We start from the raw sequence: 44,759 nt of genomic DNA, 5'->3' as shown, positions 1-44,759 counted from the left end.
CCCGATCCTGGCCGAGACCCCGCCCGACCACCGCGGCGAGATCCAGCTCACCGACGCGCTGCGTCGCCTGCGGGAGCGACGTCCGCTCTACGCCGTCCGCTTCGCCGGGCGGCGCTTCGACACCGGGGACAAGCTCGGGTTTCTGAAGGCCACGGTGGAGATGGCCCTGGCCCGGCCCGACCTCGCCGAGCCCTTCCGGACCTACCTCAAGACCGTCATCTGATCTTCGGAGGGGGCCTCAACGGCCCCCTCCGAGGCCTCCCCCAGGATCGTTGCGGCGGCACAGCCGCCGCTCGGAACGGAACACCACCCGTCAGCGGTCGGGCAATCCGCTGCGCGTGGTGACTCTGCTTACTGCGGCGGGACCCTCAGACGGTGTGGAGACGCTCCTCGGGCACCTCGACCCGCTTCACGCCCTTGAAGGTGAAGAGCAGCTCCACGAGATAGGTCGGCGGGTCGGTCGACGTCTGCTTCACCACGGTCCCCAGCGCTTCCCGCACGTTCTCGCTGAAGGACACGCCCTGGATCGTGAGGTGTGACAGATCCACCTTGACCCGCTGGTTCGGCGACCACATACGACCTCCGACACGCCCTGGGCGACGGCGTCCGCCTCGGCCGCTCGCTTTCATCGTACCGCATCGGCCAGCCGGTGTGGCCGCGGCCCGCCGCTTCGGCCGGGGCCGCGGAGGCCCGCGAAGGTTGCCGGGGCCGGGATCTTCTGATAAGATCGCCTTGCCTTCACGCCCGGCCATGACGAGAATTTCCGTGAGCCTTTTCGCGGCCTTCGATCCCTCGAGCCCCCCGGCCACGTCCTTCGGGACGGAGGGGAGCGAGGGCGACTGGTCGCTGATCATCACGCTGCCGAAGAGCACCCCGTGACGCCAGGGTCTCGCTCCGACCCGCCGAAGCCCCTGTTCCACCTGGCCACGCCGGAGGACATCAAGGCGGGGCGCGTGGCGGACGTCTACTTCAACCGGACCGTCCAGATCCTCCGGGCCCGCGGGATCCGGACGCGGGCCAAGGCCGAGGTGCGCCTCAAGAGCCTGCCGTCGGACTGGAGCTGGGGCATCCTCGCCGGCCTCGAGGAGGCCGCCCACCTCCTCGAGGGTCTGCCCGTGACGGCGACGGCGATGGACGAGGGGACCGTCTTCGAGCCGTACCAGCCGGTCCTCACCATCGAAGGAGTGTACCTGGACTGGGCGGAGTACGAGACCGCCCTGCTCGGCCTGCTCTGTCAGGCCTCGGGGATCGCGACCAAGGCCGGCCGCTGCAAGAAGGCCGCCGGAGAGCGACAGGTCATCAGCTTCGGCGCGCGCCGCATGCACCCGGCGATCGCCCCGATGATCGAGCGCAACGCCTTCGTGGGCGGCTGCGACGGGGTCGCCGTGACCAAGGCCGCCGAGCTGATCGATGCCGATCCCATGGGGACGATTCCCCACGCCCTCGTGCTCATGATCGGCGATACCGTCGAGGCGTTACGGGCCTTCCATGAGGTCATCGATCCGAAGGTGCGGCGCGTCGCGCTGATCGACACGCTCCAGGACGAGAAGTTCGAGGCGATCCGGGTCGCCGAGGCGCTGGGCCGTGATCTCTACGCGGTGCGGCTCGACACGCCCTCCTCCCGCCGAGGCGACTTCTTCCGCATCCTGGAGGAGGTCCGCTGGGAGCTCGACTACCGGGGGTTCAGCCACGTGAAGCTGATCGCCTCGGGCGGGATCGACGAGTACCAGATCCCGCGGCTCAACCCGCTGGTCGACGCCTACGGGGTCGGCACGGCGATCGCCAGCGCCCCTGTGCTCAACTTCGCGCTCGACATCATGGAGATCGACGGTCAGCCGATGGCCAAGCGTGGGAAGCGATCCGGCTCGAAGCTCGTCTATCGCTGCCGGGCCTGCCGGGAAACGATCGTCGTCCCCGCCCACCAGCCGCGCACGCACTGCCGCTGCGGTGGCCAGTACGAGGCGCTCCTGAAGCCCCTGATCCGCGAGGGACGCCTCGTCCGGGACCTCCCTCCGCCCCGCACACTCCGCGAGCATGTGCTCGAGGAGCTCCATCACGTCACGCTCGACGCCCCGGGGCGGGGCGGTTCCCGGGCCGACTACTGACCAGGGCGATTCTCCGCCGTCGAGGCCGGTGTTAGGCTAATCGTCCATGGCGTCTCCAGCCGGGATCCTCGCCAAGATCGTCGCCGCCAAGCGCGTGGCCGTCGCCGCCCGCCAGGCCGGGGCACCGCGCCCCGTCCTCGAAGCCCGCGCCGCGAGCCTGGCGCCCGCGCGCGACGTGGCGGCCGCGCTGACGCCGCGCCCGCCCGGCCGGGTCCGGCTGCTGGCCGAGCTCAAGCGCGCCTCGCCTGTCGCGGGGCTGCTGGCCCGCGACTTCGACCCGGTCCCGCTCGCCCCCGCCTATGTCGCCGCCGGCGCGGCCGCGCTGTCGGTCCTGACCGATCCGCACTTCCAGGGCAGCCTCGCCGACCTCGACGCCGTCCGCGCCCTCGTGGACTGCCCGCTCCTCGAGAAGGACTTCGTCGTGGACGACTACCAGCTCTGGGAAGCCCGCGCCCACGGCGCCGACGCGGTCCTCCTCATCGTGGCGATCCTCGAGCCGGCCCGGCTCGTCGATCTCTACCAGACGGCCAAGGGGCTCGGGCTCTCCATCCTCGTCGAGGTGCACGACGAGGCCGAGCTCGACGCGGCGGCGGAGCTGGGCGCGGGCCTGATCGGCATCAACAACCGCGACCTCGAGACCTTCCGGACCGACCTCGCGACGACGGAGCGGCTGGCGCCGCGGGCGCCGGCTGGCGTGCGGCTCGTCTCGGAGAGCGGGATCGCGACGCCGGCCGACGTGGCCCGGGTCGCCGCCGCCGGGGCCCACGCGATCCTGGTGGGCGAGGCGCTGTCGCGGAGCGGCGACCCGGCCGCCAAGGTGCGTGAGCTCACGGGAGGACCCGCGTGACCGGGCCGGTACGGAAACGGCCGTCCGCTCGAGTGACCCGAGGGTAGAGCCATGACGGTCCGGGTCAAGGTCTGCGGGATCACCAACGTCGATGACGCGCTTCTCGCGGCGGAGGCGGGCGCCGACGCCCTCGGCTTCATCTTCGTCGAGGGAACGCCCCGCTACGTGACACCGGCTCGAGCGGCTGCGATCATCGCCGCGCTTCCGCCGTTCGCGTGTCCGGTCGGCGTCTTCTGGGACCATCCGCCGGCCCAGGTGCGGGCGGTCGCCGAGGAGTGCGGGCTCCAGGCCCTTCAGCTTCACGGGACGGAGCCGCCCGAAATGGTGGCGGCGTTCCGCCTCCCCGTCCTCAAGACCGTGAAGGTGGCCGGCCCCGCCGACCTCGCGCTCCTGGCGCGCTACAAGCCCGCCGCCTTTCTTCTCGACAGCCCGGCCCGGTGGAGCGAGGGCGAGGCCCGGCGCCCGATCTCGTGGACGCTCGCGCGCGAGGCCGGGCAGCGCGGGCGGATCATCCTCTCGGCGGGGCTCACCGCGGACACGGTGGGCGAGGCCATCCGCCTGGCCCGTCCCTTCGGCGTCGACGTCAACTCGGGCGTCGAGGCCGCCCCCGGCCGGAAGGACCCCGAGAAGGTCCGCCGCTTCGTTCGGGCGGCGCGCGCCGCGGCCCTGGAAGCCTCCGATGGGTAAGCGGCCCCGGCTGCCCGACCGCGCAGGCCACTTCGGCCCCTTCGGAGGTCGCTACGCTCCCGAGACGCTGATGACCCCGCTCCTCGAGCTGGAGGCGGCCTATCGGGAGGCGACGCGGGACCCCGCCTTCCGGACCCGGCTCCAGGAGCTCCACCGTCGCTATGTGGGGCGCCCCACGCCGCTCACCTTCGCCGCGCGGCTCTCCGCGCACGCCGGAGGCGCCCGGATCTACCTCAAGCGGGAGGACCTCTGCCACACCGGGGCTCACAAGATCAACAACACGCTGGCCCAGGGACTCCTCGCCGTCCGCATGGGGAAGCCGCGGATCATCGCCGAGACCGGCGCCGGCCAGCACGGCGTGGCGACGGCGACCGTCGCCGCGCTTCTCGGGCTCGCCTGCGAGGTGTACATGGGCGAGGAGGACATGGCGCGGCAGGCGCTCAACGTCTTCCGGATGGAACTGCTGGGGGCGCGGGTCCTGCCCGTGCGCTCCGGGAGCCGCACGCTCAAGGACGCGATGAACGAGGCCCTGCGCGACTGGGTCACGAACGTCCGCACGACCTACTACTGCATCGGCTCGACGGCCGGGCCCCACCCCTATCCGATGATGGTCCGCGACTTCCAGTCGGTCATCGGGCGTGAGGTACGACGGCAGATGCCGGAGGGGCTGCCGGACGTTCTGGTCGCCTGCGTCGGCGGGGGCTCGAACGCGCTGGGCTTGTTTCACCCGTTCCTCGGTGAGGCCTCGGTGCGGCTCGTCGGTGTCGAGGCCGCCGGGGAGGGGCTCGAGACGGGCCGCCATGCGGCGCCGCTTTCGGCCGGCCTGCCCGGCATCCTCCATGGAAGTCTCTCCTACCTGCTGCAGGACGAAGACGGGCAGGTGCGGCCGGCCCACTCCATCTCGGCCGGCCTCGACTACCCGGGGGTGGGACCGGAGCACGCCTGGCTGAAGGACGTCGGCCGCGCCGAGTACGTGGCGGTGACCGACCGGGAGGCGCTCGAGGCCTTCGGCCTGCTGGCGCGGCTCGAAGGGATCATTCCCGCCCTCGAGTCGGCCCACGCGGTGGCGCACGTACTCCGGCTCGCCCCCACCCTGCCGCGCCAGCGCCGCATCGTGGTCGGGCTCTCCGGGCGCGGCGACAAGGACGTCGACGCCGTGCGGGCGGTGCTCGCCCATCGATCGACGGCCGAGCGCGGTCCTCTGGACCCGGACGATCGCCGTGGGGCGCATTGAAACGACCTTCGCGCGGCTCCGCGCCGAGGGAGCGCGGGCCCTCATCCCGTATTTCACCGCGGGAGACCCGAGCCTCGAGGTGACGCGGAGCCTGGTGGCGGAGGCGGCCGGGCGCGGGGCGGATGTGATCGAGCTGGGCCTGCCGTTCTCGGACCCGCTGGCCGACGGCCCCACCATCCAGCGGGCCGGAAGCCGCGCCCTGGCGGGCGGGGTGAGCCTGGCCAAGCTCCTCCCGATGGCCGCGAGCCTGCGGGGCCACGTCGCGGCGCCGCTGGTGCTGATGACGTACCTGAACCCCCTCTATCGGTACGGCCTCGAGGCGGCCACGCGCGACCTCGCCACGGCGGGCTTCGCGGGGCTGATCGTCCCCGACCTCCCGCTCGAGGAATCCGATCCCCTGGCCCGTGCGGCGGAGGCGGCCGGCCTCGACCTCGTCTACCTGGCGGCTCCGACCAGCGGGTCGGCTCGCCTCCGCCGCATCGCGCGCGCGAGCCGGGGATTCGTCTATCTGGTTCCGCTGACCGGCCTCACCGGCGAGCGCGCCGCGCTCCCGCCAGACCTGGTGACGCTGATCCGGGACCTCCGCGCGGTGACCACGAAGCCGATCTGCGTGGGGTTCGGCCTCTCGACGCCCGATCACGTCGCCGAGGTCGTCCGCTACGCTGACGGCGCCATCGTCGGCAGCGCCATCGTGCGTCTCGTCGAGAGCCTGCGGGACGACCCGGCCCTGGTGCAGAAGGTGGGCGGCTTCATCGCGGCTCTGAAGGCCGCGACGAGGGAGACTCCGCCCGTCGCTCGGGCGTAAAATCGAGTCATGCTGGTCGTCCGACACCGAATCCCGCGGGGAGGCAGGCCCGATCTCTTCACCGAATGGCGAAGGGCCGGGCTTCGCCCGGAGGGCATTCTGCGGGGGGCGTAGCCCCCCTCCGAAAGGGCTATGGCCTGGATCTTCGGGAAGAAGGACAAGAAAGTCGTCATCACCCAGGGCCTCTGGATCAAGTGCGACGCCTGCCGGGAGATCGTCTACCGCGCGGACGTCGAGAAGAACGCCCGGACCTGTCCGCGGTGTGGCGCCGCGTTCCGGCTCTCGGCCCGAGAGCGCCTCACCCTCCTGCTCGACCCCGGCTCGTTCGAGGAGCGCGACGCCGGGCTCCGCTCGCAGGACCCGCTCGGCTTCAAGGACAGCCGCGGGCGCTACCGGGACCGTCTGATCGCCTCGCGGGAGAAGACCCGGAGCGAGGAGGCCGTCGTCTCGGGCCTCGGCCGGATCGGCGGCTTCCCGGTGGTGGTCTGCGTCTTCGAGTTCGCCTTCATGGGCGGAAGCATGGCGTCGGTCGTCGGCGAGAAGATCGCGCGCGCCATCGAGCTGGCCGCCCGGAAGCGGACGCCACTGTTCATCGTCACCACCTCGGGCGGCGCCCGGATGCAGGAGGGCGTGCTGTCGCTGATGCAGATGGCCAAGACCTCGGCCGCCCTCGGCCGGCTCGCCGACGAGCGCGTCCCCTACGTCGTCCTGCTGGCCGACCCGACCACCGGCGGAGTGACCGCCTCCTTCGCGATGCTCGGCGACGTCATCCTGGCCGAGCCGCGGGCGCTCATCGGGTTCGCCGGGCCGCGGGTCATCCAGGAGACCATCCGGCAGCCGCTCCCGGAAGGCTTCCAGCGCTCCGAGTTCCTGCTCGAGCACGGCATGATCGACCTGATCGTCGAGCGGAAGGAGCTGCGCGAGCTCCTCCGACGCCTCCTCGCCTTCTTCGCCGAGCCCGCGGAGTCCCCCGCGCCCTGACCGCGTGGGCCGTCATGCCCCCCGTCGACCCTGTCGCCTGGCTCTCGCGCTTTTCCCACTTCGAGCGCTCCGGGATGCGGCCGGGGCTCGAGCGGATCGAGGCGCTCCTGGCCGCCCTGGGACATCCGGAGACCGGCCTGCGCATCCTCCACGTCGGTGGGACCAACGGCAAGGGGTCGGTCTCGGCCCTGGCCGAGGCGATCCTGCGGGCGGCGGGATACCGGACCGGGCTCTACACATCCCCGCACCTTCTCGACATCACCGAGCGCGTCCGGATCGGTGGCGCGCCGATCACGCCAGCGGCCCTCACGCGTTACGCCGAGGCGCTGGCGCCGCGGGTCGAGACCGATGGGGCCACCTTCTTCGAGGTGATGACGGCGGTGGCGCTGGCCGCCTTCCGGGGCGAGGGGGTGGAGGCGGCCGTGCTCGAGGTCGGGCTCGGCGGGCGCTGGGACGCGACGAACGTCGGCGCCCCGCTCGCCTCGGTGATCACCCGCATCGACTACGACCACCAGGAGTACCTCGGCCGCCGTCTCTCGGAGATCGCCGCCGAGAAGGCCGCCATCATCCGGGGCGGCGTGGCGCTGTCCGCCGCCCAGCCGCCCGAGGCCATGGCCGTCATCGAGGCGCGCTGCCGGAATGTCGGGGTCCCGTTACTCGTGGAAGGGCGGGAGCTGCGGGTCGAGGTTGTCCGCTCGGATCTCGCCGGGCACCGCCTACACGTCCGCTGCCCGGGCGTTCGTCTCGACGATCTCCCGCTGGCGCTCCTCGGCCTCTTCCAGCCGGCCAACGCGGTCCTGGCCGTCGGTGCCGTGCGGGCGTTCGCGGGCGCGGCCGGGCTCACGGTGTCGGACGCGGCCATTCGCGCGGGCTGCGCCACCGTGCAATGGCCGGGACGGTTCCAGGTGGTGCCTGGAGCGGCGGGCCGCCGCCCGGCCATCGTCCTCGACGGTGCCCACAACCCCGCCGGGGCCGCCGCCCTGGCCGCGTCCCTCGCCCACTACTTCCCGGGCGCGCGCCTGACCGTGATCGCCGGCATTTCGGCGGACAAGGACCGCGCGGGCATGCTCAAGGCCCTGGCGCCGCTGGCCGCGCGGGTCGTGCTGACCGCCGCTCGGAATGCCCGGGCGACCCCGCCCGCCGAGCTGCGGGCGGCCCTCGAGCCCGTGGAGGCGGATGTCACGCTGGCGCCCGACGCCGCCTCAGCCCTGGAGCTGGCGCTCGGCGACGCGGCTGCCGACGTCGTCTGCGTGGCGGGCTCGCTCTTCCTGGTGGCGGACGCTCTCCGGTGGCTTCAGGCCCAGGGGATTCTCGGCCCTGGCCTTCCCGGATCCTGACGCCCCCGTCGTCCTGGCGGCCGCCCCCCCCGGGCCGACCGAGTACCGGGTCGGGTGCGCGTCCTGGCTCGACCGGTCCTTGATCGCCTCGGGGCGCTTCTACCCCCGCCCGCGGATGTCGGCCGAGGATCGCCTCCGCTGGTACACCCGGTTCTTCGACGTCGTCGAGGTCAACGCGACCTACTACGCGCTCCCCTCGCCCCGGAATGCGCTCCTCTGGGTCGAGCGCACGCCGCCGGGCTTCCTCTTCCAGGTCAAGGCGTACAGCCTGATGACCGGCCACCACCCGCGCGTCGACACGCTCCCACCCGACCTCCGTCTGATGCTGCCCGAGGACGTGCCGCTGCGCCCGCGAGGCGAGGTGGAGCGGGACCGCTTTCCCGCCGAGGCCCTCGATCGGAGCTTCGAGCTGTTCCGGGAGGGACTCCGCCCGCTCGCCGAGGCCGGGAAGCTCGGCTACATCCTCTTCCAGCTGGCGCCGTGGGTCCGCTACCACGAGACGACCCTGGATTACCTGGCCTCGCTCCCGCGGCGGCTGCCGGGCTGGGCGGTCGCGGTCGAGTTCCGGAACCAGACCTGGATCCCGGAGCGGACCGAGGAGGTGCTTCGCTTCCTCGCCGATCACGGTCTCATCTTCGTCTGCATCGATGCCCCGTGGCAGCCGTTCATCCCGGCGGCGACGGTGCCCGGCTGGGTGACCTTCCGCCTCCATGGCCGGAACGTCGAGGGCTGGCTGGCCCAGCTGGCCGGGAAGGAGCCGACCGTCGCCGAGAAGTACGACTACCTGTACGGTGCCGATGAGCTCGCGGCCATCGCCCGCCGGGCGCGGGCCTTCGGGGGCCACGCCCGGCGGGTCGCGGTGACGTTCAACAACAACAACCTGGACTACCCCATCCAGAACGCGCTCGACCTCAAGCGTCTCCTGGGACTCGAGGCGGTGGAGGTCGAAGCGCCGCGCGACAGGCCGCATGCGGTCCGGCGACGCCGGGCCGAACCCACCAGCGATCTCTTCATGCGCGAGCCCGAGACTGACCGCTAGGGCATGGGAGGGGGCCTCGACGGCCCCCTCCCATGCCTCCCCCAGGAGGGTTGCGGCGGCGAAGCCGCCGCTCGGACCGCTGCTCGGTGTAGACCATGCTCGGTCCTAGGCGCTCGTTACTCCGACAGACTCCTAGGTCATTTCGGGGGGTCTCGGAAGACCCCCCGATGCCTCCCGTCGTGGCGGCGGTGAAGCCGCCGCTCGGAGCATTCCTCGATGCACCACGCCCTCGGTGGGCGGCGCCGGGCGACTCCGACACACTCCGCGCCGAACGCCCGGCCAGACGGCGGTGGGCAATTGCGCGGCCGGTCATCCATCTGGTACGATGCCCGGGATCAGCGCGCCTTGCCGGCTTGGCGGCCGCGCGCACCACGCGTCTGAGGTCGAGCGCCGCAGCGCCGAGGGGGAGGTTGGTGCCCGGGACGCGCCCGGTCTGGATGGTTCTTGCCGTGATGTGTCTCGTGCCTGCCCCGGCGCTGGGGCAGGAGCGGCGTGAGCTCTCTCTGGGGGCGGAGGCTCCCGTGACCCTCTTTGCGGATCGCGTCCAGAACCTCGAACGCGAGCGGCTCGTGATCGCCGAGGGCCGCGTCGAGATCGAGCAAGGCGACGTGCGCCTCGAGGCCGAGCGCGTCGAGGTCAACACCGAGACGGGAGAGGCCGTCGCGACGGGCCGGGTCGTGTTCTTCGACGGCCGCGACCGCCTCGTCGGCGAGCGGCTCGAGTACAACTTCCGCACGGGGACGGGCGTCATTTACCAGGCGGAGGCCTTCGTCGAGCCCCACTTCTTCTTCCTCGGCAACCGGATGGAGCGGTTCGGTGAGAAGGCCTTCCGCCTCGCCGGCGGCGTCTTCACGACCTGCGAAGGGGAGTCGCCGGCCTGGCACGTGCGGTGGGGTGAGGCGACGGCCTACCTCGACGACTGGGTGTGGGGCACCAACGCCTCCTTCTGGATCGGGCGGGTGCCGATCGTGCCCTTCATCCCCTTCTTCGCGGCGAACCTCCGCAAGCAGCGCTCGAGCGGCCTCCTGGTTCCCACCTTCGGCAGCAGCAGCGCCAAGGGCTTGTACTACCAGCAGCCCATCTACTGGGTGATCTCGGACAGCCAGGACCTCACCCTGACCCCCACCTACTACGGCAGCCGAGGCTGGGGCCTCGGCGCCATCTACCGGTACGTGTGGCGGGAAGAGTCGCGGGGCGAGATGGAGGGATTCGGACTGCAGGACACTCGCCGGCACGAAGGGCGCTGGGTGTACGGCGTGCGTCACGAGGAGCAGTTCACCCCGAAGCTCACGCTCAAGGCGGACATCGCGCAGGTCAGCGATGACCAGTACTTTTCCGATTTCGGCAACACGCTCGACGAGCAGAGCAAGCAGCGGCTCGATTCGAACATCTCGCTCACCCAGCGGTGGGAGAAGTGGAACCTCGTGAACCGCCTGGGCTTCTATGAGGACCTCACGACCGATGTCCCGATCGAGCTGAACCGCCTGCCCGAGCTCAAGCTCAACGCGTTCTCCCAGCCGGTGCCCGGGCTCGGCGGCCTCCTCTACGAGCTGGAGACCTCCTACAACAACTTCGTCCGGGACGTGGGCTCGGACGGGCAGCGCTTCGACATCCGCCCGGTGCTCTCCTTCCCGTTCTCGGCCGGCGGGTACGTCTCGCTCACGCCGCGGCTGGCGGGCCGCGAGACCGTCTACGACACCAAGGTCATCGGAATCAAGCAGGACCGTGGCTTCTTCGTCGAGAACACGGTCAAGGAAGCGGTGACCCGCTCGCTGTTCGAGGCGGCCCTGGACCTGGAGACCCGTGCCTACCGGGTCTTCGATCTCGGCGGCGCCATGGGGATTCAGCGCCTCCAGCACGCCATCGAGCCGCGGCTCACCTACAACTACATCCCCGACGTCAACCAGGACAACCTTCCCCAGTACGACGGGACGGACAAGATCCGGCCGACCAACGGCGTCGCCTACTCGTTGACCAACCGGATCAAAGCCCGGAGTGTCAGCGAGGAAGAGGGGAAGGCGGGACGCGTCTGGGAGCTCGCTCGTCTGACGCTCTCGCAGAGCTATGACCTCGAGCAGCCGCCGCGGACGGAGCCAACCTCCCCCATCAATCAGCCGGTGCCCACTCCGTCGCCGGCCCCGCCGGTCTTCCCGCCGCCGGCCGTCAAGGGCAACCGCCTGTCCGACCTCACGGCCGACTTCCTGTTCGAGCCGGTTCTGGGGATCCAGTTCCGGGCCAACGCCGTCATGAACGTCTACGACAAGGGGCGAGTCAGCTCGGCGACCACGGACCTGTCCTACGAGGCCAAGGAGGCCAAGGTGACGCTCGGGACCCGGCACGGCGACGGAGGCCGGCTCCAGTTCGTCCAGGGGACCCTGACCACCCAGCTCGGCCCTCGATGGGTCTTCCGGTTCTCGACCAACTACGACATCGAGAGCGGAACGATCGTCGAGAACCGCTTCGAGGTGGACTTCCGCGAGCAGTGCTGGGCGACGACGCTCGCCTATGTGCATCGGACGAGCGACGACGAGTTCCGCGTCACCATCAACCTCCTGGAGCTCGGCCATTACGGGTTCGGGCGGGTCTTCGCCTCGCAGTGAAGATCCCGCAGTTCGACCTGACGCGCCAGAACGCCCTCATCGACCCGGAGATCGAAGCGGCGATCCGGGGCGTCCTGCGCAGCGGGCGCTTCATCCTCGGGCCGGAGGGCCAGGCGTTCGAGGCCGAATGCGCCGCCGCGCTCGGCGTCGGGCATGCCATCGGCGTCGGGTCCGGGTCGGATGCGCTCAAGCTGGCGCTGGCCGGACTGGGGATCGGGCCCGGCGACGAGGTGATCACCCCGGCCTTCTCGTTCGTGGCCTCGGCCACCGCCGTCCTCCAGGTCGGCGCCCGGCTGTCCTTCGTGGACGTCGACCCTCGCACGCTGACGCTCGCCCCCGAGCTACTGGCGGCGGCGGTCACGCCGCGGACCCGTGCCATCATCTCCGTGCACCTCTACGGGTTGCCGGCGGCGATGGAGCCGATCCGGCGCGTCGCCGACGCCCGCGGGCTCTTCGTGATCGAGGACGCCGCCCAGGCCTTCGGGGCCACGCTGAACGGCCGGCCGGTGGGAAGCCTGGGCACCGCGGCGGCCTTCAGCTTCTACCCGACCAAGCCGCTCGGCGCCTACGGGGATGCCGGACTGATCGCCACCGACGACGGGGAGCTGGCGGCGCGGCTCCGTCGCCAGCGCAACCACGGGCAATCGCAGAAGTATGCCCACCTCGAGCTCGGCTGGAGCAGCCGCCTCGACGAGCTCCAGGCGGCCATCCTCCGCGTCAAGCTCCGTCACGCGGCGGCCTGGACCGAGGCCCGCCGCCGGGTCGCGGCGCGCTACAGCGCGGGGCTGGCCGGCTGCCCGCTGACCCTGCCGGTCGAGCCGTCCGGGTCCCGGCACGTGTTTCACCAGTACACGATCCGGACACCGCGCCGGGACGCGCTCATCAAGCACCTGGCGGCAGCCGGCATCGGCACCGCGTGCCACTACCCCCAGCCGATCCCCGGGCAGCCGATGTTCCGGAGCCTCGGCCTGGATCCGGCCGCCTGGCCGGCGGCCTGGACCGCCTCCCAGGAAGTGCTCTCGCTGCCCTGCTTTCCGGAGCTCACGGAGGCCGAGGCCGACGCCGTCATCGCGGCGATCCAGAGCTTCTTCGAAGGAGACGCCGAATGCGAGTCCTGATCACGGGTGTGACCGGCTTCGTCGGAAGTCACCTCGCCGACTATCTGGTCGCGCGCGGGGACGTCGAGGTCTACGGGATCCACCGCTGGCGGAGCCGCATGGACAACGTCGAGCACCTCCGCGGCCGGATCGAGCTGGTCGAGTGCGACCTCCGCGATGCGGCGGCCGCCCGCCGCATGATGGCCACCCTTCGCCCCGACCGGATCTTCCACCTGGCCGCCCAGAGCTACGTCCCGACCTCGTGGCTGGCGCCCGCCGAGACGCTCACCGGCAACGTGATCGCGCAGCTCAACCTCTTCGAGGCGGTCCGCGAAGAGCGGTTCGCGACGCAGTTCCACATCGCCGGGTCCAGCGAGGAGTACGGGTTCGTGCGGCCGGATGAGATCCCGATCCGCGAGGAAAACCCGCTGCGGCCCCTCTCCCCCTACGCCGTCTCGAAGGTCGCCCAGGACTACCTGGCCTACCAGTACTGGATGAGCTACGGCCTCCACGCGGTTCGCACGCGCGGCTTCAACCATACCGGCCCCCGGCGCGGTGAAGTGTTCGTGACCTCGAACTTCGCGCGCCAGATCGCCGAGATCGAGAAAGGCCTCCGGGAGCCGATCGTCTGGGTCGGCAACCTGGAGGCGATCCGGGACTTCACGGACGTGCGCGACATGGTGCAGGCCTACTGGCTCGCCCTCGAGCGGGGGGAACCCGGCGAGGTCTACAACATCTGCTCCGGACGGGGCTACGCGGTCCGCAACGTGCTCGACATCCTGCTCGACGTGGCCCACGTCAAGGTCGAGGTGCGGGAGGATCCCACGCGGCTCCGGCCGTCCGACGTGGAGGTGCTGCTCGGTGACTGCACGCGCTTCCGACGGATCTCCGGGTGGGAGCCGACCATCCCCTTCGAGGTGACACTGAAGGATCTCCTGGAATACTGGCGCCAGCGCGTCTAGTTGTTCGGAGGGGGGGCTACCATCCCCCCGGAGAATGCCCTCGCGGCGAAGCCGCGCCGTTCGGCATTCGCCGAACGGATCGGGCCTGCCTCCCCCCAGCCCGGTGACCACGAGGTCCTCGGGTCACCCGGGAGAGCACGCGGCCCACTGACGGAGGGACGACTACGAAGGTTCTGATTACCGGCATCGCAGGGTTCGCCGGGAGCCACCTCGCCGAGCTGGCGCTTCGGGAGGGCGCCGCGGTCGCCGGGACGTTGCTGCCCGGGGCATCGGCGGAGAACCTGGCCGGGCTGGGGGGACTGATCCGGACGATCCCCTGCGACCTCACCGAGCCCGGCGCGGTTGCGCGCGTCCTCGAGGAGGTCCGGCCGGACCGGGTCTTCCACCTCGCCGGGGCCAGCGTGGTGGGAACCTCCTGGGCGCGGCGAGCCGAGGTCCTTCGGGCGAACCTCGACGGGACCTTCCAGATCCTGGAAGGGCTCCGCAGCGTCCCGGCGGCGTGTCTGGTCGTCTCCTCGGCCGAGGTCTACGGGGCGGTGCCCGAGGCCGCTCAGCCCATCGGAGAGACGCAGCCCATCTGCCCGCTGTCGCCCTACGCGCTCTCCAAGGCCTGCCAGGAGCTCTACGCGGGCTACTACGTCCGCGTCGAGCAGCTTCCCATCGTGATCGTGCGAGCCTTCAACCACGTGGGACCCCGCCAGGGTCCGGGCTTCGTGTGGAGCGACATCGCCCGCCAGATCGCGGCGATCCAGAAAGGGCTCGGCCCGCCGGTGCTGGAGGTCGGCACGCTCACCACCCGCCGGGACTTCACGGACGTGCGCGACATGGTCCGCGCCTACTGGCTCCTCCTCGACCGGGCCCGGCCGGGTGAGATCTACAACGCCGCATCCGGGCGTGCCGTGATGATCCGCGAGATCGTCGACGGGTTCCTCGCCCTGGCCGGGTGCCCGATCGAGGTGCGCCCGAGCCCCGAGCGAGTGCGACCCGTCGACATGCCGCTCCTCCTGGGGGACGCGAGCCGGCTCCGCGCCCTCACCGGCTGGACGTCCGGGATCCCGCTCGAGCAGAGCCTCACTGACGTGCTGGCCGACTGGCACCAGCGCGTGTGAGCCGGCCCGGTTTCCGCGCAGAAGCTTCCGCCGCGTCACGGCTCAGATCGTTCTCGCCGCACTGACCGAGGCGCTTCCGAGCGCGGGCTTTGCCCGCGCAACCCGGGGGGAGGTTTCGGAGGGGGGTCCTGCCCCCCTCCGACTATAATAGAGGGTCATGGTCGCGCATTTCCGTGAGTTGTATCGATTTCGCACGTTGATCGCCACCCTCGTCGTGCGCGAGCTCCGAGCCCGCTACCGGGGCTCGTTCCTCGGCTTTCTGTGGTCGTTCCTGAACCCCCTCCTGCTCATGCTCGTCTACGTCCTCGTCTTCTCCGTCTACCTGCGGGTGCCGATGGAGCACTACGCGGTCTTCCTCTTCACGGGCCTCCTCCCCTGGCTCTGGTTTTCCTCGTCGCTCGGCCACGCCACCGGGGTGATCGTCGGCTCCGGGGCGCTGGTGAAGCGGATCCTCTTCCCGGCCGAGATCCTGCCGCTGGTCTCGGTGCTGTCGAACCTGCTGAACCTCCTGCTGTCCCTGCCGCTCCTCTTCGTCTTCCTTCTGGCGTTCGGGATCCGGCCGGGGGCGGTGATCGCCTTCCTGCCGGTGCTGCTCCTGATCCAGTTCGTCCTGACGGTCGGACTGGCCCTGCCGCTGGCCGCCGTCAACGTCCACCTCCGGGACGTGGAGCAGATCCTGTCGAACCTCCTGGTGCTGCTTTTCTTCCTGTCGCCCATCCTCTATCCGGTCTCCACGGTCCCGCTCACGGTCCACGTCGGCGGCGCGCTGAGCGTGCCCCTCCGCCCGCTCTACTTCCTCAACCCGATCGCCGGACTGGTCCAGGGCTACCAGAACATCATCTTCTTCGGTCGGGAGCCGCACTGGATCCATCTGGCGATGGTGGCCGCGTGCGCGGCCGTCGCCTTCATCGGGGGCTACTGGATCTTCGACCGCCTGCGCGACAGCCTGGCGGAAGAGGTGTGAGGCGGGTGGAACCCGAGATCGCCGTCTCCATCCGCCAGCTCTCCAAGCGGTTCCGCCTCCACCGAGGGCGCCAGGTGTTCACCGTGAAGGACCTGTTCGTGCGCGGCGGGAGCGCCGCGCTGTTCGCAGGCGAGGAGCTGTGGGCGCTCCGGGACCTGTCCCTGGACCTGCCGCGCGGTCGCATGATCGGCATCATCGGCTCGAACGGCTCCGGAAAGTCCACCCTCCTCAAGCTGGTGGGCGGCATCCTGAAGCCCACCTCGGGCACGATCCGCGTGACGGGCCGCGTCTCGGCGCTCATCGAGCTCGGGGCCGGGTTCCATCCCGAGTTCACGGGGCGCGAGAACGTCTACGTGAACGGCATCCTGCTCGGGCTCTCGCGGTCCGAGATCCGGGAACGCTTCGACGAGATCGTCGCCTTCGCCGGACTCGACGCGTACATCGACAATCCGGTGAAGACGTACTCGTCGGGCATGTACATGCGACTCGGCTTCGCCATCGCGGTGGCGGTGGAGCCCGACATCTTGCTGATCGACGAGGTGCTGGCGGTCGGGGACGAGGCATTCCAGCACAAGTGCGTGGGTAAGATCCAGGAGTTCAAGGGCCAGGGAAAGACGATGCTGCTCGTCTCTCACGACCTGGGCGGCGTCGAGCGGCTGTGCGACGTGGTGGTCTGGCTGCACGGCGGGTGCCTCATGGCCCAGGGCCGGCCGCGCCAGATCATCGACCAGTACCTCGGCCACGTGGCCAGCGAGGAGGCCCAGGCGCTGGGCGCCGAGCACCGCCAGGCCGAGGCCGAGGCGGCGGCGGGCACCGCCCAGCGGTGGGGGAGCCGCGAGATCGAGCTCACCCGCGTGCGTCTGGTCGACCGGGCCGGTGCCGAGCGCTACCTCTACGACGCCGGCGAGCCGTGCACGATCCACCTGACCTACCGCGCGCACCGGCCGGTGGACGATCCGGTGATCGGCATCGGGATCTTCCGCAAGGACGGGGTCTGTTGTTACGGTACCAACACGGCGATCGATGGGCTGGCCCTCGGCAAGCTGGCCGGAGAGGGCGAGCTGACCGTGGCGCTCCACCGCCTCGACCTCGTGGAAGGCGAGTACCTCCTCGACGTGGCGGCCCACGCGCGCGACGGGCACCCCTACGACTACCACAGCCGGCTCTACGCGTTCGCGGTGCGCTCGCGGGTCAAGGATACCGGGGTCGCCCGGCTGGCGCACGAGTGGAGAGTGCCGAGCCCATGACGGACGCGAGCGGCGGCGTCGACGTCGCGCAGTTGATGGCGGAGATCAAGGAGCGGGTCCGCCAGCGGCGGGCCTCCGGCTTCTATTCGGACGACGAGGTCCGCCGGATCGCGCAGATGGAGCTGGAGGTCGCGGAGGTCTTGCCGGCGTTCCATGAGGAGGTGGAGCACCATCTCGGCGTCCTGAACGACGCCTGGGACGTTCTGCGCGACCCCGCCATCAGCTCGCACCGGCCGGCCCTGGGCTCGCTCATCGTCGGCGCGAAACGGCTCTGGTGGCGCCTGGCCCGTCCCTACAGCAAGCTCGTGCTGCAGCGCCAGATCGAGCTGAACACGGCCGTGGTCCACCTCCTCAACGCCTTCGTGCTGCCGGTCCGCGATCGCCTCAAGGACGGGATGGCGGGGCTCCAGCGCAAGATCGAGGAGCTGTCCCTGGCCATGCACGAGCGGCTGACGGCCGAGCACGCCGAGGCCCTCAAGCGCCACCTGGAGCTGGCGCGGCGAGTCGACGGACTGGTGGGTGAACTGGTGGCGCTCCGGACCGCCCTGGACCGAACCCGGGGCGCCGCGGGGGTGACGGTGCCGCCGCCGAGCCTCGTGGTGCCGGCCGACGCCGGGCGCCTGCCGGCCGAGGCCTACCTCAAGTTCGAGGACCGCCACCGAGGGAGCCGCGAGGAGATCCGCCAGCGGCAGAAGGGCTACCTCGACCTCTTCGCCGAAGGGCCGCTCCTGGACGTGGGGTGCGGGCGCGGAGAGTTCCTCGAGCTCTGCCGCGAGGTCAAGGTCGAGGCCCGCGGCATCGACACGGACCCGGCGATGGTTGCGGCCTGCCGCGAAGCCGGCCTCGAGGTCGCCGAGGCCGACGCCCTCGCCTACCTCGGAGGCCTGACCGACGGGTCGCTCGGCGGTGTCTTCTGCTCCCAGGTGATCGAGCACCTGCCTCCGGAGGCGTTCATCGCGCTCGTCCGCCTGGCCCACGCAAAGCTCAAGCCGGGCGGGGTCCTCCTGTGCGAGACCCCGAACCCGGAGTGCCTCACCGTCTTCTCGGGAGCCTTCTACGTCGACCTCACGCACCTCAAGCCGATCCACCCCCAGGCGGCCGTCTTCGTCCTGGAGGCGGCGGGGTTCCGGGACGTGGAGGTGCGCTACGTCAACCCCTATCCACCCGAGGCCGGACTCCAGCCCCTGGAGCCGCTCTGGTACATGCGGCGATACGAGGAAGCCTTCCTCACGGCGCTCAACGACAACTTCAAGCGGCTCAACCAGCTCCTGTGGGGCGCCCAGGACTACGGCGTCATCGGCCGCAAGCCATGAGGCCCTTGCGGTACGCTCTCCCCAACCCTCTCCCTGGAAGGGAGAGGGGGTAGGAAGCCCGTATGAAGGTGGCGTTCGTGGTGCCTCGTTACGGCGATGGCATCGTCGGCGGCGCCGAGACGCTGACCCGCGGCCTCGCCGAGCACCTGGCCGCCACCGGCGCGGCGGTCGAGGTGCTGACGACGTGCGCCCGCGATCACCTCACGTGGAAGAATGCCGTCCGCCCCGGCGCCCGTGCCGAGCGCGGGGTCACCGTGCGGCGGTTCCGGGTCAAGCCCCGGAACGAGCGGCGATTCGACTGGCTCCAGCGGCGCATCCTCACCGGCCACCGCCTCAGCCCCGAGGACGAGCGCCGCTGGGCCGAGGAGTCGGTGTCGAGCCCAGACCTCTTCGCCCACCTCGTCCGCCACCGGGCCGACCACAACGTGGTCTGTTTCGCCCCCTACCTCTTCGGCACGACGCTCCGCGGCGTCCCACTCGTCCCGGAGCGGGCCGTCCTCATCCCCTGCCTCCACGACGAGCCGTTCGCCCACCTCGGGATCGTGCGCGCGAGCTTCGAGACGTGCCGGGGCTTCATCTTCAACTCGCCCCCCGAGGCGGAGCTGGCCCGCCGGCTCTACGGGGTCCAGGATCGCCCGGCGGGGGTCGTCGGCCTCGGCTTCGATCCCCTGCCCCCCGTCGACGCGCAGGCGATCGACCGCTTCCGTCGCCGGCACGGGCTGGCGGGGCCGGTCGTCCTCTACCTCGGGCGCAAGGAGACCGGGAAGAACGTTGGCCTCCTCATCGAATACGTCCGCCGCTACCGGGAGGCCCATCGGCGGGAGGTCACCCTCGTGCTGGCGGGTGAAGGCCCGGTGACGGCCTCTCCGGGCGATGCCGGCGTGCGCGACCTCGGCTACCTGGATCGCCAGGAGAAGACGGTGGCCTACGCCGCTGCCACCGTCGTCTGCCAGCCGTCGCTGAACGAGTCCTTCTCGATCGTGCTGATGGAGGCGTGGCTCGCCGGACGGCCCGTCCTCGTCCACTCGGCGTGCCCGGTCACGACCTACCACCTGTACCGGGCGGACGGCGGCCTGGTGTTCGGCGACTTCTACGAGTTCGCCGAGGCGCTGACGCTTCTCCTCGACGACGAGGCGCTCCGGGGAAAGCTCGGCGCCCAGGGGCGCGCCTACGTCGAAGCCGAGTACGCCTGGCCCGAGGTGACGGCGCGGCTCACGGAGACGCTGGCGCGGGTCTGCCATGCCTGACACGCTGGCCTTCGTGGTGCCCTGGTACGGCCCGGCCATCGCGGGTGGCGCCGAGGCCGAGTGCCGGGCGACCGCCCGGGCGCTCGCCGAGCGGGCCGTGCCCGTGGAGATCCTGACCACCTGCGCCCGCGACCATGCCTCCGAGTGGATAGACCACCACCCGGAGGGGGTGACGGAGGAGGACGGCCTCCGCGTCCGGCGCTTCAAGGTGCGCCCGCGCGCCCCGAAGCGCTACGCCCGGCTCCAGTGGCGACTCGACCTCGGCGGGAGCCTGACCTCCTTCGAAGAGGAAGACTTCGTCCGGGAGTCGATCCACTCGAACGACCTCTACGCCTTTCTGGCGGCGGAGCGGGAGCGGTACTGGTACGCCTTCATCCCCTACTGCTTCGGGACGACGTGGGAGGGTGCGCTCGTCGCGCCGGACCGCTCGGTGCTCATCCCCTGCCTCCACGACGAGCCCTTCGCCCACCTCATGTGGACGCGACGGGTCCTGCGGGCGGTGCAAGGCGTCCTCTTCCACGTCTCGGCCGAGCGCGCGCTCGGCGAGACGGTGGCCGGGGGTGACCCCGGTTCCTTCTTCCTGGTGGGCGAGGGGGTGGACACCCGGATCGGCGGCGACCCCGAGCGGTTCCGCCGGAAGTACCGGATCTACGACCCCTTCCTCCTCTATGCCGGCCGGAAGGCGCGTGAGAAGAACACGCCGCTCCTGGTCGAGTACTATGCCCGCTATCGGCTCACGCACCCCGAGCGGCCGCTCAAGCTGGTCCTCATCGGCTCGGGCGGCGTCCGGATCCCCGAGCGTCTCGCTCAGGATGTGCTCGACCTCGGCTTCGTGCCGCCCCAGGACAAGTACGACGCCTACGCCGCCGCGGTCGCGCTCTGCCAGCCGTCACTGCTCGAGAGCTTCTCCATCGTCATGATGGAGGCCTGGCTCTGTGGCACCCCGGCCCTCGTCCACGGCCGCTGCGCGGTCACGCGGGACCACTGCCTGGCCTCGAACGGGGGCCTCTTCTTCGCGGAGTACTTCGAGTTCGTCGAGGCGGTGGAGCTGCTCCTCGGCGATGCGGCGCTGCGAGGACAGCTCGCCGCCAACGGGCGCGCCTACGTGCTGGCGAACTTCACCTGGGACCGGGTGACCGCGAACTACCTCGACGTCCTGCGGCGGCTGGGAGCCCGCGTGGGATGACCGGGCGCCTGGACCACGTGCGAGCCATTCACCAGCTCGCCTCGAACTTCGACTACGGGGACGCCATCGGCAACCACATCCGGGCCCTCCGCGGCCTCATCAGGCAGTGGGGATACGCGTCCGATGTCTACGCCCAGTACATCCACGAGGGGCTCTCCCGGGAGGCGCGCTTCTACACGCGCTATCGCGACGTATCCGACCCGGCCAACGTCGTCCTGTTCCACTTCTCGATCGGCTCGGAGGTCACCAGCTTCTTCGCCGGCCTGCCCGACCGGAAGGTCCTCGTCTACCACAACATCACGCCGGCCGAGTATTTCGTCGGGGTGAACGCGCGGGTGGCCGATCGCTGCCGGCGAGGCCGCTGGGAGCTCCAGCGCCTGGCCGCGGTGACCGACCTCGCCCTCGGCGTCTCGGAGTTCAACCGGCGGGAGCTCGAGGCGGCGGGGTTTCGCCGGACGGGGGTGCTGCCGATCCTCGTCGACTGGAAGGGCTACGCCCTGGCCCCGGTGCGCAGCCTCGTGGACGCCTACCGCGAGGGAACCAATCTGCTCTTCGTCGGGCGGATCGCGCCGAACAAGCGCGTCGAGGACCTGATCAAGACGTACTACTTCTACCGGCGCCTCGACCCCGGCAGCCGGCTCCTCGTCGTCGGCTCGTCGGTCGACACGGAGGGCTACCTGGCCGGCTGCCAGAAGCTCGCGGCCGAGCTCGGGGTCCTCGACGGGGTCGTCTTCACCGGCAGCGTATCGCAGGCCGACCTCGGCACCTACTACCGGCTCGCGTCCGTCTACCTGTCCGCGTCGGAGCACGAGGGGTTCGGCGTTCCCCTGCTGGAGGCGATGCACTTCGGGGTCCCCATCGTGGCCTACGCCGCCGCCGGTGTGCCGGGCACCCTGGGCGGCGCCGGACTGCTGGTCGCGGAGAAGGACTTCCCGATGATCGCCGAGCTGATCCACCGGGTGGTGACCGAGCCGACCCTGCGGGCGGCCATCGTGGGCGGGCAGCGAGAGCGCCTCGAGGCCTTCGACCCCGAATGCATCGGCCAGGAACTGCGGGGGCATCTGGCGGACCTGGCGGCGCAGCCGTGACACGAACCCCTCGGACCCGACGCGCGTGAAGCGGCTTCGGCTCGGCTTCGTCGTACAGCGCTATGGCCCCGAGATCGACGGCGGCGCCGAATACGAATGCCGGCGCGTCGCCGAGGCCCTGGCGCCGTACCACGACATCGAGGTCCTGAGCACCTGCGCCCGCGACTACCTCACCTGGAGCAACGCCTACCGTCCGGGCCTCACGACCGAGAACGGCGTCCGGGTCCGCCGCTTCCCGGTCGACCGGTCGCGGCGGGTCCGCGCGTTCGGGCGTTACGCCGATTGGCTCTACGCGCATCCCCATACCTTCTTCGACGAGGCCGAGTGGGTGCGCCGCCAGGGACCGCTCGCCCTGTCGCTGGTGGAGTGGATCCGGGAGCACGCCGACGACCACGACGGCTTCCTCTTCTTCACCTACCTCTACCTCCCGACCCTCCTCGGCCTGCCGCTGGTGGCCCACAAGGCCGTCCTCGTGCCCACGGCCCACGACGAGCGCCCGATCGCCCTCGACCTCTTCCGCAGCCTGTTCCGGCTTCCGCGGGCGCTGGTCTTCCAGGTGGAGGAGGAGCGGGCCTTCGTCGAGGGGCGCTTCCACACGGCCCACATCCCGTCGGCCGTGATCGGGGCCGGCGTGGATCCGGTGGCGGACGCCCAGCCCGACCGCTTCCGTCGCCAGGCCGGGCTCGCCGGGCCCTATCTCCTGTATGTCGGGCGCGTCGACGTCGAGAAGGGCTGCCGCGAGCTGATCGACGCCTTCCTCGCCTGGCGGGCCCGCAGCGCCGAGCCGCTCACCCTCGTCCTGATGGGGACGCCGGCCATGCGGCTTCCGCGGCACCCCGCCCTCCTTCCGCTCGGCTTCCGACCGGACGCCGAGAAGTGGGACGCCCTCACCGGCGCCATGGCGCTCGTCATGCCGTCGCCCCACGAGAGCTTCTCTTTCGTCCTCCTCGAGGCCTGGGCCCAGGGGACGCCGGTCCTCGCCACCGCGCGGTCGGCCGTCCTTCGCGGCCACCTCGCGCGGTCCGGCGGCGGCTTGCTCTACGAGACGCCCGCGGATTTCGCCGGGCGGGTGGACACCCTCGTGACCGACGAGGCGCTCCGAAAGGGTTGGGGCGAGCGGGGCCGGGCCTACGTCGACGCCCGCTACCGCTGGCCAGCGATCACCCGCCACTACCTCGAGTTCCTGGCGCAGGTCTTCGCCTGAGAGCCGCAACCCCATGGCGCTCGCGCCGCCGCTCCCCCCCAGGCTCAACTGATGGAGCCTCACGAATACGCCCGGAGCTTCGCCTTCGAGCGGGACCACTGGTGGTTCCGCGCCAAGCGGGCCCTCGTCCTCGGCCTCCTCGGCCGCTACGGATGGGCGGACGGCTGGGGGCTCGACCTCGGCTGCGGGACCGGCGGGATGCTCGAGACCCTGACCGATCGCGGCACCTGGGTCGGGGTCGACGCCGAGTCGCTGGCGCTCGACTTCTCGCGCAAGCGCGGCCTTGCCCGGCTCGTCGAGGCCTCGGCCACGGGGCTCCCGTTCCGGGCCGGCACCTTCGACGCCTGCCTCTGCCTGGACGTCCTCTACCACCGGGGGGTCGCGTCCGACCAGGGGGCCCTCGCCGAGTGTCACCGGGTGCTCCGGCAGGGCGGCCTCCTGATCGTCACCGACTCGGCCTTCGCCTGGCTGCGGTCCCGGCACGACGATGCCGTCCACGGCCGCCGGCGGTATACCCGGCGCCAGCTCGTCGAGCAGGTGCGGGCCGCCGGGTTCACTCCCATCCTGGCGTCCTACACCTATTGCCTCGTCTTTCCGGTCGTCGCCGCGGTTCGCCTGCTGCGCCGGCTCCAGCCGGGTGGCCCGCAGGGGCGCTCGGACGTCTTTCCCCTGCCGGCCGTCCTCACCGGGGCCCTCCTGGTGATCCAGGCCGTCGAGCGGGCACTCCTGCGCCTGACCCCGCTGCCGTTCGGCAGCTCGGTCCTGTGCGTCGCTCGCAAGGGAGCGGGCGGGCGAACGTGACGACCGCGGTGATCCTCCCCACCTACAACGAGCGCGCGGTGATCGTCGGGGTGGTCCGCGAGATTCTGGACGCCGTGCCGAGCGTCGAGGTCCTGGTGGTGGACGACGACTCACCCGATCGCACGTGGGAGGTGGTGGGCCAGGCTTTCGCCGGCGACGGCCGGGCCCGGATCCTCCGCCGGATCGGCCGCCGGGGCCTTCCCTCCGCGCTCGCCGAGGGGATCGCGGCCACCCGGGGCGAGATCGTCGTCTGGCTCGACGCCGACGGCTCGATGCCGGCCGAGGTCATCCCGCAGCTCGTCGACGCGGCGGCCCGGGCCGACGTCGCGGTAGCCTCGCGGTACGCCCGGCAGGGGGCGGACGCCCGGGACTCGCGCCTGCGGATCCTCGCCTCCCGGGCGATCAACCTCGTCGGCACCCTCTGCCTGGGAGGTCCGGTGCGCGACTGGACCTCGGGCTTCGTCGCGGCGCGCCGGGGGGCGCTCGAGCGGGTACCACTTCGGACTCATTACGTGTACGGTGACTACTGCATCGACTTCCTCTACCGGGCCTGCCGGGCGGGACTCCGGGTCGTCGAGGTGCCCTACCGCTGCGTCGAGCGGCGGGCCGGGGAGAGCAAGACCAGCCCGGATCTCGGGCGCTTCGCGGCCCTCGGCCTGCGATACGTCGGCACCATCCTCCAGCTACGCTGGGAGAGCTGGTCCGGCAAGCTCCTGAAGGACCGAGCCTCGTGAGGAGGGGCGCACCATGATCGAGGAGACCCGGCTGCCCGATTCGGTGATGGCGGAGCTCGGCAAGATCATCCCGGGCCCCGAGCCGCATCTCGAGGTCCGCATCCCGCGGATCCCGGTCGTCGAGGAGGCGCTGACGCGCCGGATCATCCCGGTCTCGGACCCGAAGCTGGACGGCAACGAGCTGCGGTACGTCACCCAGTGCATCCAGTCCAACTGGATCTCGTCGGCCGGGCGCTTCGTCCGCGACTTCGAGGAGGCCTTCGCCACCGCCGCCGGCTGCCGCTACGGCGTGGCGTGCTCCAACGGGACCACCGCGCTCCACCTGGCCCTGGCGGCGCTCGGCGTGGGTCCCGCCGACGAGGTGATCATTCCCACCTTCACGATGATCGCCACTGCCAACGCGGTGCGCTACACCGGGGCCACCGCACTCCTGGTCGACGCCGAGCGGGAGACCTGGAACCTCGACGTGGGCCAGCTGGCCGACAAGATCACCCCGCGGACCCGTGGGATCCTGCTCATCCACACCTATGGACACCCGGCCGACATGAACGCCATCCTGGATGTCGCCGAGCGCCGTGGCCTGTGGGTCCTGGAGGACGCAGCCGAGGCCCACGGCGCCCGCTACAAGGACCGGCCGGTGGGCAGCCTGGGACGCGCCGCGTCGTTCTCGTTCTATGCCAACAAGATCATCACCACCGGAGAGGGCGGGATGGTCACGACGAACGACACCGAGCTGGCCCGGCTGGCTCGCCGCCTCCGCGACCACGCCTTCTCGGACGAGCGCCACTTCTGGCACAAGTACCTCGGCTTCAATTACCGGATGACCAACCTCCAGGCCGCCGTCGGCCTGGCCCAGACCGAGCGGCTCGAGGAGTTCGTCGCGATCCGCCGGGCGAACGCCGCCCGGTACACGGCGCGGCTGTCTCGGATCCCGGGGCTGACCCTGCCCGTCGAGCGGCCCTGGGCCCGGAACGTCTACTGGATGTACGGTGTCGTCGTGCAGGACCAGTTCGGGATCTCCCGGGACGCGCTGCGCAGCCGGCTGGCCCGACGGGGCATCGAGACCCGGACCTTCTTCATCCCGATCCACTTCCAGCCGATCTACTACGAGCTGTACAAAGGGCAGCGGTACCCGGTAGCCGAGGAGCTATGCCAGCGCGGACTCTATCTGCCGTCCGGCGCCACCCTGACCGAGGCCGAGATCGCCTACGTCTGCGACATGGTGCGCGAGGCGCGCGAGGAAGCCCTGTGATCCCGGTCTTCGCACCCTGGCTGGCCGGAAACGTCCGCCGCTACGTGCTGGACTGCGTCGATTCGGGCTGGATCTCCTCGCTCGGGGAATACGTCGGGCGCTTCGAGCGCGAGTTCGCGCGCTTTTGCGAGGCCCGACACGGGGTGTCGACCTCCAATGGAACGACGGCGCTCCACCTGGCCCTGGTGACCGTCGGGATCGGTCCGGGCGACGAGGTGCTGGTGCCGGACCTGACGTTCGTGGCGACCGCCAACGTCGTCCGCTATACCGGGGCGACCCCGGTCCTGGTCGACGCGGACCCCCGAACGTGGACCATGGATCCGGCCGATGCGCGGCGCAAGGTCACGGCCCGCACCCGCGCCGTCATCCCGGTTCACCTCTATGGCCACCCGGTCGACCTGGATCCCCTCCTCGAGCTGGCCCGCGCCCACGGCCTCAGGGTCGTGGAAGACGCGGCCGAAGCGCACGGCGCCCGCTACAAGGGCCGGCGGGTAGGGGCGCTCGGGGACGTCGGCGCGTTCTCCTTCTACGGCAACAAGATCATCACCACCGGCGAAGGCGGCATGCTGGTGACCAATGACCCGGCGCTCGCCGAGCGCGCGGCCTTTCTGCGGGATCACGCGATGGATAGAAAGCGCCGGTACTACCACCCGGAGATCGGCTTCAACTACCGGATGACCAACATCCAGGCGGCCATCGGCTGCGCTCAGCTCGAGCAGGCCGAGGCGATCCTCGACCGCCGGAAGAGCATCGCCGCCGCCTACCAGACGGGGCTGGCCGACCTCCCCGGGCTCACGCCGCCTCCGGCCGAGCCGTGGGCCGAGAACGTCTACTGGATGTACTCGGTCCTGGTGGAGCCGACCCCCAGCCTCGATCGGGACGCCGTGCGCGAGGGGCTCCGGGCCCGCGGGGTGGACTCCCGGCCCTTCTTCGTGCCGATCCACGAGCTGCCGCCCTACCGGAACACGGCGCCGTTTCCGGTCGCGTCGCGGCTCGCGCAGACGGGGATCAACCTGCCGTCGGGCACCGGCCTCACCGCGGAGCAGATCGGCCGGGTGTGCCAGGCGCTGCGCGAGCTCCCGCGATGACGGACGCCCTGTGGTCTCGGTAATCCTGCCCACCTACAACGAGCGCGACGGCATCGCCGAGCTGGTGACAGAGATCCTGGCGATCGCCCGGCAGGCGCGGCTCGACGTGGAGGTCCTGGTGGTCGACGACGACTCGCCGGACGGCACGGCGGCGCACCTCACCGAGGTGTTACGCGCCGAGCCGGCGGTTCGCGTTCACGTCCGCCGGGGAGAGCGCGGGCTGGCCAGCGCCATCCGCCGTGGCATCGAGCAGGCCCGCGGGAGCACGGTCGCGGTCATGGATTCGGACGGAAACCACGATCCCGCGCTTCTGCCCCTGATGATCCGCTGCGCCGAGGACTTCGACGTGGTGGTCGGCTCCCGCTATGTCCTGGGCGGCGGCATGCTCACCTCGGCCTTCCGGTACTGGGCCTCGTATGCCTTCAACATCCTGATCCGCGTCGTCCTGGGCCTTCGCATCCACGACAACCTGTCGGGGTACCTCGCGTTCCGCCGGGCGTCACTCGCCAGCCTCGACCTCGACGCGGTCTTCTACGGCTACGGGGACTACGCCATCCGGCTCCTCTACCAGGTCGTGCGCCGCGGGGGCCGCGTCCTCGAGATCCCGACCGTCTACCGCTTCCGGAAGGGCGGGGAGTCGAAGACCCGTTTCTTCGCCTACTTCTGGACCTACCTGGCGTCGGTGCTGCGCCTCCGCCTCACCGGCCGGTAGTGTCGTGCCGACACTCGACCCGCTTGGGGGCGTGTCGGAATAATCTGGCGCCGACCGCCGAGCGCGTGGTGGATCGACGAGTGCTCCGAGCGGCGGCTTCGCCGCCGCCACGACGGGGGGGCATCGGGGGGGTCTTCCGAGACCCCCCCGACGTGACTTAGGTGACGGCGACGCGCGACTGGCGCTTCTGGGCCCTGGTCGGGCTCTTCGTCCTCCTGGTCGGCCTCCAGCTCGCCGCCCCGCGGCTCGACTCGGACCAGGCGGTCACCGGCCTGATGGGACTCCACATCCTCCGCGGCGAGTTCCCGGTCTTCTTCTGGAGTCAGGAGCACGCCGGCATCCCCGAATCGTACGGCGCGGCGGTCTCCTTCTTCCTGCTCGGGGTCTCGCGGTGGACCCTCAACCTGGTCCCCTCGCTCGCCGCCGTGGGTCTGGCCCTCGCCGTGTACCGGACGGGCGCCGTCCTCTTCGGCCACGGGGCGGGTCTCCTCGCCATCCTCTTCGTCACCATCGTCTCGCCGTACGTGGCCTCCCACTACGTCCTGGCCCGGGCCTACTACATCGAGCACCTGCTCGTCGGCCAGGTGCTCCTCCTCGGCGCCGCGCTGTGGCTCGCCCGACCGCTGAGCGAGGCCGCCAAGAGCCGCACGCTGGTGGCGATGGGCCTGGCCGGGGGCGTCGGCCTCTACTTCGGCTTCCAGATCGTGGACGCCGTGGTGCCCGCCGCATTCGCTCTGCTGCTGGTGGATCCCGGCTTCGTGCTCCGGCGTGGGGCCTGGCTCGGATTGGGGGCCTTCTTTCTCGGGAGCGCCCCGTTCTGGATCCATAACGCGAGCCACGGCTGGGGGAGCTTCGCCACCGGGCTGCGGTTCCAGCGCGACGAGTCGTTGATGGAGGCGCTGGACTCGATCTTCTCCAACCGCCTCCCGGTCCTGCTGGGCGTCAGGGAGTGGGTCCGGACGCCGCCCTACCTCCCGGGGCCGCTCGCCTTCACGGCCCCGGCCATCGTCGTCGCCGCGCTCGGGCTGCTTGCGGTCCGGGTCGGGCGCGGGATCCAGCGGCTCCGCCGGGACCCCGCGCTGGCCGGCGAGGCCATGCTGCTGGTCGCCGCCGCGACCGCCGTCGGGGTCGTCTGGGTGGGCCGCTTCACCTGGGTCCCCCGCTATCTCCTGCCCCTCATGCCCATCCTGGCCCTCATCTTGGCCCGCGCGAGCCAGCTCGTGTGGCGTCGCTCGCGCATCGCCGCGATCGCCGGTGCCGCTGCGTATGTCGCCGCGGTCGGGGTCGGCTACTTCGGGGACCTCACCGTGCTCTGGCCGTCGAGCTGGCAGACGTACTGGACACGGCGTGGGGAGGACATGGCTCTCTTCGCCTTCCTCCAGAGCCAGGGGCTCCGCCACGCGTACGCCTACGAGTACTGGCTGGCGCCGCGGCTGACCTTCGACGCCGCTGAGGCGGTCATCGTGGCCGACCCGGTGAACGACCGGTACCCGCCGTATACGCGGGCCGTGGACGCGTCTCCGCGGCCGGCGTACATCGTCCGGCGCGGTGACCTCGCCCTCTTCGAGAACTGGCTGCGGGCCTCCGGCATCCGGGCCCAGCGCGTCCAGCTCGGACCCTACTTCGTCCTGTCGGATTTCGTCCCGCCGGCGAAGGCGGTGCCCGTGCCGCGTGCCGGGTGGCGAGTGACGACGAGCCCGGGAACCGGCGAGCCCGGGGCCCTCGTCGACGGGCGTCTCACGTCCGGCTGGTCGAGCGCGCCGGGGCCGGCCCGCTCGGCCTGGGTCGAGGTCGACCTCGGGCAGCCCCGGCGCGTCGCCGGGGTGACGATCCTGACAGACGACCCGACGCGTATCCCGGGGTTCCTCGAGGTCGCCGCCGGAGACGGGCCTCCCTTCGCACGGCTCGACACCCACGGCTTCACGGTCACGTGGCGGAACGGCGCGCCGCGGACCGCGCCGGGCCCCGCGCTCACGGTCCGGTTCGCGCCGATCGAGACCCGGCATCTCCGGCTGACGAGCGCCGGCGACACCCCGGGCTGGCCGGTGACCGAGCTGTTCGTGCTCGCGCCGGCCAGTGACCCGAGGCGGGTCGCCGGGACCCCGTCGCCTCTCGAGATGGCCCGCCGCCTCGAGGCGGCCGGCGCGCGTGAAGCCGCCCTCCTCCGCTATCGCGTGGCCATGGAGGCCCAGCCCGACGATCCAGAGGGCTACATCGGATTCCTCCGGCTCGCCGCCGACCTCGGCCTCGATCGGGCGTCGCCGGCGGCGCGGGCTGCCCGCTTCCTCGGGCTGGGGCTCGCGGACGAGGCCCGAGCGGCCTACGACGCGCTCATCCGAACGCTCCCCCCCGACGTCAGTCACGCGGAGCTGGCCCGCGCGATGGCGATCATGGCCGCCCGGCTGGGCGAGACGGAACGAGCCCGCCGCCTGGAGGCCGACGCGGACGCGATCGCGTACCCGCGGGGGCGGGTCCACACGGCATTCGGCCACCGGCTCGAGCTGACCGGGTGCGATCCGCCGCCCGACCGCGTCCGTCCGCGTCAGACGCTGGAGCTCGCCTGTGGGTGGCGGCTCTCGCCCGACGGCGCGCCGCTCGTGACCTCCGTGCAGGTCCGGGGTCCGCACGGCGCCTTCGGGGGCGAGCGGGCGCTTCCCGGCTGGATCCCGGGACTCGGCACCGGCCCTCAGCACCTCGTTGGACGCTGGCGGCTGGTGGTGCCCGACGACGCGCGGCCGGGACGGCACCGCATCCTGGTCGGCGTGCGGCAGCCGAGCTCCGGGCACATGCTCCGGGGGTGGTGGGCTGGCATCCTGCCGCTTCCCGGCCATCGCATCGAGCTGGGAACCGTCGAGGTCCTTCCCGCGGCGGCCGCCGGCGGGTGATATTCATGGGAGGGGGCCTCTGTTTGGACGGGCTTCGCCCTTTGGGGCCCCCTCCCAAACCTCCCCCACCTCTCGGGATGGGTGGGTGGGCGCGGCGGCCAAGCCGCCGCTCGGAGTTCCCCGGCGCGGAGCGCAGCCGGATGGATGAACCTGGAACAGCCCGTGGTGGGGGGGTCTGGGGGGGGAGCGGCACGATGCGCTCCCGCCCCAGTTTGGTGGGAGGGCTTCTCCATGCAGCGCACAGTCGGTCGTAGGCGCCGGGTTACTCCGGTACAGTCTGATATAGTGGGCGGCGGCGTGGCATGAAGCCCATTCTCCTGCTGGGAGCGAGCGGCCAGCTCGGCACCGATCTCGCCGCCCTCCTCGAGGGTCCCGCCCTGGTGGCCCTCACGCGCCACGAGCTCGACGTCACGGACCAGGCGGCCGTGGCCCGCACGATCGCCGCCGCCGCCCCGGCCGTGGTGATCAACACCGCCGCCTTTCACCGCGTCGACGACATCGAGGCGGACCCGCGCCCGGCGTTCCTCGTCAACGCGGTCGCCGTCCACCATCTCGCCCGGGTGTGCGAGCGCCAGGGCGCCCGTCTGGTCCACTTCAGCACCGACTACGTCTTCGGCGGGGGCGGCCCCGGCCCGTTCGCCGAAGACGCCCCGCCGGCCCCGCTCAACGCGTACGGGGTCTCCAAGCTGGCCGGCGAGCACCTCTTGCGAGGCGCGGGCGCGCGGCATCTCGTCATTCGCAGCTCGGGCCTCTACGGCGTGGCGGGCTCGAGCGGGAAGGGCGGGAACTTCGTCGAGACCATGCTGCGGCTCGCCCGCGAGGGAAAGCCCATCCGCGTCGTCGACGATCAGGTGCTCACGCCGACCTACACGGCCGACCTCGCCGAGGGCGTGGCCCGCCTGCTCGCGGTCGACCCGCCCGGCGGCATCTACCACCTCACCAACGAGGGCGCCTGCTCCTGGCTCGAGTTCGCCGGCCGGACCTTCGAGCTGTGCGGGCTGCGGCCGGCGCTGGCCCCGACCAGCAGCGAGGCCTTCGGCGCGCCGGCGCGCCGTCCCTCGAACTCGGTGCTCCTGAACACGCGCGCCACGGCTCTCGGCCTCGCCCCGCTGCGGCCGTGGCCGGAGGCGCTGGCGGCCTATCTCCGGGCCAAGGGCCACCTCTGAGGTTTCGGAGGGGGTGTCGGAACCATTTTCGCGGGCTCGGACTCCGCGCGAAGCGAGGCGCGTGGGTCCGACGGCGCCGTCTGCTATAATCAACGGGTGGATCGTCGCCAATTCCGGCATTTTGCCCGCCTGGCCCGGATCTACTGGGCCTACAAGACCGGACGGAGCCGAGTTCCTCAGCTCCCCGTGCGGCTCTGGATCGAGTCCACCAGCCACTGTAACCTCCGCTGCGGCTACTGTCCCAACAGGGACATCGAGAAGAAAGACCACGGCTTCATGGACCTCGCCCTCTACAAGCGGATCATCGATCAGGTCGCGGACCATGCCTACGACGTGAACCTCTTTCATCGGGGCGAGCCGACGATGCACCCCGGGCTCCCCGAGATGGTCGCCTACGCGCGGGAGCGGGGCCTCTACACCCGCATCCACACGAACATCACGCTCCTCAACGAAAAGAAGGCGCGGGCGCTCATCGAGGCCGGCCTCGACTTCATGTCGTGCTCCTTCGACGGATACGAGAAGGGGATGTACGAGAAGAATCGCGTGGGCGCGAAGTTCGAGTGGGCGCTCGACCACCTCAAGCGGTTCCTCGAGCTGAAGCGCGATCTCCGATCGAAGCGGCCCTTCACGGTGCTCCAGGTGATGGAGATCGGCGCTCCGCCCAAGGCCGAGCTCAAGCGGCTGCGCCGCCAGTTTCTGGCGAACTTCGCGGGGCTCCCGCTCGACCGGGTCGTGCTCCGCACCCCGCACAACTGGGCCGGCGACGTGTTCATGCCGGAGCTCTCCCGCGATGCGCTCCTGTCCGACGGCCGCCGGTTCACGCCGTGCACCTTCCTCTGGTACTCCTCGACGATCTACTGGGACGGAACGGTGACCGCCTGCCCCCAGGATTTCTTCGGAAAGCTCGGCATGGGGGACCTCCGGGACAAGCCCCTGCGGGAGATCTGGAACGACACGCGGCTCGTCCAGCTCCGCGACCAGATGGCGCGCGGCGACGTGCCCAAGGATCTCCCCTGCTATTCGTGTGATCGGATCTGGCGACACCAGGTGATGGGGGTGCCGACCGATTACCTCAAGGCGTTCATCTCCGACCACGTGATGTCGTACGGGTGGCTCCGGAGGCTGGTCCGCGTCTGAATCGGAGGGGGGCTGAGCCCCCCTCCGACGGCCCTCCCGGCAAAGCCGGGCCGGTCGCTCTTCAGCGACCGGATCGGGCCTGCCTCCCCCCGCGATGACTCGCTCGCTGGCAGCCTCCCTCCGAAGATGATGCGCGTCCTGATGCTGGCGCCCACGCCGTTCTTCGGCGATCGCGGGTGCCACGTCCGGATCTTCGAGGAGACCCGGACGCTCCGCGCCCGCGGCGTCGACGTCCTCGTCGCGACGTACCACGTCGGCCGGGACGTCCCCGACGTCCCGACGACCCGAACGCCGCGCCTCGGCTGGGTGCGCCGGCTCCCGGTCGGCTTCTCGATCCACAAGCCTTACCTCGACGTCATCCTGTTCCTGACCGCCGCCCGCGCCGCCCGGCGCTTCCGGCCCGACGTCCTCCACGGCCACCTCCACGAGGGCGCCGCGCTGGCGTCCCTCTTGGGCCGCCTCATCGGACGTCCAGCGGTCGCCGACCTCCAGGGCAGCCTGACCGGGGAGCTCGTGGACCACGGCACCCTGCCGGCCCGGGGTCCGCTTCCCGCCGTCGTCCGGCGCCTGGAGCGGGCGATCCTCCGCGGGCCGACCCGGATCCTCGCGTCCTCGACGTGGCTCGCCCGCGAGCTCGCCGAACGGTGGGGCGTCCCGGCCCGCCGCATCGTGCCGCTGCCGGATGGCGTCGACCCGGAAGTGTTCCGGCCGGGGATCCCGGCCGACGCCCTCCGGCACCGGCTCGGAATCGACGGGAAGCGGGTCGTCGTCTACCTCGGGGTCCTCACGCCCTACCAGGGCGTCGACGACCTCCTCGCCGCCTGGCCGGCGGTCGTCCGAGCGGTCCCGGACGCGCACCTCCTCCTGATGGGCTACCCGAACGAAGACCGCTACCGCCGGGAGGCGGCCCGGCAGGGGATCGAGGGCTCCGTCACGGTCACCGGGGGCATCGCCTACCACGAGGCTCCGCGCTACCTCGCTCTCGGCGAGGTCGCGGTGAGCCCGAAGCGCTCCACCACCGAGGCCAACGGCAAGCTGCTCAACTACATGGCGTGTGGCTTGCCGACGATCGCCTACGATGGACCGGTCGCGCGGGAGATTCTGGGGGAGACCGGCGTCCTCGTGCCCCTCGGCGACGTCTCCGCGCTCGCCGACGCCTGTGGCGGACTTCTCCAGGACGCCGGCGAGCGCAAGCTCCGCGGCCAGGCTGCGCGGGAACGGGCCGTCGCCGAGTTCGGCTGGCCGGTGCTGGGGGGGCGCCTCCTCGAGGTCTATCGGGACATTGGGCTCGCCGGCCGGCTCGCCCGGTAACCTCGAGCGCTTCGGACGCCCCGCGACGCTCGGCGTCGCCCTGGCGTTTCTGGTCCTCGCCGCCCTCTACACGCTCCCGCTGGTCGCCCACCTCGGAGACGCCCTCCCGTTCGCCGCGGTCCCCTCGGAGGGGCGCGAGACCGCCTGGCGGATCCAGGGCGACTATCTCCAGTTCTATTACTACCTCTGGCTCGTTCGGGACCGGGTGGGCGCGGGCGCCTCGCCGCTCCGCGACCCGTACCAGTTCGCGACCGACGGGCCCCGCCTCAACCTGCCCAACACGTTCCTGCCGCTGGCCCTCCTCTACCTTCCACTCTCGGTCCCCGGGCCGCGCCTCGCCTACAACCTGCTCGTCCTCCTGTCGTTTCCGCTGGCGGGCCTCGCCGCCGCGCTCCTGGCGCACCGGTACGGCATCGGCCGCTGGGGGGCGCTGGTGGCGGGCGCGGTCTTCGCGTGCGCGCCCTATCGCCTGGGCGCGCTCCTCGGCGGGCATCCGGCCGGGCTGGCCTACTTCCTGGTCCCGCTCGCGCTGTGGGGGCTGGAAGGCGCCCTGGCCGGCTCCGTCGCCGGCGGCGTCTCCTGCGCGATCGCGCTCCTGTCGCTGGCGATCGTCGAGCCCCACTTCTTTTACTTCGCGGCGCTGGGCCTCCCGCTCTACCTCCTGGCCCGGGTGGGGCTCGCCGGCTTCGCGCGGGATGCCCTGGGGGTCGGCCCCGGACACTGGGTGCTCGCTCTCGCGATCGCGGCGGCGCCCGCGTGGGGTGCGCTCGCCCTGTTGCGCCTACAGGGGTGGGACCCGCCGGCCGGCGCCCGGCTCGCCATCGGCCTCGTCGTCGCGCTCGGCGCCCTGACCGTCTGGCAGTGCGCGGCGGGCTGGCTCCGCGCCAGCGGCGTGGCGCCCGACGGGCGCCTGGCTGCCCGGCGAAGCCTCCACGCCCTTCTCCCCTGGCTCGCCACCGCCGGGGCCGGGCTGGGCGCGGGGAGAGGCGCGAAGCTGGCGCTCGTCGCCCTCGCGCTCCCGATCGTGATCCACGCGGGCTGGCTCCTCCGAGCGGGGGCGCTCTGGCGGGTGCCGATCCTCCCGCTCCTCGTCGCGGGCGCCGGGGCCGGAGCCGGCGCGGGCTTTCTGCTCGCGCTGCGGGGCGCGCTCCTCACCCGCTCGGTGGCGGGTGCCGGCCGCTCGCTCCACGAGGTGCTCCTGTTTTCGCCGGTGACCGCCGACCTCTTCACGCGCGTGAACCCGACCGCCAACCGCGCGATCTATCCCGGCGCGCTCCCCGTCGCCCTGGCGCTGGTCGGGGCGGTCGCCCTGGCCCGGACGCCGCCCGAACCGCGCCGCCGAATCCTCTGGGCCTTCGTGCCTGTCGCCGTCCTGAGCGGGGCCCTCTCGTTGGGCCCGCGGCTCACGGTCGTGCCGCTCTTCGAGGCGGCCTTTCACCTCGTGCCCTTCTGGAACTTCGTCCGGCAGCCGGCCAAGTTCCAGGTGGTCGCGAGTCTGGCCCTCGCGATCCTGGCCGCGGTCGCCGTCGAGGCGCTCGGCCGCCAGGCGGCTCGATCGTGGGGGCGGACGGCCCTCGCCGCCGCGCTGGCGCTCGGCATCGCCGCCGAGTACCACCCGTGGCGCCCGGCCGGGCTGAGTCTCTTGCCGACGGCAGGGTCCGCCTACGAGACGATCCGCACCGGCGGCGCGCGGGCCCTCTACCTTCCGCTCTGGCCCGGGGACAGCTCCTTCTCGGCGATCTATCTCTACACGACCACGCTCACGCGGGTGCCGATGCTCAACGGCTACTCGGCCTGGATCGAGCGCAGCTACGTGACCGACGTCTACCGGGCGCTCGAGGCGCTCAACATCGGCGTGGTCGGCGAGTCCGAGTACGCGACCCTCCGGCGGCTTCACGTGCGACAGATCATCTTCGACCGCGACGCCTTTCCGATGAAGGTGAGCGCCTTCGGGCCCGCCTTCACGCTCGCGAATCTCCGGACGTCGCGCTTCCTGGAGCTCCTGGCGCCGGCGGCCGACGGTGACCCGCTCTGGGTGTTCCGCGTCCGCGAGCGGCCGGGGAACGGCGCCGCCGCCGCTCCCCGCAGCCCGCTGGGTCTCTTCTGGGAGGCCGAGTCCCTTCCGCGCGAGACGGGGGTCATCACGATCGACCCCGAGGCGTCCAACGGCCGCGTGGTGCTGGCCCGGGCCGGACGGGATCGCCCGGGATTCGTCATCTTCGGTCCCTACCGCATGCTGCCGGTGGGCCCGTTCCGGGCAGTCTTCCGCCTTCGCGGCCACGGCAGCGCGGCGGAGCTCCAGGTGACCGCGGCAAGCGGCCAGCGGGTGCTGGGGACGCGGACCGTGCATCCGGCAGATACCTTCGAGGACGTCCCGGTCCCGTTCCGGCTCGATGAGCCGGCCAGCGTGGAATACCGCGTCAAGTGGGCAGGCGCTGGCTGGCTCGCCGTGGACTCGGTGGCGGGGGCCTTCGCCGATCTACCCGACCCCGCGCCCGTCTTCGAGGTCCAGGCCCTCGGCCACGAGTTGCTGGAGCGGCACGATCCGGAGTCGAGCGAGGGCGTGGCCGGCTACGCCGACCCGCGGCGGACCCCGCGCGACCGTCTCTGGAGCGGGCCGCTCCGGGGCTACCCGGCGGGGCGGTATCGGCTCTGGGTGCGCGTCAAGCTCGACCGAGTCGGCGCCGCGCCCTTCGCGTGGTGTGGCGCCCAGGCGGCCTCGCTCGGTTCCATCGTCGGTGGCCGTGAGCTCCTGGGCGCCGAGGTCGGCGACGCCGGACGATACGTCGAGCTGGCGGTCCCCTTCACGCTCCCGCGGGCGGCGGTCCTGGAGTTTCCATGCCTCTACCGCGGCGGCACGGGGGTCTGGTTCGATCGCCTTCGGATCGAGGGGCCACTCCCCCCGTGAGGCGGCGCACGGGGCTCGGGGCGGCCCTCGTCCTCGCGATCCTGCTGCTCGCGATCGGGCTCGTGGTCTCCCGGCCGCTCGCCGTCCACTGGGCAGACGCGCTCCCCGTCATCCCGCACGCGCCGGGCGAGCGGGCCGTCCTCACCCGGGCGCCGGGCGACTCGCTGCAGCTCTACTACGAGCTCTGGCTCTTCCGCGACGGGCTCCTCGGGACGACGCCGCTCTTCTGGGACCCTTACCAGTTCCGGACCGACGGGCCGCGCTGGAACCTGCCCCAGAGCTTCCTTCCGCTGGCCGTCCCCTTCGCCCTCCTGAGCCCGCTCGGTCCGCACGGCGCCTACAACCTCCTCGTCCTCCTCTCGTTTCCCCTGGCGGGGCTCAGCGCCTACATCCTGGTTCGTCGCTACACGGGCCATGGGCTCGCCGCGGTGGCGGCGGGGCTGGCCTACGCCCTCGTTCCCGCGCGCCTCGAGCCGCTCTTCGGCGGCCAGCCGGCGGGCTTCGCGGCCGCGCTCCCGCCCCTCGTGCTGTGGGGGCTCGACCGCGCGCTCCTCCGCGGGTCGCTGGCGGGCGGCGCGACGGCCGGGGCCGCCGTCTTCGCGCTCGCGACCCTCGAGCCGCACTATACGTACCTGGTGGCCGCCCTCGTCCCGGCTTACGTCGCGCTGCGGTGGGCGACGGCCGGACGCCCCGCCGTCCCCCCGGGACCCCTGGTCGCGTTCGCGCTGCCCGCCGCCGCGGGCGCAGCCTGGCTCTGGATGCTCCGGCAGACGTTCCTCCTGGGCTCGATCGCCGAGGCCGGCCGGAGCCTCGGGGAAGTCCGCCTCCACTCGCCGGGGCCGGCGGCGCTCCTGGTGCCCGCGACGTACGGGGGCGCGGTGCTGATCGGCCTCGCCCTCCTGGGCCTCGTCGCGGGGGCGCGCGATGCGCGGGCCCTTCGTCTCTTCTACGGAGCGCTGCTGATCGCCGGCCTCGTCCTCGGCGTCGGCCCGACCCTGCCGGGCCTGCCGCTCTACCAGGCCCTCCATCGCTGGGTCCCGCTCTTCACGCTGATCCGCAACCCGGAGAAGTTCCGCCTGCTGGCGAGCCTGGGCGCCGCGGTGCTGGCCGGCTGGGGTGTCGGCGCGCTGACCGCCCGCCTCTCGCCGCCGGTCCGCCGGTACGCGGCGCCAGCCCTCCTCGTCGCCACCATCGCCGGCACGGCGCCCTGGCACCCCATCGTGCTCACCCGGATCCCGGACAGCGCCGTCCACGCGGCGATCCGCGCGGAGGCGCGGCGGGTCCTGTACCTGCCGCTCTGGCCCGGGGACAGCGCGTGGTCGTCCATCTACCTCTACACGGTGACCCGCACGCGGGTGCCGATGCTGAACGGCTATTCCCCGATGGTGCCGCGCCGGTACGTGGCTGACGTGTTCGCGCCGCTCCAGGGCCTGAACGTCGGCGACCTCGGGCTCCCGGAGCACGCGCTCCTCCGCCGGCTGGGCGTGACGCACGTGGTCCTCGACCGCGCGCTCTTCCCGCCGCAGGTCAGTCCCTTCCCGACGGGGTACACGCTCGCGCACCTCCGCGCCACGCCGGGACTCGTGCTGGAAAGCGCCGCGGACCCCCTGTGGCTCTTCCGCGTCACCGATCGGGCTCCGGTGGACCGGCCTCGCGTCACCTCGCCCGTCGGCCTCTTCTTCGAAGCCGAAGCTCTGCCGCGTGAGACCGGCGCCGTGGTCGACGACCCGGCGGTGTCCGGCGGGCGGTTCGTGGCCGGCCGCCCCGGCATCGATCGCCCCGGCTTCCTGACCTTCGGCCCCTACCGCCTCTTGCCCGCGGCCGCCTACCAGGCCGTGTTCCGGGTGCGCGGCAGCGGGCTCACGCTCGAGGTCACCGTGGATCAGGGCCGACGGGTGCTGGCCGAGCGGCCCGTCGAGCCGCGGGCCACCTGGGACGAGGTGGAGCTCCCGTTCGAGCTGGACCGCGCCCAGCCCGTCGAGTACCGCGTCCGCTGGAACGGCCGGGGCGAGGCGGCCGCCGACTGGGTGTCGGTGGCCTTCGCAGCCCGCCCGCAGCCCGAGTGGGGGTTCGAGGTCGAGGACCTCCCCCACAGGCTCGGCGAGCGGGCGGACCCGGCGGCCTCGGGCGGCTGGGCCGGTTACGCCGACCCGGTCGAGAGCTTCCGGACCGACCTCGTGAGCGGGCCCGCCCGGCTGTATCCCGCCGGGCGCTACCGCGTGACCCTCTTCGCGCGGGCGGACCGCGAGACCCGCGGGCCGCTCCTCCGGCTCGCCGTGACCGAGCCGCAGGGGCGACTGCTGGCGGCGCGGACGGTAGACGGCACCGAGCTGCGCCCCGGCCGGTACCGCGAGGTCGGCCTGGACTTCGTGTTGCCGGTCCCGATGGTGCTGGAGTTCCCCGTCGGCTACCTGGGCGACGCGGGCGTCTTCTTCGACCGGCTGGCCGTGGCCCCGCGCTGAGGCGTCACCTCAGCGCGAACTCGGTCAGCTCGAAGCCGAGCCGGGTCTCTGGCCGGCCTGTCACCAGCTCGACCCGGCCGACCCGGAGCTCCACCGGCGCCGGGCCGAGTGCCTCGAAGGCCGTCCCCGGTGCGGCGCCTTTCACGCCGACGAATCCGTGAGCCTCCCGGAAGCGGCCGCGGAGGTCTCCGGTGACCCCGAGCGCCCGGAGCGCCGCCACGGCCTCCTCCGTGAGCCGGCCCGATGCCTCGTCCCGGACGGCGCCCGCCACGATGACGCCCGCCGGGAGCGCGGCGATCCACGAGGCCAGCTGTCCGGGCGCCTCGAGCCGAAAGAAGGTGTCGAAGGCGGCCGCCGCCACCACGCGGCCCTCGGTGTCGAGCGCGACCATGTTGTACCCCCGGCTCCGCGGCGCGAGCTCCACCCCGTTGAGCTGCACAGAGCCGGCTTCTTCGTGGGCTCCGGAGGCGACGTCCGGCTGCCCGGCGCTCAGGACGCGGATGTCGCCCGGCGCGGTCACCCCGGTCGTCCCGATCCGGTAGCGCACGTCATCGAGCGCGGCCAGGGGGCGCCGGTATCCGTACTCGAGGGTGATGACGTTGGGCACGGCGAGCGAGGAGGCCCGCCCGAGGCTCAGGGTGGCGCGGGTCCCGTGGTCGAGCGGCAGGCGCTCGACCGGCCGCCCGTCGAGCGACACGGTGGTCCACTGCTCGAGGTCCGGCCCCGTGGCCCGCGGCCGGAGGGCGAGCTCCAGCCGGGAATGGCGCCGGAGGACATCGTACGAGACCCGGCGCTCCAGCGTCACGGCCTGCTCCGGAAGCGGGACGATCTCGTACAGGTCCTCACTCCCGAAGGTCCCACGGAATCTGAGGAGCGGCGGCTGAATCTGCCGGAGGGCCAGCCAGGACGGCCGTCCGATCGGCGGAAGATTGTCGTCCCCCAGCCGGACGACGAGGTATCGGAGCGGGTAGATGCGCCGGAGGGCCGCTTGCGCTTCCGGGAGCGGGAACGGCGATCCGGGCGTCGAGAGCAGCGTCGACAGATCCCGGACGTCGGGCGGCATGAAGCCCGACAGCCCGTTGACCAGGAGCTTCCGGTGCCACAGCGAGCGGACCATGGCGTCGGCATCGGCCATCCGCACGTTGAGCGGCCACTCGAGCACCGCCACGTCCTCGGGGTCGGCGCGAAGCAGCGCGTCGACGGGCCGGGGCGCGACGGTCTCGTGTAGATAGGCGGCGGGGGCGACGGCGTATTCCGCGGCCACGGCCACGAACACCGCGGCCACGGCGAGCCGCCGCCATCCCGGACGGGCGCGCAGGCGCTCCTCTACCGCGGCGAGACCGAGCGCGGCCAGGAGCGCCACGCCGGCCACGTAGATGACGGCGAAGCGGGCCGTGACCCGGATGGCGCGCAATGGCAGCAGGACGTCGTAGAACGCGACGTACGGCCCGGGGCCGAGCGGCCGGCGGCCGAAGTGGACGACCGGCCCGAGCGCCAGAATCGCGAAGACGACCGTGAAGGCGAGGAGGAGGCGTGTCCAGTCGCCACGCGTGAGCGCGCGCGGCGCGCCGCGCATCGCCCATCCCCGGAGCGCGAGCAATGCAAAGGCCAGGACCACGATGACGTCCAGGAGCACGGCGACCCGCAGCGATCCCGGGCGGCCCCCGCCCGGATGGAGCGCGACGGCCCAGCCGAAGGCGACGATCGTCAGCCCGAGGATCACCAGGAGAGCGCGGCCCAGCCAGGCGGCGCGGCCACCCGGGCGGTGATCCCGACCTGCCCAGACGAGGCTCCCGATCGCGAGGGCCAGCACGGTGAACCCCGCGAAGGCCGACGTCTCCGCGACGTGACCCGTCAGCACGTAATGGTAGAAGAGGCTCCGCCGGCCGGGCTCGACGAAGGTCGCGAGGTCGGCGTAGTGCTCCGCCGTTTCGGTCAGGCCTCGCTCGAAGCCGAATTCCCGGTGAATGGCGAGATAGGGGAGCGCGAACGGCAGGAGGATGGCGCCGGTCGCGAGCCCCCCGAGGGCCAGCGCCGGGAGGACGCGCCGCCACTGCCAGCCGTGCCAGCGGAGACAGAGGAAGCCGCCCGCGAGCGCGGCGAGGGCGAGCCCCAGGATGATCGCGTAGTACCAGGTCGTGAGGCCCTGGACCAGGAGCGCCCCCAGCGCGAGCAGGAGCCAGCGGGACTCCTGGGTCTCCAGCCAGCGCACCCAGGCGAAGAGCGCGATGGGCAGGGCGGCGGCGAGGAGCATCTGGAACTCGAGATAGTACTCGGTGAAGTACGGGGAAAGGCAGAACACCGCCCCGGCCAGCCACCCGGCGGAGCGCGAGCCCGTGAGCGCATAGGCCACCCAGGCCATGGCCACGCCGTTCAACGGCCACAGGGCGAGGACGAGGAGATTGTAGGTGAGGACGGGGTTGCCCCACAGGAATCCCGGAAGCCCGAGGAGCGTCGGGGGAAGCAGAACCTCGGTGTAGGCGAGGCTTTCCCCGTTCGGGTAGAAGGCGTTGCCGTGGAAGAGGGCGAGAGGGTCCGTGAGAAGCCGCCGGCCCTGCGACGCCATGACCCAGGTGAAGACGCGTGCGTCGTGGTGGGGCGGCCACAGGGTCGCCAGGCCGAGGACGAGCGGCCAGGTCGCCATGGCGACGCCCGCCGCGAAGCCCGCGTAAAAGGCCGCGGAAAGGGTCAGGGCTCCGCGCCACCCCCGGGTCATCGGGACGGAACGACCCTCAGCGTCGCCACGCTGGCCTCGTACCGCTTGTAGGGCACGTCCGCCTCGGTCACCCGCAGCTTCTTCCCCGACCAGGCGAGCCACACGCCGACGGTGACGGAGTAGGGCCCGGGCGGCGCGTCGGGCGGGATGCGGAGCGTGAGGGTCTCCTGCGTGCGCTCGCCGGCCGCCCATCGCGACGTGCCATAATCCGCGCCCATCCGGTGATCGTGGCCGAACCGCCGGCCCGGGCCATGAAGGTGGACGAACGCCGTGTAGTCTCCGCGCATGCGGTCGAGCACGCGCCAGGAGTAGCGCACGACGACCCGCTCGCCGGGATGGACCGCAGCGGGAAAGTCGGCGCCGGTGAACTCCAGCACGCTGCCGAAGCGGACCTGGATCGGCCGGGCGGGCCGCCGATCAGCCTCGGCGCGCGACGCGGCCGCCCGGGCGGCCTCGGTCTCGGCGTCACGCCCGAGCCTCGCCAGCGCCTCCACGCGCGCCTCCCCCCACCCCGAGCGCCAGAAGCCGGGGGTGTAGACGCCGGCCAGGTCGACCCAGCGAAGCACCTCGGGCCAGGCCCCGTCGGCTCGCGCCTGCGCCAGCGCGACCTCGGGAACGCCCGACCACCCGGAGAGGTCGAGGATCCTCGCGTAGAGATGGTAGGCGTCCTCCCACTCGGGCACCTGGGCGAGGGCGCGATCGGCCGCGGCGAAGGCGGCCGCCCAGCGGACCTGGGCCCGGCGATGCTCGTAGGTGACGGGCGCCCGCTTCGGGTGCGGGCCGCCCGGGTCGTCCATCCAGCGGGCGACCTCGGCCTGCGCCTCCCGGTAGGCCGCCCGGGCCGCCGGCGGCGGCTCCCAGGCCGCATCGGCGATCTCATAGGCGAAGAGCTCCGAGAGGCTCCAGAGAACCCCGGGGCGATCCCGCCCTGTCTGCGTGAAGCGGACGTAGCGGGCCGGGCGCGGCACCATCCGGACGATCACGCGGCCACCCCCGTCCACGCGCGGGTGCCCCTTCCACCAGTGCAGGCCCGACACCAGGTCGGGGGCTTCCCCCGCGATGTCCCACACGCGGCCGTCCGGCGAGGTCTCGACCCGCAGTCCGACCGGGGCGTCCCCCGGGAAGGGGCCGGTCGCCAGCGTGACCTGGGCCAGCCGGTGAACCGCCCCGAGGTCCAGCTCGAACCACTCGGGTCCCGCCTTCCGGGCGGTCCACCGGGTCCAGATCTGTCGGTCGAACGCGAAACGAGCCGCGTCGGCCTCCCAGGACGTTCGGGCCGACCACCGGGTGGGCGGGATCGGCCGGATGCGCGGGTCCGGAGGCCGGGCGTGGTGGAAGATGACGTACTCGCCGACCTCCTCCCGCTCGACCTCCGCGCCCAGGAGCCGGAGCGACTGCGCCATCGCGTCGGGCTCGGGCCCGCGGAGCACGCGGTGGGTCACGATGGCGACCGCGCCGGGATCCTCCACCGCGTCGACGGCCTGCAGGAAGGCAAAGTTCCGGTAGCCCTCGTAGTCGGCGCAGACCACGCGCTCCCGAGACTCGAACGCGATGACCTGCGCGATCCGGCTGTCGGCGTAGCAGGCGCGGATCCCCAGGGCCTCGAGCCGGGCGATGGCGGCGTCCACCGGACGGCGCGGCATCCCTTCCGCGTCCCTGACGAAGTAGACGTGGGTGAGGGCGTCGTAGCCGAGCAGCAGGAGCGCGAGCGCGACGGCCACCGCGCCCCCGAGCCGCCCCAGCCGGGCGACCCGGGCGAGCAGGACGGCGCAGAGCACGGGCAGCGTCGCGTAGAAGGTCATCGAGTAACGCAGCACGCCGGAGGTCCCGAACCAGGTCGCCAGGTGCGCGGCCACCGTCAGCCAGAAGGCGAGGACGACCAGGTCGAGGGGCTCCTGCCACGGACGCTGGCGCCGCCAGAGGCGCCACGCCCAGGTCCCGACGTGGCCGGCGGCGAGCAGCACGGCCGGCAGGTAGACCAGCACGACCACCGCAGCCCCCACGCGCGACACCGGGGCCGGCAGCTTCACGGCGTGCCCGTCCCAGTAGTAGTCGCGCAGCGTCGCGACCAGGGCGCCCGCCACGTTGCCGATGCGCGTCGAGAGCTCGGGGGACCCATTGTCGCCCCACGTCAGGAGATGCCAGAACGTCGACCACTCGTGCTGGACGTTCCAGACCCAGAACGGCAGCCCGGCGAGGGCGAACAGCCCGAGGGCGACATACGGGCCCGGCTCGCGCAGCACCCGCGGACGGGCCACCACGAGGGCGAGCGCCGCGGCCACCAGGAACATCCCCATCATCTGGGTGCCCCACCAGCCGAGACCGCCCGCCAGCCCGAGGATCGCCCACGCCACCGCCCGGGCCCGCGACGTCGTGCGGCCGTCCAGCAGGGCTGTCCCGGCCGCGAGGACGACGGTCCCGAACGTGAGGGCGACGTTCTCCCCGTGAGACGAGAGCTGGACGTAGCTGAGGAAGATCGGCGGGAGGGCGACGTAGAGTCCCGCCAGGAGTCCGAACCTCTCGCCGGCGATCCGG

Annotated in this window: 34 protein-coding genes; 31 read left to right on the top strand and 3 right to left on the bottom strand. The window is 72.0% G+C overall.

From position 1 onward, the window contains the following. Positions 1 to 223 (top strand): UTP--glucose-1-phosphate uridylyltransferase (locus tag VGW35_13925; protein ID HEV8308755.1); only part of this gene is annotated, 223 nt, incomplete at its 5' end. Positions 224 to 368: 145 nt separating this feature from the next. Here VGW35_13925 and VGW35_13920 read toward each other — a convergent pair. Beyond that, on the bottom strand, positions 369 to 575 hold the full coding sequence (locus VGW35_13920; GenBank protein ID HEV8308754.1) for a hypothetical protein: 207 nt from the start codon (positions 573 to 575) through the stop codon (positions 369 to 371). 300 nt (positions 576 to 875) lie between these two features. On the opposite strand from VGW35_13920, the gene VGW35_13915 reads away from it, so the two are divergent. The 30 genes from VGW35_13915 (at position 876) to VGW35_13770 (ending at position 39,508) form a co-directional block, all read left to right on the top strand. After that, positions 876 to 2,105, top strand: a complete 1,230-nt coding sequence (locus VGW35_13915) for a nicotinate phosphoribosyltransferase (protein ID HEV8308753.1) — start codon at positions 876 to 878, stop codon at positions 2,103 to 2,105. A 46-nt stretch (positions 2,106 to 2,151) separates the two neighbouring features. Then, the gene (gene trpC, locus VGW35_13910; GenBank protein HEV8308752.1) at positions 2,152 to 2,952 is read left to right on the top strand and encodes an indole-3-glycerol phosphate synthase TrpC; all 801 of its coding nucleotides are present in this window, start codon (positions 2,152 to 2,154) and stop codon (positions 2,950 to 2,952) included. 51 nt (positions 2,953 to 3,003) lie between these two features. Next, a complete protein-coding gene (locus tag VGW35_13905) occupies positions 3,004 to 3,639 on the top strand; it encodes a phosphoribosylanthranilate isomerase (protein HEV8308751.1) in 636 nt (211 codons plus the stop codon). Further along, the gene (gene trpB / locus VGW35_13900; GenBank protein HEV8308750.1) at positions 3,632 to 4,873 is read left to right on the top strand and encodes a tryptophan synthase subunit beta; all 1,242 of its coding nucleotides are present in this window, start codon (positions 3,632 to 3,634) and stop codon (positions 4,871 to 4,873) included. Before VGW35_13905 ends, trpB begins: the two co-directional genes overlap by 8 nt. Beyond that, positions 4,860 to 5,678 (top strand): tryptophan synthase subunit alpha, encoded by an 819-nt coding sequence (trpA, locus tag VGW35_13895; protein ID HEV8308749.1) that lies wholly within the window; start codon positions 4,860 to 4,862, stop codon positions 5,676 to 5,678. The genes trpB and trpA overlap by 14 nt, the downstream gene beginning before the upstream one ends. Before the next feature lie 132 nt (positions 5,679 to 5,810). Continuing rightward, positions 5,811 to 6,659, top strand: a complete 849-nt coding sequence (gene accD / locus VGW35_13890) for an acetyl-CoA carboxylase, carboxyltransferase subunit beta (protein ID HEV8308748.1) — start codon at positions 5,811 to 5,813, stop codon at positions 6,657 to 6,659. A gap of 14 nt (positions 6,660 to 6,673) precedes the next feature. After that, entirely contained in the window at positions 6,674 to 7,996 is a 1,323-nt protein-coding gene (locus tag VGW35_13885) for a folylpolyglutamate synthase/dihydrofolate synthase family protein (GenBank protein ID HEV8308747.1), read from the top strand. Positions 7,997 to 8,075: 79 nt separating this feature from the next. After that, positions 8,076 to 9,035, top strand: coding sequence for a DUF72 domain-containing protein (locus VGW35_13880; GenBank protein HEV8308746.1), 960 nt, complete (start codon positions 8,076 to 8,078; stop codon positions 9,033 to 9,035). Between the two features lie 521 nt (positions 9,036 to 9,556). After that, complete coding sequence (lptD, locus tag VGW35_13875; protein HEV8308745.1) at positions 9,557 to 11,635, top strand: LPS assembly protein LptD; 2,079 nt, start codon at positions 9,557 to 9,559, stop codon at positions 11,633 to 11,635. Continuing rightward, positions 11,632 to 12,753, top strand: coding sequence for a DegT/DnrJ/EryC1/StrS family aminotransferase (locus VGW35_13870; GenBank protein ID HEV8308744.1), 1,122 nt, complete (start codon positions 11,632 to 11,634; stop codon positions 12,751 to 12,753). Before lptD ends, VGW35_13870 begins: the two co-directional genes overlap by 4 nt. Continuing rightward, positions 12,741 to 13,694 (top strand): GDP-mannose 4,6-dehydratase, encoded by a 954-nt coding sequence (locus VGW35_13865; GenBank protein HEV8308743.1) that lies wholly within the window; start codon positions 12,741 to 12,743, stop codon positions 13,692 to 13,694. The genes VGW35_13870 and VGW35_13865 overlap by 13 nt, the downstream gene beginning before the upstream one ends. Before the next feature lie 173 nt (positions 13,695 to 13,867). Next, positions 13,868 to 14,803, top strand: a complete 936-nt coding sequence (locus tag VGW35_13860) for a GDP-mannose 4,6-dehydratase (protein ID HEV8308742.1) — start codon at positions 13,868 to 13,870, stop codon at positions 14,801 to 14,803. A gap of 157 nt (positions 14,804 to 14,960) precedes the next feature. After that, positions 14,961 to 15,767: an ABC transporter permease gene (locus VGW35_13855; GenBank protein ID HEV8308741.1), complete on the top strand. Its 807-nt coding sequence runs from the start codon at positions 14,961 to 14,963 to the stop codon at positions 15,765 to 15,767. After that, the gene (locus VGW35_13850) at positions 15,764 to 17,014 is read left to right on the top strand and encodes an ABC transporter ATP-binding protein (protein ID HEV8308740.1); all 1,251 of its coding nucleotides are present in this window, start codon (positions 15,764 to 15,766) and stop codon (positions 17,012 to 17,014) included. Before VGW35_13855 ends, VGW35_13850 begins: the two co-directional genes overlap by 4 nt. Beyond that, positions 17,011 to 18,327 (top strand): class I SAM-dependent methyltransferase, encoded by a 1,317-nt coding sequence (locus VGW35_13845; GenBank protein HEV8308739.1) that lies wholly within the window; start codon positions 17,011 to 17,013, stop codon positions 18,325 to 18,327. The genes VGW35_13850 and VGW35_13845 overlap by 4 nt, the downstream gene beginning before the upstream one ends. A gap of 62 nt (positions 18,328 to 18,389) precedes the next feature. Next, positions 18,390 to 19,574 (top strand): glycosyltransferase family 4 protein, encoded by a 1,185-nt coding sequence (locus VGW35_13840; GenBank protein HEV8308738.1) that lies wholly within the window; start codon positions 18,390 to 18,392, stop codon positions 19,572 to 19,574. Next, positions 19,567 to 20,760 carry a glycosyltransferase family 4 protein gene (locus VGW35_13835; protein ID HEV8308737.1) on the top strand — a complete coding sequence of 398 codons (1,194 nt, stop codon included), beginning with the start codon at positions 19,567 to 19,569 and terminating at the stop codon, positions 20,758 to 20,760. The genes VGW35_13840 and VGW35_13835 overlap by 8 nt, the downstream gene beginning before the upstream one ends. After that, on the top strand, positions 20,757 to 21,848 hold the full coding sequence (locus VGW35_13830; protein HEV8308736.1) for a glycosyltransferase: 1,092 nt from the start codon (positions 20,757 to 20,759) through the stop codon (positions 21,846 to 21,848). The genes VGW35_13835 and VGW35_13830 overlap by 4 nt, the downstream gene beginning before the upstream one ends. A 25-nt stretch (positions 21,849 to 21,873) precedes the next feature. Next, positions 21,874 to 23,052, top strand: coding sequence for a glycosyltransferase family 4 protein (locus VGW35_13825; protein HEV8308735.1), 1,179 nt, complete (start codon positions 21,874 to 21,876; stop codon positions 23,050 to 23,052). A 51-nt stretch (positions 23,053 to 23,103) separates the two neighbouring features. Further along, the gene (locus tag VGW35_13820; protein HEV8308734.1) at positions 23,104 to 23,853 is read left to right on the top strand and encodes a class I SAM-dependent methyltransferase; all 750 of its coding nucleotides are present in this window, start codon (positions 23,104 to 23,106) and stop codon (positions 23,851 to 23,853) included. Beyond that, on the top strand, positions 23,850 to 24,587 hold the full coding sequence (locus tag VGW35_13815) for a glycosyltransferase (GenBank protein HEV8308733.1): 738 nt from the start codon (positions 23,850 to 23,852) through the stop codon (positions 24,585 to 24,587). Before VGW35_13820 ends, VGW35_13815 begins: the two co-directional genes overlap by 4 nt. Positions 24,588 to 24,600: 13 nt before the next feature. Then, on the top strand, positions 24,601 to 25,839 hold the full coding sequence (locus VGW35_13810; GenBank protein ID HEV8308732.1) for a DegT/DnrJ/EryC1/StrS family aminotransferase: 1,239 nt from the start codon (positions 24,601 to 24,603) through the stop codon (positions 25,837 to 25,839). Continuing rightward, entirely contained in the window at positions 25,836 to 26,927 is a 1,092-nt protein-coding gene (locus VGW35_13805) for a DegT/DnrJ/EryC1/StrS family aminotransferase (protein ID HEV8308731.1), read from the top strand. The genes VGW35_13810 and VGW35_13805 overlap by 4 nt, the downstream gene beginning before the upstream one ends. 10 nt (positions 26,928 to 26,937) lie before the next feature. Continuing rightward, positions 26,938 to 27,639: a glycosyltransferase gene (locus tag VGW35_13800; protein HEV8308730.1), complete on the top strand. Its 702-nt coding sequence runs from the start codon at positions 26,938 to 26,940 to the stop codon at positions 27,637 to 27,639. Between the two features lie 161 nt (positions 27,640 to 27,800). Next, the gene (locus VGW35_13795) at positions 27,801 to 30,524 is read left to right on the top strand and encodes a discoidin domain-containing protein (GenBank protein HEV8308729.1); all 2,724 of its coding nucleotides are present in this window, start codon (positions 27,801 to 27,803) and stop codon (positions 30,522 to 30,524) included. A gap of 302 nt (positions 30,525 to 30,826) precedes the next feature. Further along, positions 30,827 to 31,690 (top strand): dTDP-4-dehydrorhamnose reductase, encoded by an 864-nt coding sequence (gene rfbD, locus VGW35_13790; GenBank protein HEV8308728.1) that lies wholly within the window; start codon positions 30,827 to 30,829, stop codon positions 31,688 to 31,690. Between the two features lie 96 nt (positions 31,691 to 31,786). Further along, entirely contained in the window at positions 31,787 to 32,827 is a 1,041-nt protein-coding gene (locus tag VGW35_13785) for a radical SAM protein (protein ID HEV8308727.1), read from the top strand. Between the two features lie 141 nt (positions 32,828 to 32,968). Then, the gene (locus VGW35_13780; GenBank protein ID HEV8308726.1) at positions 32,969 to 34,138 is read left to right on the top strand and encodes a glycosyltransferase family 4 protein; all 1,170 of its coding nucleotides are present in this window, start codon (positions 32,969 to 32,971) and stop codon (positions 34,136 to 34,138) included. Next, the gene (locus VGW35_13775) at positions 34,110 to 37,046 is read left to right on the top strand and encodes a hypothetical protein (protein ID HEV8308725.1); all 2,937 of its coding nucleotides are present in this window, start codon (positions 34,110 to 34,112) and stop codon (positions 37,044 to 37,046) included. Before VGW35_13780 ends, VGW35_13775 begins: the two co-directional genes overlap by 29 nt. Next, a complete protein-coding gene (locus VGW35_13770; GenBank protein ID HEV8308724.1) occupies positions 37,043 to 39,508 on the top strand; it encodes a hypothetical protein in 2,466 nt (821 codons plus the stop codon). The genes VGW35_13775 and VGW35_13770 overlap by 4 nt, the downstream gene beginning before the upstream one ends. Before the next feature lie 4 nt (positions 39,509 to 39,512). Here VGW35_13770 and VGW35_13765 read toward each other — a convergent pair whose 3' ends face one another. After that, positions 39,513 to 42,224 (bottom strand): interleukin-like EMT inducer domain-containing protein, encoded by a 2,712-nt coding sequence (locus VGW35_13765; GenBank protein ID HEV8308723.1) that lies wholly within the window; start codon positions 42,222 to 42,224, stop codon positions 39,513 to 39,515. Continuing rightward, positions 42,221 to 44,759 (bottom strand): discoidin domain-containing protein (locus VGW35_13760; protein ID HEV8308722.1); only part of this gene is annotated, 2,539 nt, incomplete at its 5' end. The genes VGW35_13760 and VGW35_13765, both read right to left, overlap by 4 nt.

The organism is Candidatus Methylomirabilota bacterium (assembly GCA_036005065.1).
Lineage (GTDB): Bacteria > Methylomirabilota > Methylomirabilia > Rokubacteriales > DASRDR01 > DASYQW01.
This window is presented reverse-complemented; position numbering and strand designations above follow the sequence as displayed.

What these genes read in the sequence shown, in the direction of transcription:
- trpC (HEV8308752.1), top strand. Translation starts at nt 2,152, where the DNA reads ATGGCGTCTCCAGCCGGGATCCTCGCCAAGATCGTCGCCGCCAAGCGC.
- VGW35_13855 (HEV8308741.1), top strand. Translation starts at nt 14,961, where the DNA reads ATGGTCGCGCATTTCCGTGAGTTGTATCGATTTCGCACGTTGATCGCC.
- VGW35_13845 (HEV8308739.1), top strand. Translation starts at nt 17,011, where the DNA reads ATGACGGACGCGAGCGGCGGCGTCGACGTCGCGCAGTTGATGGCGGAG.
- VGW35_13830 (HEV8308736.1), top strand. Translation starts at nt 20,757, where the DNA reads ATGACCGGGCGCCTGGACCACGTGCGAGCCATTCACCAGCTCGCCTCG.
- VGW35_13905 (HEV8308751.1), top strand. Translation starts at nt 3,004, where the DNA reads ATGACGGTCCGGGTCAAGGTCTGCGGGATCACCAACGTCGATGACGCG.
- VGW35_13810 (HEV8308732.1), top strand. Translation starts at nt 24,601, where the DNA reads ATGATCGAGGAGACCCGGCTGCCCGATTCGGTGATGGCGGAGCTCGGC.
- VGW35_13920 (HEV8308754.1), bottom strand. Translation starts at nt 575, where the DNA reads ATGTGGTCGCCGAACCAGCGGGTCAAGGTGGATCTGTCACACCTCACG.
- accD (HEV8308748.1), top strand. Translation starts at nt 5,811, where the DNA reads ATGGCCTGGATCTTCGGGAAGAAGGACAAGAAAGTCGTCATCACCCAG.
- VGW35_13840 (HEV8308738.1), top strand. Translation starts at nt 18,390, where the DNA reads ATGAAGGTGGCGTTCGTGGTGCCTCGTTACGGCGATGGCATCGTCGGC.
- trpB (HEV8308750.1), top strand. Translation starts at nt 3,632, where the DNA reads ATGGGTAAGCGGCCCCGGCTGCCCGACCGCGCAGGCCACTTCGGCCCC.
- VGW35_13820 (HEV8308734.1), top strand. Translation starts at nt 23,104, where the DNA reads ATGGAGCCTCACGAATACGCCCGGAGCTTCGCCTTCGAGCGGGACCAC.
- VGW35_13835 (HEV8308737.1), top strand. Translation starts at nt 19,567, where the DNA reads ATGCCTGACACGCTGGCCTTCGTGGTGCCCTGGTACGGCCCGGCCATC.
- VGW35_13780 (HEV8308726.1), top strand. Translation starts at nt 32,969, where the DNA reads ATGCTGGCGCCCACGCCGTTCTTCGGCGATCGCGGGTGCCACGTCCGG.
- rfbD (HEV8308728.1), top strand. Translation starts at nt 30,827, where the DNA reads ATGAAGCCCATTCTCCTGCTGGGAGCGAGCGGCCAGCTCGGCACCGAT.
- VGW35_13885 (HEV8308747.1), top strand. Translation starts at nt 6,674, where the DNA reads ATGCCCCCCGTCGACCCTGTCGCCTGGCTCTCGCGCTTTTCCCACTTC.
- VGW35_13765 (HEV8308723.1), bottom strand. Translation starts at nt 42,224, where the DNA reads ATGACCCGGGGGTGGCGCGGAGCCCTGACCCTTTCCGCGGCCTTTTAC.
- VGW35_13865 (HEV8308743.1), top strand. Translation starts at nt 12,741, where the DNA reads ATGCGAGTCCTGATCACGGGTGTGACCGGCTTCGTCGGAAGTCACCTC.